Raw genomic sequence first — 54986 nt, forward strand, 5'->3', positions numbered from 1 at the left:
GCCGCCGCCGGCCGGCTGCTGCGGGCCGCCCGCGCCGACGCCGCCGATGCCCAGCGGCGGGCCGCCGCCACCGCCGACCGTCGCGCTCGCGACGCCGAGCGCGGCCGCGAGGCGATCGAGCGCGCCCAGCAGCGCGAGGCGCGCCAGCGGCAGAAGGCGACCACCGAGCAGGGCGAGCGCCAGCGGCTGGCCGGCGAGCTGGAGCGGACGACCGCGCGGCTGGCCCAGGTCGCCGCCGAGCGCGACCGGCTGCGGGCCCCCTCCCCGACCGAGGACGGCGGTGCCGCTCCCGACCGGGCGGCGGCCGCCGCGGCCGGGCTCGAGGCGCGGGTGGCCGACCTGGAGGCCCAGCTCGAGGCTCGCGGCCAGGCGCTGGAGGAGCTGACCGACCGGGTCGAGGCGAGCGAGGCCGAGCGCGCGCGGCTGCTGGCCAGCGCCCGGCGGCTGCGGCGACAGGCGGTCGAGGCCGGCGCGCCCGACGTCGACCTGGTCGATCCCGAGGACGCCGCGCCGCTGCGGATCGACGACCTGCCCGAGGTCCGCAGCGTGCTCGAGGCGGTCGAGCTGGCCGCCGCCCACGCCGAGCACCTGGTCTACAGCGACCGCGCCTTCGAGACCGCTCGCACCGCCCCCTACGACGAGCCGCGCAAGCTGCTGCGCGACCTGGTGGCGCTCGACCGGGTCGCCGCGGCCTGGGACGTCGCCGGCGGGATCGGGCGCCCGATCCGCGACGTCGCCCGCGAGCAGCAGCTGGAGTGGGCCGACGACGTCAGCGTCACCGCCCGCGCCCAGAACGCCCGCGAGTACGCCTTCTCCCACGCCGGGCGGCCGCTCTGGGCCGGGCCGCACGTGCGCGTCGCCACCGGCCGCGGCATGCGTCGCACCTGCCGGATCTACCTGGCGCTGGTCAAGGGCGACGAGCCGGACCTGGCCGGGCTGCCGCGCGGCGTCTACGTCGGGCCGGTCGGCAAGCACCTGAGCGACTCCACCACCGGCTGATCGAGCCGGGCCGGCGCGGCCTGTGGCGTAATTCCGTGACCGCTGACGCGTTGCAGCGGTGACGCAGGTCACGACAGATGCGCGCCGCACAGCTACCATCTCCGCGATGTCCGGGGTCGGCATCATCGGGGTGCCTCCAGCCCGCGAGGCGCGATTGGCACGCGCCGCCGCGGCGGGCGACGGTCACGCGTTCGCGCAGCTCTACGACGCCTACGAGCGCCGGATCTACAACTTCTGCCTGCGGATCGTGGGCCGGCCCGAGGACGCCGCCGACGCCACCCAGGACGCCTTCGTCAAGGTCCTCCAGCGGCTGCCGAAGCTGGAGGATCGCGAGCTGGACTTCGGCGCCTACCTCTACACGTCGGCCCGTCACGCGAGCTACGACGTGATCAGCCGCCGCAAGCGCGCGGACCCGGTCGACGCGGTCCCCGAGCACGGCGCCAAGCCGGTGGTCGGCGACGACGTCGCCCGGCTCGACGAGGACCCGGAGCGGACCGCGCTGCTGGACGCCCAGCGGAGCGCGATCCAGGCCGCCAACGCGCGGCTGCCCGAGCGCCAGCGCGAGGTCCTGGCCCTGCGCGAGCTGGACGAGCTGAGCTACGACGAGATCGCCGAGATCATGGCGATGAACCGCAACTCGGTCGCCCAGCTGATCTCGCGGGCCCGGATCAAGCTGCGGGAGGAGCTGCGCCAGGGGGCCTTGGTCTCGGTCGCCGCCGCCGGGCCGGACTGCGAGCGCGCGCTGCCGCTGATCGCCAGCCGCCAGGATCGCGAGCTGCGCGACCCCGCCGACACGGCCTGGCTCGACCAGCACCTGGCCGGCTGCGGCGGCTGCCGCACGGCTCAGGGCGCGATGGAGGAGGCCGGCGTCTCGTACCGCGCCTGGGCGCCGGTGGTCCCGATGGTCTGGCTCTGGCACGAGACGCGGGCCAAGGCGGCCGCGGCGGTCGGCGCCGACTGGGCCGCGATCGAACGGCCGGTCTCGGGCCTGGGTTCGGGCGCCGCGGGCGGCTCCGGACTGGCCGCGATGGCGGGTAGCGTCGGCGCGCCGAGCACGGCGGCGGCCGGCGGCCTGGCCCACCGCGGGCTGCTGCTGACGGGCAAGACGCTCGTGGCCGGCGCGCTGCTGGCGCTGGCCCTGCCGCTGTCGGTCGGCGACGGCCTCTGGGTGCCCGACCGGGCGCTGACCTTCGCCGACCAGGCGGCCCCGGCCGAGCAGGGACCGCCGGCAGCCGGCGAGCCGGACGCGCCCGGCGACGCACCGCGGCGGACGCGGCACGACCGCCCGAGCGGTGGCGGCCCGCTGGCCTTCGCCGGACCGGTGGGGCGTCCGCCGACGGCGCCCGTGTCGCTGCCGGTCGCCGCAACGCCGAACCGGTCGCTGGGGACGCGCCCGACCGCGTCGACGCCGTCGCGGCGGAGGCCGAGCGCGGGCGGGCTGCACGGCGGATCGTCGGGCGGGCCGACGGTGCGGCCGAAGCCGCCGACGTCGCAGCCGGCGCCCACGCCGACGCCCACCCCCACGCCGACGCCGACCCCGACCCCGGATCCGCCGGTGGTGGTCGAGCAGCCGCCGACGACGCCGACGCCCGATCCGCCGCCGACGACGACCACGACGCCCTCGCGTCCGCAGCCGCCGCGGACCCCGCCGACGACGCCGCCGACGGGCAATCCGTTCCTGCCGCCGCCGCGGGCGGCGCCGGACCTGCCGCCGGCGCCGCGAAACCCGGTGGCCTGAGCCGTCCCCGCCGCCGTCGCGCGGCCGTGGTCAGGCGTGCTCGTCGAGGCGCCCGACGATCACCAGCGCGAGCGCGCTGAGGCCGCCGATCAGGCCGGCGCCGAAGCCGGCGGCGAGGGTCGGCAGGCGCAGGCCCGTGCCGTCGAGCGCGAACGGTCCGCAGGCCAGGGCGACGGCGATCCCGGCCACGGCCAGCCAACCGAGGGTCCACACCATCGGCAGGGCGCAGGCCCCGGCGACCTCGTCGCGGAGGCGGATGCGGGCGATCGCGAGCGTCAACGGCACCACCAGCAGGGCCAGCCCGATCGTCATCACCAGTTCGCGCATCGTCGTCGTCCTCGTCGGTTCGTCCGGGGCGGGGCCGGTGGCCGCACCCGCCGCCGCCCCATCCCGGCGGCGGCGGGTCCGGTCGCGGTGACCCCTCCGCCCTCCTCCAACGGGCGAACGGCGTCCGACTTACGTCGACCTGCGCAAGAACCGCACACGATCCGCACCCGCGCCCGACCGCCGACGGCCCACGATCGGGTCGATGCGTGGACGGGGAACCTGGGCGTTCGGGATCGCGGGCCTGCTGCTCGGCGTGCTCAGCCGGGTCGAGGAGATCGTGCCGGGGTTCACGGCGGGGATCAGCAGCGACGGCGCCTGGATGCTGGCCGCGTTCGTGGCCGGGGCCTGCTCGCCCGTCGCCGGCGGCGTCCGTCCGGCGGCCGCTGGCGCGCTCGTCCTGACCGCGGCCAACGGCGGCTACTACCTGTGGATCGTCGTGCTCCAGCCGCGGCTCGACCCGGCCGCTGTCGCGGGGCCGCCGGGCCGCTGGCTGCTGCTGGGGCTCGTCGGCGGTGCGCTGTTCGGGCTGGCGGGCGGGGTCTGGCACCGGCAGCCGCGTTGGCGCGCCGCCGCCGCGCTGCTTCCCACCGGCGTCCTGATCGCCGACGGTGCGGAGGCCGTGCGGGGAGGGCCGCCGTGGCCGCTGATCGGCCTGGCGGCCGGCGTCGCGCTGGCGCTGGCCAGCGCGCCCAGCGGGCCGCGGCGGTGGCGGCAGGCGGCGGCGTGCGGGGCGCTCGTCGCCGTGGCCTCGACCGGGGTGCTGGAGCCGCTGCTGCCGTGAGGCCCGCCTCAGTCGCCCGAGACGGCGGCGGCGGAGAAGCGGTGCCGCGAGCGCTCGCGGGCCTTCTCCGCCTCGACCTCGCGGTCCTTCGGCGGCGCCGAGGTGACGAGCCCGTCGAGCAGCCGCTGCGAGACCGCGGCCACCTCGTCGATCGCCCGCTCGAAGACCTCGGCGTTCGCCTGCGACGGCTTGGTGAAGCCGCTGATCTTGCGCACGTACTGGATCGCCGCCGCCCGCACCTCGTCCTCGGTCGCCGGCGGCTCGAAGTTGTAGAGCGTCCTGATGTTCCGGCACATGGGTTCGAGGCTAGCGGTGCGTCGGCGTCGGCTCAACGCCGGCCGCGCGCACGACTACCCCACCGCCCCCAGCCGCCGGCGCAGCTCCAGCGCCAGGGCGACGGCCAGGCGGCGTTCGCGCGGCGGGTGGCCGAGCAGCTCGTTGGCGCGCGCCACCCGCTGGAGGATGGTGTTGCGGTGGGTGTGCAGGCGGGCGGCCGTCCGCGGCGCGTTCTCCGCCTCCTCCAGGAAGATCCGCAGCGTCTCGCGCAGGCGGGCGTTCGCCGGGCCGTCGGCGGCCAGCCCGCCGAGGGTGCTCGCGACGAACTCGGCCGCGCGCTGCTCGTCCTGGGCCACGAGCGAGGTGATCTCCAGCTCGGCGTAGGTGGCGATCGGCGGGCCGTCGGGATCGCGGGCGAGCAGCCGCTGGAGGCCGATCGCCGCCTCGTGGCTGCGACGGAAGCCAGCCGGCCCGGCCAGCGTCGGCCCGACCGCGACCCGCACGTGCGGCTCGATCCCCGGCAGCCCGTCGGCGGCGTCGAGGTCGAGCACCGGCCCGTCGCTCGCCAGCCACGCCCAGAGCGCGGTGTGGCTGGCGGCCAGGGTCAGCGGCGCGCGGGTGCCGGCCGCGCGCGAGACGGCCAGCGCGCTGCGCTCGAGCGCCCCGTGGCGGGCCTCGGCGGCGTCGGCCCAGAGCACCAGCGCGGTGTGGTGGCGGCGCAGGTCGTGGTCCAGGTGGCGGCTGGCCGGACCGGGATCGAGCGGGGCGCCGTCCAGCAGCAGCCGGATCGTCTCGGCCCGCCGGCCGAGGGCGCCGCCGCGGACCCGCTCCCGCTCGCGGTCGACCTCGGCGACGACCTGGCCGAGCGCGGCGTCGACGTAGGCGAAGAGCAGGTCGAGCGAGACGTTGAGGACCTCCGCCAGTTCGTCGCCGTTCCGCGACAGGTCCTCCGCCACCCGCATCCAACGGCGCCAGAAGGTCTGCTGGCCCTTGCGGTAGCCGTGGTAGACGACGTCGGTCTCGATCCCGCGGCGGACGACGGTGCGGGCGAAGTCGTAGGCCTCGGGCGGGACGTCGGGCGGCGGCGGGTCGCTGGCGCGGCGGGCGACGGTCAGGTAGCGGCGGATGTTGGCCCGGTTGCTGGCGCTGGCCTCGGCGGCGAAGGCGGCGTCGGCGCCGTAGGCCGCGACGATGTCGCGCATGTCGCGATCCATCTCGCCGATCACGTCGTCGAGGTCGGCCTCGATCCGGTCGGCGATCTCGGCCATCAGGGCGAAAGTCGACACGGATCGCAGTGTGCCCCTGCCTACTGGAGATGCGCAAGTCTGGGCGAGCGTCCATGGCGTCGCGCCGTGGCGTCCGGGTAGCGTCGCCCCATGGTCAACGGGGAGCGGGAGCGGATGAGCAGCGACGTCGACGTCGAGGTGCTGATCGTCGGGGCGGGGATCTCGGGGATCGGCATGGCCTGTCACCTGACGACCCACCTGCCGGGCACCTCGTTCGCGATCCTGGAGGGCCGCGACGCGATCGGCGGCACCTGGGATCTGTTCCGGTACCCGGGGATCCGTTCCGACTCCGATCTCCACACCTTCGGCTACGAGTTCAAGCCGTGGACGAGCCCGAACGCGATCGCCGAGGCCCACGAGATCCTCGACTACCTGCGCGAGGCGACCATCGAGCACGGGATCGAGCGCCGGATCCGCCTGGGCCACCGGGTGCTGCGCGCCGACTGGTCGTCGGCCGAGGCCCGCTGGACGGTGCAGGTGCAGCGCGGCGACGAGCAGCTGGAGCTGACGAGTCGGTTCCTCTTCTCGGCGACCGGCTACTACGACTACGCGGGCGGGTTCCGGCCCCGGTTCGAGGGCGAGGAGCGCTTCGCCGGCCAGATCATCCACCCCCAGCAGTGGCCCGAGGACCTGGACTACCGCGGCAAGCGGGTGGTCGTGATCGGCAGCGGGGCGACGGCGGTGACGCTGGTCCCGGCGATGGCCGACGAGGCGGCGCACGTGACGATGCTCCAGCGGTCGCCGGGCTACGTCGTGAGCGTCCCGCGCCGGAACCCGATCGCCAACGGCCTGCGGCGGGTGCTGCCGGACCGGACGGCGTACCGGCTGACGCGGCGGATGAACATCGCGCTCTGGCAGGGCGTCTACAACGCGTCGCGCCGTTGGCCGCGGGGCGTGCGGCGGCTGATCCGGGCTCAGGCCAAGCGCCAGCTGCCGGATGCGTGCCCAGTCGACGTCCACTTCAAGCCCAAGTACGACCCCTGGGACGAGCGCCTGTGCGCCGTGCCGGACGGCGATCTGTTCCGCGCGATCAAGGCCGGGAAGGCGTCGGTCGCCACCGACCGGATCGCCGAGGTGACCGAGGGCGGGCTCCAGCTGGAGTCGGGACGCGAGCTGCCGGCCGACATCGTGGTCACCGCGACGGGCCTGAACATGCTGCCCTTCGGCGGCATCGACCTGCACGTCGACGGCGAGCCCGTGGCCGTCAGCGACACCGTGGTCTTCAAGAGCATGATGCTCAGCGGCGTGCCGAACTTCGCCTTCGCCCTCGGCTACACGAACATCTCCTGGACGCTCAAGGTCGACCTCGTCTGCGAGCACCTCTGCCGCCTGATCGGCCACATGCGCGCGCAGGGCCACGACGTCGTCACGCCGACCCTCGACGACCCGGCCATCGAGCGCCTGCCGCTGTTCGAGTTCCAGGCCGGCTACATCCAGCGCGGCATCCCCGCCTTCCCCCGCCGCGGCTCGCACGGCCCGTGGACGGTGGAGATGAGCTACGCCGCCGACTACGCGCGGCTGCGCGAGGGCGAGGTCGTGGATGGGGCGCTGCGGTTCGGGGGGAAGGTGCGGGAGGTGGCCGAAGCCGCCGCGTCCGCCTGAGCGGCCAGCGCTCGGGCCCGGCGCGCAGGCACCGGGGAACAGGAACCATCATCGTTTCCGGTGTCGTCCGTGGCACGTCGTACGGTGCCGGGGTGGCGCGCTTCCGGCTCGAGTTCTACGCCGACGCGACCGGAGATCAGCCGGTGCTCCGCTGGCTGCGAGACGAGCTGACACCGACTCAACGCCGAGCGATCGGCGTGGCCCTGCGCGAGATCCTGGAGATCGAAGGCGTGGGCGTGTGCCGCGGCAGCTACGGCAAGCAGCTGGGCGGTGGCCTGTTCGAGTTCCGACTGTGCCACGACGCCGGCGAGATCCTGCGGTCGGTCGGCAAGCCGGCGCGGGCCGAGCCACACGGCGAGCGGGTCCTGCTGCGGGTGTTCTGCCACGCCTACGGTGATCGCCTGATCCTGCTGCTCGGCGGATACGACAAGGGCGCCGACCCGAGCACCCGACGGCAGCAACGGGAGATCGCCGAGGCACGCAGTCGCCTCATCGACTTCCGTCGTCGCCACCCTTGACGGAATATGGGGCAAAAGCCATACTCTCGCCATGGCGACGTTCGACGAGTTCGTGGCGGAGCTGGAGGCCGAGGCCCGCGCCGACGGCCCCGAGGCCGTCGCTGAGCTGGAAGCCTTCCGCCTGCATTTCTCGCTGGCTCGCCAACTCGCCGCACAGCGGCGAGCGCTGCATCTGACGCAGAAGCAGCTCGCTGAGATGACCGGCCTCGACCAGGCCGAGATCAGCCGCATCGAGCGGGGCCAGGCCAACCCGACGACCGCGACGCTCGGAACGCTCACGCGCGCGCTCGGCGTGGACGTGCGCCTCGTCCCCGCCGCTTAGCCCCGCCGAGGCGAGGCCACCCCTGAACGCAGAAAAGGCCTGCGTGAGCAGACCTTTCCTCGATCGGGGAGACAGGATTTGAACCTGCGACCGCCCGGCCCCCAGCCGGGTGCGCTACCAGACTGCGCCACTCCCCGGCGCTGCGCGAAGGGTAGCGGAGCGGGGCCGGCGGCGCGGGGTGCCTGCGGGGCGCTGTGTGACGGGCGCCGCACGGGCTTTAGGTTCAGCGTCCCAACGCTTACGGAAGGCACAGGAAACCTCGGTCTCGCGCTCAGGGAGCGGTGGTTCCATGGATTGCACCGAACCGACGAGTTCGGAGCACCAGATGAACAACCTCCTCCTCTACGCGCTGTTCGCCGTCCCCCCGCTGATCCTGGGCCTCGCCGCTCAGGGCTGGCTGCGCCGGACGGTCGAGCGCTTCTCCCAGCAGCCGCTCTCGACCCACCTGACCGGGGCCGAGGTCGCCGAGCGGATCCTCGCCGCCAACGGCGTGCACGACGTCCAGGTCGTGCCCACCGGCGGCGCCCTGACCGACCACTACGACCCGCGCACGAAGACCGTCGCGCTGTCGGAGCCCGTCTACGGGCAGCGCTCCGTCACGGCCGCCGCGGTCGCCGCCCACGAGGTCGGCCACGCGCTGCAGCACCAGCAGGCCTACGCCCCGCTGGCGTTCCGCACCGCGATGTTCCCCGCCGTCGCCTTCGCCTCCAACTTCTGGATCGTCCTGCTGCTCGCGGGCTTCTTCCTGCAGGCGGTCGGCCTGGTCTGGCTGGCGATCGGCCTCTACGCCATCGCCGTCCTCTTCCACGTCGTCACCCTGCCGGTCGAGTTCGACGCCTCGCGACGGGCCGGCGTCCAGATGCAGCGCCTGGGCCTCACCGCCGGCGGCGAGGCCGTCGGCACCCGCAAGGTCCTGACCGCCGCCGCCTCGACCTACGTGGTCGGCGCCCTGGCCGCGATCAGCCAGCTGCTCTTCCTCGTCCTCTCGACCCAGAACGACTGATCATGGACGACATCGAACCGCCAAGACCGCCGTCCCGCGAGGACCGCGCTCCCGACCGGAGCCGCGGACCGCGCGGGACGGCAAGCCTCCCCTCCCTCCCCAACCGTCGCGCCGCCGCTTGCTGACGGCGGCCGACACCCGGCGCGGGGCACCCATCGCCCCGCGCCACCGGCGACCGGGTTCCTCCACCGCCCGGTCGCCCTCCCAGACGGCGAAGGCCGCGACTTCCGGGTCGCGGCCTTCGTCGTTGGAGAGGAGCGTCAGCAGATGCCCCAGAAGTTGCTGGCCCTGCCGTCGCCGCAGTCGTGCCTGGTGCCCGGCCCCACCCCCGACCGTCCCGTCGGCGCGTCCAGATCATGCGCGACGCCGTCGGTGCCGTAGGCGGTGATCGTGTCGCCCTCCTCGATGCCGACGGCCAGGGCGACGCCGTTCCGCACCGGCAGGATGCGCGTCTCGCCGTCGGCCGAGGTGATCGTCGGCGTGTCCACCTCAGCGTCGGGGACCGCCACCAACGCGTACCCGAGGGGCCCGGTGCCGAGGAGCATCGTGATCCCCTGCACGCTGAACGCGTGGCCGGTCGTGCAGGTGCCGCCGTACTCCTCCTGGGGACGGTCGGTCGCCGGATCCGGGCCGTACAGGCACCACCCCTGGCCCTTCGGCACCAGGTACGCGCGACCGCCGGGAACCTCGACCATCCGCACCAGGTCGTAGCGCCGGACCGACGGGGCGACGTCCGGCAGGTCGCGACGCAGCTGCGCGGCGTCGACCCGCGGACGCTGGAAGATCGGCGCCGCCCGCGCCACGCTCCCGCCCCGATCCGAGGAGGGCAGGACCACGACGGCGGCCGCGCTGGCCGCCACCATTGCCGCGGCGACCGCCGCCAGCAGTCGCCGTCGATCCCCCGGCGCCTGTCCGGAGGCCGGCCGCCGGCGGGCCGCCGCACGCAGCTCGCGCTCCAGCCCCTCCACGAAGTCCGGCATCGGCTGGTCGTTCATCGCGTCCTCTCCAGACGGGCCCGCAAGCGAGCCAGACCGCGGCTGACGTTCTGCCGCACCGCCGCCTCGTCGGAGCCCAGGCGGTCGGCGATCTCGGCGTAGCTCTCGTCGTCGACCACCCGCGCTCGCACCGCCTGGCGCTGGGCGGCGGGCAGCGCGTCGAGCGCCGCCGTCAGGTCGGCGTCCTCCAGATCGACCAGGAGCTCGTAGTCGGCCCGGTCGCGCTCGGTCAACGCGACCTGCTCGATCCCCAACCGTCGTCGCGCGGCGTCGTCGCGGCGCCGCCGACGTGCGTGGTCGGTCAGCTTGTTGGCCGCGATCGTCAGCAGCCACGGACGGGCGTTCTCGTGGCGGGCCTGGTAGCGCCGTCGCGCCAGCAGCGCGGCGGCGAACGTCTCGGCCGTCAGGTCGCCGGCCAACGCTGGTTCGACCCCGCGGCGAGCGTAGAAGGCCAGGACCACCGTGACGTGCCGGCGGTAGAAGACGGCGAACGACTCCTCGGCCTGGGCACGGTCGGCGAGCAGGCGTGCGTCCGACCAGGTGGTGCGCACCGTCACGTCCAGGAAACGCCGGTCGCGCCTGGCCTGTGACATCGGCGGCGCGCCGAGAGGAGCGGGCGACGGGAATCGAACCCGCCCTAAGAGCTTGGAAGGCTCCTGTGCAACCACAACACTTCGCCCGCGCGTGGTGCGGAGAGTGTAGGAGTCCGTCGCCATTTGCGGGGCCCGGCGCCCGGCGGCCGCCTTACGATGCCATCGGCATCGCAACGGATACGCTCGCCCCGTATGCCCGACCTCGCCTTCCTCGGCCCCGAGGGCACCTTCACCCACCGGGCCGCGCTCGACCTGGCCCGCGAGGGCGAGACGCTGCGGCCGCTCGACCACGCGGAGGAGGTCGTCTCCGCCCTCACCGAGGGGCGGGTCGACAGTGCGGTGATCGCGTTCGAGAACAGCCTCGAGGGTCCCGTCTCGGCCAACCTCGACCTGCTGCTGGCCACCAACGGCGAGATCCTGATCACCGGCGAGCGGGTGCTGCCCGTGGTTTTCGGGCTCTGGCGGCGACCCGACGACGAGACGCCGCTGCAGGCCGTCACCGCCCATGCCTTCGGCCTCGCCCAGTGCTCGCGCTTCATCCGCGAGCGCGGCCTCCAGACCAAGGTCGCAAGCTCCAACGGGGTCGCCTGCCGCGAGGTCGCCGCCTCGACCGAGCCCGGCTGGGGCGCCCTCGCCGGACCCGAGGCCGGGGCCCGCCACGGCCTCGTCCTGGTCGAGGAACGGCTGCACGACGCCGAGGCCTCGACCCGCTTCCTGCGCCTGGGCCGCCAGTCCCCCGCCCCCACCGGGCGCGACCTCTCGGCCTTCGTCCTCTACCCCGACCACCTGCGCTCCGGCAGCCTCGTCTCGCTGCTGCAGGAGTTCGCGATCCGCGACATCAACCTGACCTCGATCAAGTCCCGGCCGACCAAGGAACTGCTCGGCGAGTACGTCTTCTTCGTCGAGGCCGAGGGCCACCTGCGCGAGCAGCGTCTGCGCGACGCCACCACCGGCCTGCTCCGCTCGCTCGCCGACGTCCGCTTCCTCGGCTCCTACCCCCAGGACCGCGACCGCCAGTCCTCCGCCCGCCGCCACGACGACGACGCGATCGCCGCCCGCCTGCAGGCGATGGTCGAACGGACCGCCCGGTGAGCAGCCCCGGCTCCGCGCCCGCGCCGGCGCCGACCCCCCGCGTCGGGGTCTGCGGCCTGGGCCTGATCGGCGGCTCGGCCCTGCTCGGCCTGGCCCGCGCCGGCCTCGAGGTCCGCGGCTGCGACGTCTGGCCCGAGCCCCGCCAGTGGTGCGCCGACCAGGGCATCCCCGTCGACGGCTCGCCCGAGGCCACCGCCCGCGCCGTCGACGTGCTGCTGGTCTGCGTCCCCCCGCACGCCACCGCCCCCGTGGTCAGCGCCGCCCTCGCCGCCGCCCCCGACCTGATCGTCCTCGACGCCGCCTCGGTCAAGGGCCCCGTCGTCGACGAGGTCCGCTGGCGCGCCGGCACCGACGCCGAGCGCTTCCTGCCCGCCCACCCGCTCGCCGGTGCCGAGCAGGGCGGCTTCGCCGCCGCCCGCGCCGACCTGCTGCACGGCGCGCCCTGGGCGATCTGCCCGCCCGCCGCCGACCCCGACGGCGACGCCAGCCCGCTCGACGCGCTGCTGACCGCCGCCCCCGTCCTCGACGCCCTCGGCGCCCGCCTTATCGCCTGCACCGCCGAGCAGCACGACCGCGCCGTCGCCGCCACCAGCCACGCCCCGCACCTGGTCGCCGGTGCCGTCGCCGCGGTCGCCGCCGACCTGCCGACCGGCGGCAGCCTGGCCGCCGCGCTCTCGGGCGGCGCCCTGCGCGACATCACCCGCGTCGCCGGCGCCCCCGTCGGCCTCTGGGTCGAGGTCCTGCACGCCAACGCCACCGCCACCGCCGACGCCCTCGAGGCCACCGCCCGCCGCCTCCAGCAGGCCGCCGCCGCCCTGCGCTCCGGCGACCACGACCGGCTGGAGGACGCCTGGATCGCCGGCGGCGCCGCCCGCGACCGGATCGTCCAGGGACGCTGGAGCGGCCCCGACTGGGCCCCGCTCGCCGTCCCCGCCACCTGGGCCGCGCTGCTCGCCCTCGGCGCCCAGGGCGTCGGCCTGCGCGACCTCCGCCCCGGCCCCGACGGCACCGTCGTCGGCGCGCGGACCGTCGGCGCCTGACCGGCGACCCGTCAGTCCGCGGTCGTCACCGGCCCGCCCGGCCGGTCGCCGACCACCGTCAGCCGCCGCGGCATCAGCGTCCACAGCAGCACCAGCGCCGTCGCCGCCGCGACCGCCAGACCGACGTAGACGTGCGAGACGGCCGCGCTCATCGCCCGCCCCAGGTAGGCCGCCGCGTCGGGCACGATCCGGGCCCCGCCCTCCAGCGAGCGGCTGATCCCGTCGAGGTCGTCGGGCAGCTGGCCGCGCAGCTCGGGCGGCGCGTCGACCAGCCGCCGGTGGAGCGTGCCGTTGGCGATCGCGCCGAAGATGCCGGCCCCGATCGTCTGGCCCATGAAGCGCGAGAACATCGCCGTGCTCGTCACCACCCCGCGGCCCTCCCAGCCGACCGTCGACTGGACGCCGACGATCAGCGGCACCGACAGCAGGCCGCAGCCGACCCCCAGCACCAGGCTGACGGCGATCACCGCCGCCGCCGACGGCCGCTCGGGCAGCAGCACGAACGAGACCGTCGCCAGCGTCGCGATCGCCGCGCCGCAGAGGGCGCTGTCGCGGAAGCCGATCCGCAGGTAGGCGCGGTTCGCGTACGACGCCGCCAGCGGCCAGCTGACGATCATCACCGCCAGCAGGAACCCGGCCGCCACCGACCCCAGACCCATCACCGTCTGCCCGAACAGCGGCAGGAAGGTCGTCGGACCGATCACCAGCAGGCCCAGGCAGGCCATTCCCAGGTTCGCCCCGAAGCGCTCGCGCGACCACACCCACGGCGGCATCACCGGAGCCACCGCCCGACGCTCGACCACCACCGTCGCCGCCGCGGCCAGCAGCGCGACCGCGAAGACGCCGATGCTCTGCGGCGAGCTCCAGGCCCACGCCACCCCGCCCTGCAGCAGGCCCAGGATCAGCGCCCCCGACGCCGTCAGCAGCAGCACCGTGCCCGCGACGTCGAGCGGCCGCCGGACCCGCTCGACCCGCTCCCGCAGGTGCCGCCACAGCAGCGCCGCGGCGACCGCGCCGACCGGGAGGTTGAGGAGGAAGATCCAGCGCCACGAGAGGCCGCTGGCGAAGAGCCCGCCGACCAGCGGGCCGATCACTGCCGAGACGCCCCAGACGCTGGCCAGCCGGGCCTGGATCCGGCCCCGTTCGGCCAGCGGATACAGGTCCCCCGCCACCGTCTGGACGGTCGCGTGGATCGCCCCCGCGCCGACGCCCTGGATCGCCCGGAACGCGATCAGCCCGGCCATGCACCAGGCGCTCGCGCAGAGCGCCGAGCCGACCAGGAAGACCGCGATCCCGGCCAGCAGCACCGGCTTGCGGCCGTGGACGTCGGCCAGCTTGCCGTAGATCGGGATCGTGACGGTCTGCGTCAGCAGGTAGGCGGAGAAGACCCAGCCGAAGAGCGAGAAGCCGCCCAGGTCGCCGACGATCTGCGGCACCGCGGTCGCGACGATCGTGCCCTCGAGCGCCGCCAGGGCCAGCGTCATCATCAGCGCCGCGACGACCCAGCCGCGGCGCTCGGGGGCGACCGCGCTCGCGCCGGCGCGGCCGCTTCGGGGTCGGGGTCGGGCTCGGTGTGGACGAGGACGTCGGCCACCCACGGGCAGCGCTCGCGGACCGTCTCCTCGATCCGACCGGCCTCGCGGTGGGCGTCGCCGACCGTGCAGGCGGCCGGCAGCAGGATCGTCACCAGCACCACCCGCCCGCGCTCGGTGTCGCGCATCTCGATCTCGCTGGCGGCGCGGCCGGTGGCGCCGCGGACGGCGGCGTCGACGGCCGAGCGCTCGAACTCGCCGTCCTCGTCGACCACCGCGCGGGCGACGGTCTGCGGTCGCAGCGGCTCGATGTGGGTGGTCACCCGCGCCACCGTCGGCGCGGCGTCGCGGATCTGGCCCTCGACCCGCTCGGCGATGTCGTGGCCCTCGCGCAGCGACAGCTCCGGCGCCACCTTCACGTGCAGGGTCACCTCCTCGCCGCCGCCGGGCAGCGAGAGCACGTCGACGTTGTGGACCTCGTGGACCCGTGGCACCCGCAGCGCGGCGGCGGTGGCCGTCTCGCGCACCCCGCCCTCGCGCGCGACCGGCTCGACGTGGACGACGACGTCGGCGTCGGGCAGCGCTCGCTCGATCGCCGCCTCGACCTCGTCGGCGCGGGCGTGGGCCAGCTCCAGCCCGGCGTCGGCGCGGACGGCGATCACCACGTCGACGAAGTGGCGGCCGGCGGCGTGGCGGGTCCGCAGCCGGCGGACGTCGGTCGGGCGGACCATCGCCCCGACCGCCTCGCGGACGGCCTGGTGGGCCCGCTGGTCGGCGCGGTCCATCAGCACGTCGATCGACCCGCGCAGCAGCCGCAGCGCGGCCGCGATCACCAGCACCGCCACCAGCAGCGCGGCGACCGCGTCGGCCTCGGGCCAGCCGAGGGCGACGCCGACCATCCCCAGCAGGACGGCGATCGAGCCCGAGAGGTCGCCGGCGAAGTGGAGCGCGTTGGCGGCCAGCGCGGGCGAGTTGAACCGCTTCGACGCCCGGTGCGAGGCGACCATCCGGGTGACGTCGATCGCGATCACCAGCAGGATCACCGCGATCGCCCACCAGGTGGCGTCGATCTCGTGGTTGCCGGGATCGGCGAGCCGCCCGATCGCGGTCGTCGCCAGCCAGCCGGAGACGGCGATCAGGAACGCCGACTCGGCCAGCGCGGCCAGGTGCTCGGCCTTGCCGTGACCGAACTGGTGCTGCTCGTCGGCCGGCTTGACCGCGACCGAGACCGCGAACAGCGTCAGCAGCGCGGCGACCAGGTCGGCGCCCGAGTGCGCCGCCTCGGCCAGCAGGCCGAGCGAGCCGGTGATCAGGCCGGTGGTCAGCTTCAGGACGACCAGCACGATCGCCGCGCCGACGCTCAGCAGCGCGGTCCGGCGGCGGGCGCGGACGTCCCCGCGATCGGGACGGTCGGGGGTCGGCGGAGCGCCCGTCACCCGGCGATCGTAGACCGCGGTTCGGGCCGGTGAGCCGTGGGTTCCGGAGCGGGTCGGCGGACGGGCGAGCGCGCCCAGCCGTCGCGCCCGGCGGCCGGACGCGGTAGGACCCAGGGATGCGCACCTCCCCTCCGCTCGCGCTCCTGCTGGTCGTCGCCGGGCTCGCCGCCGGCGGCTGCGGCTCCGACGACGCCGGCGGTGGCGACGCCGGCGGTCGCAGCGCCGCGACGACCTCGGCCTCGACCACCGCCACCACGACGCCGACGGCCACCACCAGCACCCAGCCGCCGACCACCGTCACCGACCCGACCGCGACCGACCCCAGCGGCGGCACGCCCCCGCCGAGCGGGGAGGGCACGACGACCGGCAGCAGGCCCGCCCCGGCCGGCGGCGTCCAGCCGAAGATCACCGTCGACGGCGACACCGCCCGCGCGACCGCCGACGACGGCGCGCTCTCCGAGCTGTGGTGCGACGCCGCGCGCAAGGGCGCCTACGACGACCAGCTGGGTGCGGCGACGAAGCTGGTGATCACCGTCCGCGGCTCGGACGACAGCCAGGTCTGCGAGCTGCCGCGCTGACCCACATGGCGGCGGAGCGGACGGGCCGACGGGAACGCCGGCCGTCGGGCTACAATCCGTCGCCCTCGGGGGATTAGTGTATCGGTAACACGGCGGTCTCCAAAACCGCAACGCGAGGTTCGATTCCTCGATCCCCCGCCTCTCGGATTCCCAGTGTGGGACGGACAATCCCCGTCCCACACTGGCGAATCCCCCCGGCCCCGCCGGCCCCGCAAACTCCGCTGGGGACCGCTCGGAACCGCTGGGGGCGCGACACGACTCGCACCCCCATTCGCACTCCGCGGGTCCTCCGGCGACGCTCGACGAAGCCGTCGATCGCCTCGCACGCTACCTCCTCGGTGGCGACGAGACCTCCCGGCGCGCGCTCCACCCGTACGCTGTCGAGAACGCCCACCGCCTCCTCGCGGTCGTCGGCTGGGCGGAGCTGCGTGACCGCGTCGACGCCCTCGCCCAGCCGCCGCGGACCGTCCAGCTCGAAGACCTCGTCGAGGACGGCGCCCGGGCGCTCTGGGAGCAGAACGACCACACCCGCGATTGGGACGAGCTCGACGACGAGGCCCGCCACGACTGGCGCGTCGACGCCGAGACGATGCTGGCCGGCGCCGGCATCCCCCGCCTGCTCGACCGAGCCGAGCGCGCCGAAGTTGGTGGCGCCGTGAGCCGTCCGGAACGCCGACCAGAGGCAGAGCGGTCGTGGACGTTGGTCGACGGTAACTGCGCCGATCGGCTGCGCGACCGGACGACGCGTCGGTCGACGCCGTGGTGACCGATCCACCGGGCGGGCTGGTGCTGGACGCGTTCACCGGCTCTGGCACTGCTGGGTGTGCCGCGGTGCTGGAGGTCATGCGATTCCTCGGGAACGAGCGCGAGCCCTCGTACGTGGCGATCGCCGACGCACGGATCCGCTGGTGGGCCGCCGAGCCCGACCGCCGAAAGCCCCTCCCCGCTTCCGGGCCAGACGGACCTCGTCGAAATGCTGGAGGACGCCGCGTGAGCCGCCTAGGGATCTGCGCCCTCGACGCGAACGGCCAGCTCACCGAGGCGGCGTGGCAGGCCCAGGTCGAGGGCCTCGCCCGCCGAGAGCGCTCCAGCCAAGTGGACGGGGCGCTCGTCGTACCAGGCGCCCGCCGCTCCTAGCCCGCCCCACCTACCCAAGCGATCCGCCGCTGCTCCGTAGCGACCAGTCCGACATCCGTCCACGGTCGGCTGATCACTCTGGCGCCGCTTAAGTTGGCGCCACTTCGCGGGCGAGCGTGTCCCGGCGGTTGCCGCTGGAGTTCGCGGAGCGTTCCGTACCGGGTAGTTCCAATCCAGGAGTCCCATATGTTCGCTCGTGTCACCGGCGTGGTGGCCGTCGTCGCGGCGCTCGCGACCGCTGCGCCGATCGGTGCCTCTGCCGCGTCGAGCCTGACCGACGCGCAGCTCGACGCGACGGTCAGCACCGCTGTAGCCAAGGGCCGGACGGCCGTCAAGGCACTGGTCCAGCGCTCGCGCAGCGACTACCGGCTCGCCAACGCCGTGCTGCGGCAGGCGACCGTGTCGACGACCACGACCAGCGATCCGGTTGCTCCGTCGACCGCTGCCCGCGCCTTCCTGCGGTCGGGTCCGGTTCGCTGCCACGGGACGGAGTCGGCCAAGACGACGATCGGCATCGCCGGCGTCGACCTGGGGTGGCGCAAGGCCAAGGTCAACGAATGGTGCTGGGACGACACGCGCCTGACGTCCGCGGACGTCGACAGCGACAAGTGGTCCGGATTCGGCTACTGCTGGAAGGACGAGAACAACTTCAAGGAGTGGCTGATCTACCCGACCCGGCAGAAGTACGTCAGCAAGGGCACGCTGGCCGGCATCGCGCCGTGGGGCTGCGCTGGCGCTCAGCAGACGATCTCCCCGAACGTCCACTACGAGATCCACGGTGGCTGGAACACGTACGCTCACGACTGATGCTCGTCATCGCTAGCTCCAACTTCCACATCGGCCCGTCGCTCGGGTTTGCGCTCGGGTCCGTCGCGGGCTTTGCGACCTTCGTCGTGATCTTCGTTGTCGTGATCCGGTGGGCACGGAGGCAGGGCCGCACCGGCCACAAGTCTCGCTAGATCGGCGCCGTAGCCCGCCTCTGCTGAAGGGACCGAGGGGCGCTCGGGTTGGCTGGCTCGGCCTTCGCGCTCGCCGCGAGCCGAATCGGGACTCGGCGATCGACATGGCCCTCGGCGAGTTGACGTTCCGCCGTTCGGGCGAGTAGGGATGGCGGCCGGTCGCGGCAACGGCGCCGACGAGGAGGAGCGCCCGCCCTCGGCAGGCGCGACGGGTCGTTGAGGGCTCGCCTCTCCGGGCCGGCGTGCCCGACCAGGTGCCCCCTCCGGGTGCCGTTTCGTCGTTCCGGGGACCCCGCCGCGCTTCCCCCACCGCCCACCACCCGCGATGATGGCGGGCGTCGTGTCGGTCCGCGACCGCTCTCCCCGCCGCGCCCCTCGGGTTCCGGGCCGGCTGCCGGCCGTGCCGCCGCTGGCGTGCGCGCTCGCGCTGCTGGTCGCCAGCGCACCGACCGGCGCTCCGGCCGCGGTCCCGCCGCTGCGGTTCGGGCTCTATCCCGGCGGATCGGTCGGCGGCACGGTCGAGACCCATCACGCGCCCGCCGTCACCCGTCACCGCGTCCGCAGCGCGATCCGGCGACTGCGGGGGTCGCGGCGCTCGTTCGTCCTCCGGGCCTACGTCTCCTACAGCGGCTCGCCACGGATGCGGGTGGCCACGCGCGACCTGCGCCGGACCCTGGCCGACGCCCGCGCCACCGGCTGCCAGGTCGAGGTGGTCGTCCGCTACCGGCCCTCCGTCCTCGGCGCCGGCCCGGCCGGGTTCGCCGACGCGGTCCGGCGGGTGATCGAGGCCCACGGTCGCGACCGGCGGCTGGTCGGCGTCCAGGTGACCAACGAGCCCGACGTGCTCGGCGCTCCCGGCGCCGCCGACGGCGCCTACCCCGGCGTCCGCGAGGCGCTGGCCAGCGGGCTCGCCGCCGCCCAAGCGGCGCGGGCGGCGATCGGCCGGCCGCGGCTGCGGATCGGATTCAACGTCGCCCACGCCTCGCACGGGACCAACGACCCGAGCTTCTGGCAGGTGGTGGCGGCCCTCCCGCGGCCGATCGACTTCGTCGGGATCGACGTCTACCCCGGCACCTGGCCGCCGCCGGCCCGCCCGCCGAGCCGCGCCGACGCCTACCGCCAGGTCTTCGAGGCCGTCGCCCAGCTGCGCACGATGGCCTCGGCGTCGGGGATCGACCCGCGGACGCCGATCCAGATCAGCGAGAACGGCTATCCGACCGGCCCCGGGCGTCCGCGCAGCGCCCAGGAGCGGGTGCTGCGGGCCTCGGTCGCCGCCGCCCGCGACGCCCGCCGCCGCTACGGGGTCCGCGACTTCCGCTACTTCGACCTCTACGACGCCGGCACCGGCAGCGGGCGGATGGAGGACGGCTACGGCCTGCTCGACAGCCGCCTGCGTCCGAAGCCGGCGTTCGCGACCTTCCGGCGGCTGGTCGCCGCCCGCTGACCGAGCGTCCAGTCGCGAGCGGCGGCCCCGCCGCTCCCCTACCATCGGCTCCATGGCGTCGCGCGACGAGGTGGCCGCGGCCCGGGTCGTCGCACGCAACGCTGCGCTGCGGGAGAGCCGTCGGGCGCTCAGGGAGTGGCTGCGCCACCCCGGCGAGATCGTGCCCTGGATCGGCCTCAGCGCGCTGATCGCGGCCACGCTGCTGGTCTGCACGCTGGTCGTGGCGGCGATCGCCTCGCCCGACCCGTCGCTGGCCGGGCAGCTGATCGCCGCCGACCCGAGCGCGCGGACCGGCGACTTCCTCTTCGTCCTCGGGCGCAACGGGACGGTGCTGGCGCTGCACCTGATGGTCTGCGTCGCCACCTACCTGGTCCGCCGCTCGCTGCCGCTCCAGGCCGGCGAGCTGCGCGGCCTGCAGCGAGCCGTCCACCACCACGCGGCCAAGCCGGCGCTGCTGATCGTCGCCGGGCTGACGGCGTTCTCGCTGCTCCAGCAGGCGGTCACGCTCGGCCACACGCTGGCCGACGTCGCCGCCGACTCGCACACCTCCCCCGCGCTGATCCTGGTCCGGCTGCTGCCCCACGCCGCGCCCGAGCTGACCGCGGTCTTCCTGCCGCTGGCGGCGGTGATGTGGCTGGAGAAGCGCGAGCGCTCGCAGGACCTGCTGGCCGCCACCATCGTCTGCGCGGTGATCGCGATCCCGGTCGTGATCCTCTCCGCGTGGATCGAGGTCGCGGTCGCCAGCCGCTTCTTCTGAGCCGCGCGAACGCCCCGCCGGCGGGGCCGACGGGGCATGCGGGCGGCGGGACTCGAACCCGCACGACTCGAGGTCACCGGCTCCTAAGGCCGGCGCGTCTACCGTTTCCGCCACGCCCGCGCGTGTGTCCGAACGACGGCCGAGCGCCAATGCCCTGCAATCGTTCCTCCCTGGAGTGTAGGCTGCGCCCCGGCATGGCACGGCAGACGATCATCGAGTGGCCCAACCGCGAGAAGGCCTCGAGCAAGCTCACCCGGATCCTGGTGATCGTGGCCCTGCTCGTCTCCTCCGCGCTGATCGCGATCGTCTCGATCCGCGGCTGGGACCTGCTGCAGGAGGCGAAGACGGCCCAGGTCGTCTTCATCGCGATCAACCTGATCTTCGTGATCCAGGTGCTGCGCTGGAGCCGCGGCGTGCTGCCGATGGCGGCCGGCATCGCCACCTTCATCGGGATCTTCGCGATGGTCTCGATCCAGAAGTGGTACGAGCGCGACCAGCCGGGCTACAACGACGCCGACCTCTCGGCCCAGCTCGGCGGCCTGACGATCGGGATCCTGATCGCCCAGGTGATCGTGATCGTGATCGCGATCGTCGCCTTCTCCCAGAACTGGCAGACCGAGGTCGAGCACCACGTCGGCTTCGACGACGACGAGCCGGCCCCCAGCACCGGCGCGCCGGCCACCGCCTGAGCGCGCTCCCGGGTCGCCGCGCGGCCCGTACGATCTGACCGGGGCCACGGCCCCGGCACCTGCCCGGGTGGCGGAACGGTAGACGCGACGGACTCAAAATCCGTTGTCCGCAAGGGCGTGTGGGTTCGATTCCCACCCCGGGTACTGCAGGAGGAGGGCGCGGCCCTTATCGCCGGCGTATCGCCGATCGGATACGGGCTGACAACGCCCCGCCGCCTTGACTGGCCGCATGAGCGACAGCGGACGGAACGCGGCGAGCACGAGCGGCCCGGCGGAGGGACGGTGGGGCCGCCGTGCGGTGCTCCAGGGCGCCGCGGCGATGGCCGGCGCGGCCGCCTTCGCCCGGCTGCCCGAGTCGGCGACGGCGTCGGTCGCGGCGAAGGCCGGCGGCAGCGCGGACGCGCTGTTCGAGGCCGGGAGGTTCGAGCAGGCCGGTCGCGCCTACGAGGCGATCCTCGAGCGCGATCCGCGGAACCTGCACGCGGCCCGCCAGCGCGGCTACGTCGGGCTCCTGGCCAACCGCTTCCCCGAGGCCGAGAAGTACCTGACGATCGCCCACCGCCTGCGGCCCGAGGACCAGCAGACCAACCAGCTGCTGGGCGACTGCTACCTCCGGCAGGACGAGCTCGCCCGCGCCGCGCCGCACTGGAAGGCCGCCGGCGAGGACGGTTACGCCGCCTGGTTCGCCGCGGTCCGCGGCCAGCCGTACCGGATCCACGGCGACGTCGCCCGGCTCCCGATCGAGCAGATGGACCCGATGCCGCTGGTCCAGGCGTCGGTCAACGGCGGACCGCCGAAGCGCTTCACCTTCTACACCGGCGCGCCGAACCTGTCGCTGACCGCCTCGACGGCGAGGGAGGCCGGGGTCCGCGCAGTGGCCAGTCAGAAGATCGAGGGCGAGGGCGGCGCGATGTGGGCGCACTACGGGATCCTCGACGCCTTCACGCTGGGCGGCCTCGAGCTGCGCAACGTCCCGGTCGGCTGGTCGTCGACGGAGTCCGGCGACGACCTCGGCGCGGACGGCAGCGACGGCATGATCGGGACCTGGGTCTTCTACCACCTGCTGACCACCTTCGACTACGTCGGCCGGTCGCTGATCCTGCGGCGTCGGACCCCCGAGTCGGCGCGGAAGGCCCGCGTCGCGGCCACGCGGGCCGGGGCCGAGCCGCAGCCGCTGTGGCTGGCCCTCGACCACTACCTGCACAGCACGGGCAGCGTCGCGGGCGCGGTCGGCTCCGGCCCGCGGGTGGTGGGCGTCAACTTCGGGGGCAGCGGCGGCGAGAGCGCCGCGGTCGTGCTCGGGAAGACGGCCGAACGGCTGCGGATCCGCAGCGACCACGACCGCCCGATCGGGACCTTCGCCCACAGCCATCCGGCCGTCACCTACCCCTGTTACCCGACGGAGATCCGCGTCGGCGCCGCGGCCGCCCGGCACGTCTACTGCGAGACCCACCCGAACCAGCCGGTCAACGTGCCGTGGCCCTACGGCACCGGGTTCGACGCGCCGGCCGCCTTCTTCCACTGCTTCTGGAAGCCCTTCACCGTCACGCTCGACTTCACCGACATGAAGCTCTACGTTGCGCGCGGCAAGCGCTCGCGCCAGACGACCCGCGACCGATGAGTCCCGGCCCGCGTCGCCGTCTGCACCAGCAGACCCGTGGCGCCCCGCCGCGGGCGACGACCCCGGAGGAACACCACGATGGCCACCTACGCACTGATCCACGGCGGCGGCGGAAGCACCTGGGACTGGCACCTGGTGGCGCCCGAGCTGCGGGCGCAGGGCCACCACGTGGTCGCCGTCGACCTGCCGAGCGACCGGCCCGACGCCGACCTCTGGGACCTGGCCGACGCGGTCGTCGCGGCGCTCGGCGAGGCCGAGGACGTGATCGTCGTCGGCCACTCGCTGGGCGGCTTCACCGCGCCGCTGGTCGCCGAGCGGCGGCCGGTCCGCGCGCTGGTGCTGCTGGCCGCGATGATCCCCGCCCCCGGTGAGTCGGTCGGGGACTGGTGGGCCGCCACCGGCCACGCCGAGGCCGCCCCGGAGAGCGGCGGCGACGAGGCGTTCTTCCACGACGTCCCGCCGGCGCTCGCGGCCGAGGCCGGCGCCCACGAGCGCCAGGTCGCCGCCCGCGCGATGGAGCAGCCGTGGCCGCTGACCGCCTGGCCCGCCGTCCCGACCCACGTGCTGCTGGCCGCCGACGACCGCTTCTTCCCGCTCGCCTTCCAGCGGCGGATCGTGGCCGAGCGGCTGGGGATCGAGCCGACCGTGGTGCCCGGCGGCCACTACGCCCCGATCAGCCGCCCGCGCGAGTTCGCCTCGGCGCTGCTGCGGCTGGCCGGCGACGAGGCCCCCGCGGGCTGACCGTGACCCGCCCTCAGGCGGCGCCGCCGGTCAGCTGGACCGTCATCCAGACCGGGCGGTGGTCGGAGGTGTGCGCGGCCAGGCAGCCCTGCTGGAGCAGCGTCACCGGCCCCGTCCGCAGGCCGAAGCCGTCGAACCGGCCGCCGCTGGCGATCGTCGACGGGCACGGCCGGCCCAGCTCCCAGTTGGTCCGCAGGCCCGCCCGGTGGTTGCCGGTGATCGCGCCCCACGCGACCGGGTTGCGGTCGCTCAGGTCCTGGTTCCAGTCGCCACCCGCGATCACCGGGATCCGGCGGCCGTTGCGGAAGCCCGTGACCAGCTGCTGGTAGTGGCCGATCATCGCCTTGTAGGCGTCGCGGTGGAAGGCGTTGGAGAGCGACGCCTTCGGCATGTGGACGCTGATCACGGCCAGCCGGCGACCGGTCCGCCGCTCCTCCAGCACCGCCCACGGCAGGTAGCGCGCCGGCGGGTCGACGCGGCCGCGGCCCTCGTAGCCGACCGCCAGGCCCTTGTCGACCAGCCGGAAGCGCGGCTTCTTGAAGAGGATCGCCGAGGCGCGCTTGAACGGGCCGGCCCGCCAGAACTGGACGATCCCGTACTTGTCGAGCCGCGGGACGGGACCGCCGGGCGCCGCCAGCCGCAGCTCGCGGACCTCCTGCAGCAGGACGATCCCGGGCCGGGTCGCCAGCACGTGCGCGACCTGCGACCGCTCGCCCGCCGGCGAGCTGGTGAAGTCGACGTTGGCGGTCACGATCCGCTGGACCGGCGGGGCGGCCGGCGCGGCGGCCGCGGCCGATCCGGCCGTGGCGGCCAGCGCGACGGTCGCGGCGCCGATCGTCCGGGCGATCGTCCACCTGCGCGAACGACGGTGCATGCTTCCTCCTGGGGACGGGGGGGGTGCGGGAGGACGAGCGGCACACGCGCCGCCCGCCGCTCCCACGGTCTACCGCGGCAACCTAGCGGCGGCGCCCAAGGCCGGCGCCGATCCGCCCGTTTCGCCCCTCCGGGCCTGCGTACAGCGGCTCGGGCATCGGCGATTCGCCTAGTTCGCGTCCGCTAGCTCATGGACACGATGTTCGTCGCCGTACGATCGTTCAGTGCCTACCTCCCGGACCCACGGGACCCGCGTTCGTACGGGTCGCCGAACGCCCGCCGTCGCCGCCGCCGCGGTGATCGGGATGCTCCTCCTCACCGCGTCATCCGCACCGGCCGCCACGGTCTTCGGAACGCCCGCCAGCGACCGCTGGCGGACCACGTCGCCCGGCGGCGACACGATCTACACCGACGGCGGCCACGACGTCGTCCAGGGCGGCCCCGGACCGGACGTGGTCTACGGCGAGGGCGGCCACGACGAGCTGGCCGGCGGCGGCGGCAACGACCGCCTCGACGGCGGCAGCGGCAAGGACCTGCTGGCCGGCCAGGACGGCGACGACACGCTGCTCGGCGACGTCGGGGCCGACCGCCTCGACGGCGGCGCCGGCAACGACGTGCTCCAGGGCGGGCCCGACATGGACCGGCTCGTCGGCGGCGACGGCGACGACCAGCTCGACGGCGGCAGCGGCAGCGACCAGCTGATCGGCGGCGACGGCAACGACACGATCGACGCCACCCGCGGCCAGGACTTCGTCGACGCCGGCCCCGGCGACGACGTGATCTACGCCAACGGCCCGAACATGGCCAAGGCGCTCGACTGCGGCCCCGGCCAGGACACCCTCTACGTCGCCCCCGCGACCCTCCAGGGCCTGCGCGACCGCGGCCGGATCGTCGACTGCGAGCAGATCGTCGTCCAGCCGCTGGCCGCCGACCCGCTGCGCGGCGTCCACATCAGCGCCACCGACTGGGGCAGCGGCACGATCACCGGCTCCGAGGGCAACGACGAACTCTACGGCGGCCACGGCAGCAACACCGTCCTCGGCCGCGGCGGCGACGACATCATCTTCGGCGACAACCGGCCCGACAACGGCGGCCCGCGCGCCCGCCGCCAGCGCGACGTGCTCCGCGGCGACGCCGGCAACGACACGATCTACGGCGGCCGCAACGGCACCAAGACGATCTACGGCGGGCCCGGCGACGACTACCTGCAGGGCGGCTTCGACGACAACGTCGTCCGTGGCGAGGCCGGCAACGACACGATCCGGCTGGTCGGCAACGGCCGCAACCGCGCCTACGGCGGCGAGGGCGACGACACGATCCAGACCGCGACCAAGATCCGCGCGATCGTCGACTGCGGACCGGGTCGCGACACCGTCCGCTACGGCTCGGTCAAGCCGCTGATGCGCAACTGCGAGCGCAAGATCGACGCCTGGGCCGCCCACAAGCGCAAGGTGCGCGCGGCGAACGCGGCCAAGAACGCCGCCAAGCGCAAGGCCCGGCGCCGCTAGCGGCCGCTCAGCGCGGGCCCGCGACCAGGGCCCGCAGCTCGTCGACCAGGGCGGGCGGGGCGACGAGGATCCCCGGCGGCAGCGCGCCGTGGGCATCCAGCCGCTCGACCCGCAGGCCGACCGCGCGGGCGATCACCTCGCCCGCAGCGGTGTCCCACGCCTTCACGCCGTACTCGTAGAAGGCGTCGCCGCGGCCGGCCGCGACCCAGGCCAGGTCGAGCGCGGCGCTGCCGGCCCGGCGGACGTCGCGGATCCGGGGCAGCAGCCCGGCGACGATCGCCGCCTGCTCGCGGCGGACCTCGCTGGCGTAGCCGAAGCCGGTGTAGACGAGCGCGTGGCCGAGCCCGCCCTCCGGCCCCGGGCGCGGGTCGAGCGGCTCGCCGTCGAGCGTCGCTGGCCCGTCGGCGGTGGCGGCGAAGAGCTCGCCGCGGAGCGGGTCGAGGACCACGCCGACCAGGCCCTCGCAGGCGACGCTGACGCACCACTGCGGGATCCCGTAGAGGAAGTTGACCGTCCCGTCGAGCGGGTCGACCACCCACCGACGGCCGGTCGTCCCGGGCACGTCGTCGCCCTCCTCGCCGACGATCCCGTCGTCGGGCACGCGGGCGGCGAGGACGGCGCGGATCGCCCGCTCGGCGGCGACGTCGGCCTCGCTGACCGGGTCGGTGGCGGTGCTCTTGGCGTCGACCCGCAGCGCCGCCAGGTCGCCGGCCCGGGCCAGCAGCTCGGCGGCGCCGGCCCGCGCCGCCTCCTCGGCCACGCGCAGCAGCTCGTCCAGGTCGGCGCTCATCGCTCCATCCTGGCACCCACCCGGCTCGCGTGGCGGGCCGGCCCCGCACGCCGGGGGTCAACCGCCACGCGAGGCGGGGAGGGCGGCTAGTCCAGCGGCGGGCGGTCGCCGACCCAGGGACGCTCGCGCTCCAGCTGGCCGGCCAGGGACAGCAACCGCCGCTCGCTGCCGGCGGCGCCGGCCAGCTGGACCGCCATCGGCAGCCCGGCCCGGTCGCGGCCGACCGGCAGCGAGACGACCGGGTACCCGACCAGGTTCCACAGCGGCAGCGTCGGGATCCGCAGCGCGACGCCGAGGATCGTCGCCAGCGCCCCGCGCCCGTGGAAGGCCCCGATCCGCCACGGCGGGCCGATCAGCGACGGCTGGAGGACGACGTCGAACTCGCGCAGGAACGGGTCGAGGGCGGCGTGCACGTCCGCCTCCCCCGCGCGCGCCCAGCGCAGCGCGCGGTCGGGCACCAGCCGCCCGTGCCGCCGCATCGCGCGGCCGCGCCGCTCCAGCCACTCGGGGTGCGGCAGGCCGGCCACGTCGTCGCCGGCGCCGCGCAGGTAGCGGACGAGGAACTGGGCGAAGGCGCGGACGCCGACCGGCAGCTCGCGCTCGACGACCTCGTGGCCGAGCGCCCGCAGCCGCTCGGCCGTCTCGCGCACCGCCGCCCGCCGCTGGCGCTCGATCGGCGACGGTCCGAGCGGCCCGTTCCAGGCCAGCGCGATCCGCAGCCGGCCGGGGTCGGCGTCGGCCGCCGCCCGGTACGAGCCGCCGTCGGCCTCGCCCGTGGCCGCGCCGTCGGCGGCGATCACGTCGAGCATCGCCGCCGCGTCGGCCACGGTCCGGCCGAGCGGACCGAACACCGACAGGCCGTGCCAGATCTCGCCGCTCGGGGCGGTCGCGACCAGGTCGCGGGTGGTCTTGATCCCGACCAGGCCGCAGAGCGCCGCCGGGATCCGGATCGAGCCGCCGCCGTCGGAGCCGGTGGCGACCCCGACCAGGCCGGCCGCGACCGCCGCGCCGGTGCCGCCCGACGAGCCGCCCGGCGTGTGGTCGAGGCTCCAGGGGTTGCGGGTGGCGCCGCGCGCGAGCGTCTCGGTGAAGGGCCACATGCAGCGCTCGGGCACGTTGGTGCGGCCGACGATCACCGCCCCCGCCGCCCGCAGCCGGGCGACCATCTCGCTGTCGCGCTCGGCCGGCGGGTACTGCGGCCGGCCGCCGAAGCCGGTCGCGTCGCCGGCCACGTCGACGTCGTCCTTGACCGCGATCGGCACCCCCAGCAGCGGCGTCCGCTCGCCGGCGTCGAGCCGCTCCTGGGCGGCGCGGGCGGCGGCCCGAGCCTCGTCGGCGAAGACCGCGCGGAAGGCGTTCAGCTGCGGGTCGACGCGGGCGATCCGGGCCAGCACCGCCTCCAGCAGCTCGGGGGCGGTCGTGCGCCCCTCGCGGAGGGCGGCGGCCTGCGCGTCGCCGCCGGCCCAGAGCAGGTCGTCCATGGGCGGGACGCTACCGCCCCGCCGGCCGCGCCCGCCCGACCGCGGCCGGCTGCTAGAACCAGCCGATGCCCGCCCCCGCCGCCGCCCGCCCCGTCGCCGTCGTCACCGGAGCGAGCAGCGGGATCGGCGCCGCTGTCGCGCGGCGGCTGGCCCGCGAGGGCTTCGACCTGGTGCTCGGCGCCCGCCGCGCCGAGCGGCTGGCCGCGGTCGCGGAGGAGACCGGCGGCCGGGCGGTGGCGCTCGACGTCACCGACCCCGACTCGGTCGCGGCCTTCTGCGCGACGGTCGAGCGCTGCGACGTGCTGGTCAACAACGCCGGCGGCGCGCTCGGCCTGGAGCCGGTCGCCGAGGCCGACCTCGAGCGGTGGCGGTGGATGTTCGAGGCCAACGTGCTCGGGGTCGCGCGGATGACGAAGGCGCTGCTCGACCGGCTGGTGGCCTCGGGCGACGGCCGGGTGGTCGTGGTCGGGTCGATCGCCGCCTTCGAGGTCTACCCCGGCGGCGCCGGCTACACCGCGGCCAAGCACGCCGTCGGCGCGCTCACCCGGACCTTGCGGCTGGAGCTGCTGGGCCAGCCGGTGCGGGTGGTCGAGGTCGATCCGGGGATGGTCGAGACCGAGTTCTCGACCGTCCGCTTCGACGGCGACCAGGCGCGGGCCGACGCGGTCTACGCGGGGATGACGCCGCTGAGCGCCGACGACGTCGCCGACGTGATCGCCTTCGCCGTCACCCGCCCCGCCCACGTCGTCCTCGACCAGGTGGTGCTGCGGCCGCGCGACCAGGCCAGCGCCCGCGACGTCCACCGCACGACGGGCGCCTAGCGCTCGTCGTCCTCGGGCGGCAGCACCACCGGCCGCACCGGCAGCACGACCGCCGGCGCCCGTTCCAGGCCGGCCGCCTCCTCGGGGTCGGCCGGGACCTCGCGCTCGACCGGCCGCAGCGCGATCGCGACCAGCGCCGCGCCGACCACCAGCAGCACCAGCGGCCAGCCGACCAGGCCACCCCCGCCGCGCGCCACCACCAGCAGCGCGGCCACCAGCCCGATCGCCCCCAGCCAGCCCGGTCCCTGCTCGCGGGCGGCCGAGCCGAGCCCGACCAGGCCGAAGCCGCAGGCCAGCAGCAGCAGCTCCCAGCCGCCGCCGGCCCCGCCGCTGCCGGGCGCGACGCCGAGCAGGTCGGCCAGACGATGGTCGGCGCGGACCAGGAAGGTCGCCGAGAGCAGCACCACCGCCACCCCGAGCACGTCGGCCAGCACCACCGCGTGGCGGTAGCGGCGGTCGAAGCGGACCAGGATCGCCCCGACCAGCAGCACCAGCACCGCCACCAGCATCCAGCGGACGCCGGCCAGCGGGTCGTCGCCCGGCCACAGCGCCGCGGCCGCGGCCAGCAACGCGACGATCGCCAGCACGGTGCCGAGCAGCAGCGCCAGCGTCGCGTCGCGGGCCCGCGCCTGGGCCAAACCGCAGAGCGCGCCGACCGCCGCCACCCAGGCGACGGTGCCGGCCGCCGGCCCGTCGCCGAGCGAGGCCCCGAGGACCGCCGCCAGGTGGACCGCGGCGGCGGTCGCGGCGAGGGTGGTGATCGCGTGCAGCAGCTCCTGGTAGGTGCGCGGCCGCCCGCCCTGGACCGGCGAGGCCAGGCCGAGCACGCCCGCCAGCAGCGCCAGTCCGGCGGTCAGGGCCAGCCGCGGGCCGTCGTCCAGGTCCAGCCGCAGCTCGGCCTCGACGACGAACGCCGTAAGCACGACCACCCCGGCGGCGAGCGTGTTCCCGCGGTGCGCACGGACGAGCATCGGACGCGCACGGTCGCACGCCGTGGCCGCCGTTGTCGAGCGGCCGGCCCCCGACACCCGTCCGGCCGTCCGTCCGCGCGTGACGGCGCGCACCGATCGCACACCTATACTCCCCCGTCGTGTTCGGCCCCGTTGCGATCCTCGGTGGAACTGGTCAGCTCGGCTTCGGGCTGGCCCTGCGACTGGCGCGCGCCGGCGTCCCGGTGGTGATCGGCTCCCGCGACGGTGGCCGTGCCCAGGAGGCGGCCGAGCGGGCGAAGGCGCTCGTGCCGTCCGGCGACCTGCGCGGGCTGGAGAACGCCGAGGCGACCGCCGCGGCCGAGAAGGTCGTGGTCGTGGCCGTGCCGTTCGCCAGCCAGGCCGCGACCCTCAAGGGGCTCGCCGAGGTGCTGCGCGAGGACCAGATCGTGCTCGACGCGACGGTCCCGCTCGGCCCCGCGATCGGCGGCAAGCCGACGACCCTGATCGGCGTCTGGCAGGGGTCGGCCGCGCAGCAGGCGCAGTCGCTCGTGCCCAAGGGCGTGCGCGTCGTCTCCGGGCTCCACACGCTCGCCGCCGACCTGCTGGCCGACCTCGACCACGAGCTCGCCCAGGACACCCTGATCTGCGGCGACCGCAAGGCCGACAAGCAGGTCGTGATCGACCTCCTGTCCGTGATCGACGGCCTCCGCTGCGTCGACGCCGGCCGGCTCGAGCAGTCGCGGATCGTCGAGGGCCTGACGCCGCTGCTGATCGGCATCAACATCCGCAACAAGGCCCACGCCGGCATCCACATCACGGGGCTCGCGTGACGCCGGCTCCGCCGGTCGTCGTCCTCGCCGGCGGAACCGGGGGCGCGAAGCTCGCCCGCGGGCTCGCCGACCACCTGGGCGAGCGCCTGGTGGTGCTCGCCAACACCGGCGACGACGTCGAGATCCACGGCGGCCACGTCTCCCCCGATCCCGACCTGGTCACCTTCTGGCTGGCCGACCGGATCGACGAGCGCGGCTGGGGCCTGGAGGGCGACACCTTCACCGTCATGGACGGCCTCCGCGAGCTGGGCGACGACGTCTGGTTCAACCTCGGCGACCGCGACCTGGCGCTCTGCCTGCGGCGCGCGCGGCGGCTGGCCGAGGGCGCCCGCCTGACCGAGACCCTGGCCGAGGCGGCGACCGCGCTCGGCGTCACGGCGCGGGTGCTGCCGCCGAGCGACGACCCGATCCGGACCCGGGTGCGGACCGCCGAGGGCTGGTGGCCGTTCCAGGAGTTCATGATCCGGCGCCTGCGCCAGGAGCCGCCGCCGGTGGTCGAGGACGTCGCCTTCGACGGCGCCGACCGGGCGGTCGCGACCGACGAGGCGCTGGAGGCGCTGCGGACCGCCAGCGCGATCGTGATCGGACCCTCGAACCCGGTGATCTCGATCGGCCCGATCCTGGCCGTGCCGGCGATCCGCCAGGCGATCCGCGACGCCCGCGCGAACGGCGTGCCGGTGGTCGCCGTCGCGCCGTTCGTCGCCGGCGAGGTGATCAAGGGCCCGACCCGGGCGTTCCTCGACTGGGCCGGCGTCGAAGCCGACGCGCGCGGCGTCGCGCGGCTCTACGAGGACCTGCTCGACGGCCTGGTGACCGACGAGGCCGGTCCCGCGATCGACGGCCTCGAGCTGCTGCGGACCGACACGCTGCTGGCCGATCCCGCGGCCCGGCGGCAGGTCGCCGGCGAGGTGCTCGACTTCTGCGAGCGGCTGGCCGCCCGTCGGGGGAGCGCGGCATGAGGACGATCGCGATCGTGCCCGTCAAGCGGTTCAGCAACGCCAAGCAGCGGCTGGCCGACGTGCTGCCCGCCCGCTCGCGGGTGGCGCTGATGCAGGCGATGGTGACCGACGTCCTGATCGCGCTGCGTCGCTCGCAGCTGGTCGAGGGCGTGATCGTCGTGACCGGCGAGCCGGTCGCCGAGCAGATCGCCGTCAACTACAACGCCGAGGTCCTGCCCGACGCGCACGACCTCGGCCACAGCGAGGCGGTCGCCGCCGGCATCCAGTGGGCGCTCGGGCGCGGCGCCGAGCGGGTCCTGCTGGTCCCCGGCGACTGCCCGACCCTCGACCCGTCCGAGGTCGACGGGCTGCTGGCCGCCGACCCGCACGACGGGCCCGAGGTGACGATCGTCCCCGACCGCCACGGCAGCGGCACCAACGCGCTGGTGCTGACCCCGCCCGACGTGATGCCGGCCGCCTTCGGCGAGGGCAGCCGCGCCCGCCACGCCGAGGCGGCCAAGGCCGCCGGCGCCGCGGTCTTCGAGGCCCGGCCGGAGACGCTGCTGCTCGACGTCGACACCCGCGAGGACCTCGAGGCGCTGCAGGCGCGGCTGGACGAGGTCCGCGGCGGCGCGTCGCACACCCGCGGGCTGCTGCCCCGGATCCTCTGAGCCGTGGCCGAGCTGCGCGTCCGCGCCCTGCCGCCGCTGCCCGAGGTCGTCCCCGGCGACGACCTGGCGGCGCTGGTGCGGGCGGTCCACCCCGAGCCGTTCGCGGCCGGTGCGGCGCTGGTCGTCTCGCACAAGGTGGTCTCGAAGGCCGAGGGCGCGATCGTGCGGCTGGCCGAGGTCGAGCCCGGCCCGCGCGCCCTCGAGCTGGCCGCCGTGCTCGACAAGGACCCGGTCGTCGTCCAGGTGGTCCTCGACCAGAGCCGCGAGCTGATCCGGGCCGAGCGCGGGGTGCTGATCTGCCGCACCCACCACGGGCTGGTGGCCGCCCACGCCGGGGTCGACTCGTCGAACGTCGCCGACGGGCTCTGCGTGACGCTGCCGGTCGATCCCGACCGCTCGGCCCGCGAGCTGCGCGACGCGCTGCCCGGCCGCCCGGCGGTGGTGATCGCCGACAGCTTCGGCCGGCCCTGGCGCCACGGCCAGGCGGAGGTGGCGATCGGCTGCGCGGGACTGGTCGCGCTCGACGACCAGCGCGGCGAGCACGACCGCCACGGACGCGAGCTGCGGGCGACCCAGATCGCGATCGCCGACCAGCTGGCGGGCGCGGCCGACCTGGCCCGCGGCAAGGCCAGCGGCCAGCCGGCGGTGCGGGTCGACGGCCTCGACCGCTGGACGACCGACGAGCACGGGCCTGGCGCCGCCCTCCTCCGGCGGGCGGCCGACGAGGACCTGTTCGGCGCCTGATCCGGCGCCGTTCACCGGCCGCTCACCAGCGGTTCACGCGCTGGTGACGCCGACCCGCCGGGGCTGACCTAGGTTCGCGCCAGCAGCCGGCCGCCCCCGCGGCGGCTGCGCCCGTCTCCGTCCGTCGAGAGGTTCCGATGCCCCGTCCCCCGCGCGCCCGCACCGGCGCGCTCCTCACCGTGGCCGGCCTGCTGGCCGCCGCGGCCGTCGCCGCCCCGGTGGCCTCCGCGTCACCGTCCGGCGTCGTCGTCGACGAGTTCCGCTTCCGCGGGCCGGCCGGCGGCAACGACGAGTTCGTCGAGCTGCGCAACAGCGGCACCGCCCCGGTCGCGATCGGCGGCTGGAAGCTCCAGGCCTCCAACAGCGCCGGCACCAACAGCGTCCGCGCGACCGTCCCCGCCGGCGTCACGCTGCCGGCCGGCGGCCGCTACCTGATCGCCAACAACGCGACCAGCGGCTACTCGGGCAGCGCGGTCCCCGACCTGACCTACAACACCGGGGTCACCGACACCGGCGGGATCCAGCTGCGGACCGCCGCCGACGCGATCGAGGACGCCGTCGGCAGCAGCGCCGCCCCGGCCGCCTACCGCGAGGGCGCCGGCCTGACGCTGCCGACCAGCGGCACCGCCGACCAGGCCTTCGCCCGCAACGCGGCCGGCGCCGACACGAACGACAACGGCGCCGACTTCAGCGTCGCCTCGCCGTCGACGCCGACCGCCTGCGGCGACGCCTGCAGCGGGCCCAGCGGGCCGGCCGTGACCCCGATCCACGACGTCCAGGGCAGCGGCGCGACCAGCCCCAAGAGCGGCCAGACGGTCACGATCGAGGGCGTCGTGACCGGTATCGACGACGAGATCGGCGCCAACTACAGCCAGACCTTCCCGGAGGACGCCGGGGTCTACGTGCAGGCCGAGACGGCCGACGCCGACGGCGACCCGCAGACGTCCGAGGGGATCTTCGTCGGCTACGTCCGCGGGCCCGGCAACGACCGCGCGGCGCTGCTCGGCAAGAAGGTCCGGATCACCGGCCAGGTGAAGGAGAAGTTCGGCCTGACGATGATCGCCGAGGCCAACGGCCAGGAGCCGACCGTCCTCGGCGAGGGCCAGGTTCCGCCGGCGGTCGCGATCGACCAGGCGAAGGCCGAGGCCCAGACGGTCGCCGCCGACGGCACCCGCTCCTACTACGAGACGCTCGAGGGGATGCGGGTCTCGCTGCCGGTCGGCGTGGCCAACAGCGGCGGCACGTCGAAGTTCGGCGAGCTGTTCGTGACCCCCGGAACGGCCAAGCAGCGGGTCTTCCGCCAGAACCCGGCCCCGAGCCTGCTGGCGCTGATCGACGACGCCGGCTCCGGCGACCCCGACAACCCCTACGTCCGCGAGCATCCCTCGACGACGCTGGTCCGCGGCAACCTCTTCGCCAAGGTCGAGAACGCCAGCGGACCGCTCGGCTTCGGCTTCTCCAACTACGACCTGGTGGTCCAGGCCGACGGCAAGCCGACCGTGACCGAGGATCCGTCGGTGCCCGCCGTCTACACGGTGCCGGAGAAGGCCGCCGACGAGGTCCGCGTCTCGGGCTTCAACGTCGAGAACCTGTTCCCGCCCGGGGCCGACCTCGACCTGCACACGGTGACCCAGGCCGAGTACGACGAGAAGCTGACCGGGCTGGCGACCGCGATCCGCGAGCGGCTGCGGGCGCCCGAGGTGGTCGCGATCCAGGAGATCGGCGACAGCCAGGGCGCCGCGGGTGGGAAGACCAGCCTCCAGGTGCTGCAGGACCTGGCGACGAAGGTCGGCGGCTACACGGCCTACGCCGAGGAGGGCTTCGACGCCCGCGGGATCGACGTCGGCTTCCTGGTCAAGGACGGCGTCACCGTCCACGGCGGCGCCCGCCAGGTCGGCCGCGACGTGACGCCGACCGGCGGTCTCCGCTGCGGCGACACGAGCCACCTCTTCGACCGTCCGCCACTGGCGCTCGACGTCGAGCCGCGCGCCGGGCTGCGGCTGACGGTGATCAGCAACCACTTCGCCTCGAAGTCGTCGGTCGACGGCTGCCGCGACCAGCAGGCCGCGGTCGTCCGCCAGGAGGCCGAGCGGCTGCAGGCCGCGGGCACCGAGGTGCTGGCGATCGGCGACCTCAACGCCTTCGAGGACGAGACGCCGCTGACCGTCGCCCAGCAGGGCGGGACGCTGACCAACCTCTGGAGCCGGGCGCCCGAGCAGGAGCGCTACAGCTTCATGTACCAGGGCCGGTTGCAGACGCTCGACCACGCGCTGGCCACCCCCGGCCTGTTGCCGAAGGTCCGCGACCTGCGCTACGCCCACCTCGACAACGACTACGCCGAGCGGGCCGACCTGGGCCTGCACGTCTCCGACCACGACCCGCCGCTGGTGACGCTGGCCGCCCCGGCCGCGCCGGTCGGGCCGAAGCTGGAGGCGACCACGCCGACCTTCCCCGACCAGGCCGCGGGCACCGTCGGCCCGGCCCAGACGGTGACGGTGACCAACTCCGGCGACCAGCCGCTGCACGTGTCGAAGGTCCGGATCGCCGACGAGGACGGCGCCTCGGCCGACGACTTCCTGCTGACGGCCGACGGCTGCGGCGACGGCCACGCGATCGAGCCCGCGGGCCGCTGCACCGTCCGGGTCCGGTTCGCGCCCGCCCGTGAGCGGACCGTCTCGCACGCCAAGCTGGTCCTGACCGCCGACGCGCCCGGCACGCACGAGGTCGCGCTGACCGCCACCAGCACCGCGCTGCCGAGCGGACCGGAGGGGCCGACCGGGCCGGGCGGTCCGCAGGGTCCCGCCGGGCCGGAGGGGCCGACCGGACCGACCGGACCGCAGGGTCCCGCCGGTCCGCAGGGCCCCGGCGGCCCTCAGGGTCCGGGTGGCGCGACCGGACCGCAGGGCCCCGCCGGGCCTAAGGGCGACCGCGGCGCCGGCGGCCCGCAGGGACCGGCCGGTCCCCAGGGCCCCGCCGGGCCGAAGGGCGACCGCGGGCCGGCCGGCAGCGGGCTGACGATCAACGTCAGCATCGTGGTCGGCCGCGTGGCGCGGGCGACCGGCCGCGCGACGGTCCGCCGCGGCGGCACGGCGACGGTCCGGATCGGCCTCCGCAACCAGCGCAGCTCGGCGGTCCGCCGGACGAGCCTGCGGCTGCGGCTGCCGGCGACCCTGACCGGTGGCCGCGCCCGCACCGTCCGCACGACGGTCGGCCGGATCGCCGGTCGCGGCTCGCGCACGGTCCGGCTGCCGCTGCGGGTGGCGCCGACCGCGCGCCGCGGCGTCCACCGGATCCCGCTGCGGGTGACGGTCGGCGGCCACAGCGTCAGCCGCATGCTCCGCGTCAGCGTCCGCTGACGGCCGCCGCACGCACGCCCGGGCGGTCCCGCGACCGCCCGGGCGACCGGCGCTAGGCGCCGATCGCGTCGATCCGCAGGTTGCGCGACCCGCGCGGCGTCTGGACCTCGGCGACCTCGCCGACGGCCCGGCCCATGACCGCCTCGGCCACCGGCGACTCGATCGAGAGCTTGCCCTGCGAGACGTCCGCCTCGGCGGCGCCGACCAGGGTCCAGGTCTGGGTCTTGCCGTTGTCGGCGTCGACCAGCGTCACCGTCGAGCCGAAGCCGACCACGTGGTCGTCGGTCGAGACCTCGGTCACGACCGCGTTGCGGCGACGCTCGGCGAGGATCGCGATCCGGGTCTCCAGGTGCGCCTGGTCGTCCTTCGCCTGGTGGTACTCGGCGTTCTCCTTCAGATCGCCCAGCTCGCGCGCCCGCTGGATCCGGGCGGCGATCTCCCGCCGGGCCGGGCCCTCCAGCTCGGCCAGCTCGGCCTTCAGGGCCTCGAGTCCCTCAGGGGTGATCGACTCGCCGGGGGTGCTCATCACACCACGGTAACGCGGACGCGCCAGTCAGGCCGCGTCGCGCAGCGGCAGCGGGTGCTCGCGGCGGATCCCGTAGAGCGTCGTCCGCTCGGCGGCGGGACGGCCGGCGGCGTGGGCCGCGGCGATCAGCTCCGGGGGATCCAGGCGGACGCCGTAGTGCGAGCCGGCCAGCCGCGAGATGTTCTCCTCCATCAGCGTCCCGCCGAGGTCGTTGACCCCCCAGCGCAGGGCCTCGGTCGCCGCCTCCAGCCCCATCTTCACCCACGAGGCCTGGAGGTTGGGGATCGTCCGGCCGAGCGCCAGCCGGAAGACCGCGGTGTGGCGGAGGTTGTCCTCGGCCGAGATCTCCTGGACGCCGTGGGTGCGGCCGAGCCGGGTCTGGAAGGGGATGAACGAGAGCGGCACGAACTCGGTGATCCCGCCGGTCCGCTCCTGGACGCCGCGGACGACGGCCATGTGGCGGGCCAGCTCCCACGGCTCCTCGATGTGGCCGAACATCACCGTCGAGGTCGAGCGGACGCCGGCTCGGTGGGCGGCCTCGATCACCTCGACCCAGCGCGACGCCGGCAGCTTGTTGGGCGAGATCCGCTGCCGCACGCCGTCGTCGAGGACCTCGGCCGCGGTCCCCGGGGTCGAGCCGAGCCCGGCCTCGCGCAGGCGCCCGAAGAGCTCGTCCAGCGGCAGCCCGGAGAGGACCGCCATGTGGTCGATCTCCATCGGGCTGTAGGCGTGCAGGTGCAGGTCGCGGCCGTGGCGGCGGCCCGCTTCCTTCGCGAACCGCAGCCAGCCGAGGTAGTCCTCCAGCTGCCAGTCGGGGTGGATCCCGGACTGGATGCAGAGCTCGGTGGCGCCGTACTCGACCGCCTGCCGGACCCGCTCGTCGAACTCCTGCTCGCCGATCGTGTAGGCGTCGGGCGAGCGCTTCGACTGGCCGAAGCCGCAGAACGCGCAGCCGACGGTGCAGACGTTCGAGATGTTGATGTTGCGGTTGACCACGAAGGTCACCGTGTCGCCGGCCAGCTCGCTCCGCAGCTCGTCGGCGGCGGCGCGGATCTCCTCGACCGCGACCGGATCGCGCTCGACGAAGAGCGCCGTCAGCTCCTGCTCCGAGAGGGCGGCGCCGTCGCGGGCCTTCGCGACCGCCGGGGCGACCAGGTCGCGGTCGACGACGAACGGCGCCTCGCCGCGGCCGGAGGTCCCGCGCGGGATGAAGGTCCAGTACTTGACGGTGATCGTGTCGAGCACCGCCTGATCGACCCACTGCTGGTCGATGTACTTGCCGTAGACGCAGAGCCGCTCGCTGAGGGCGATCCCCTGCGGCTTCAGCAGGTCGCGGACCTGGTTCGGCGACGGGAACGGGTGCTCGGGCGAGATGTGGTCGCCGTTCGACGAGAGCCCGCCGAGGTCGGTCGCGCCGGCCGCCACCAGCCGCGGCCACCAGTCGGCCAGGTTCGGCGGGATCTGGATCCCGACGTCGGGCATCAGCCGCCGGGTCTCGGCGACCAGCTCCTCCATCTCCTCGACGCTGACCGGGTTCGCCCACTCGGGCAGGTCCAGGTGCGGCGCGTCCTTCCAGCCCAGGCCGCCGCCCTCGGCGATCCCGGTCCGCCAGTAGTCGCGCGCCGCCTGGTCGGCGATCCGGCCGACGTCGCGGCCGTAGTAGCGCTCGTGCGGGACGAAGTTCTGGAGGATGATCTCCTGCAGGTGGCCGTGGCGGCCGTGGACCTCGGCCAGCGCGGCGAGGCTGTCGAACCGCTCCTGGCGCGTCTCGCCGATCCCGACCAGGATCCCCGAGGTGAAGGGGATCTTCAGCTCCCCGGCCGCCTCGATCGTGGCCAGCCGCCGGGCCGGGTGCTTCGACGGCGATCCGGCGTGGACGGTCTCCATCAGCCGCTCGCTGATCGACTCCAGCATCACGCCCTGCGAGGCGGTCACCTTGCGCAGCCGCGCCAGGTCCTCGCGCGAGACGGCGCCGAGGTTCGTGTGCGGCAGCAGGCCCCGCTCGAGCGCCCGCTCGCCGGCCCAGACGACGTAGGCGACGAAGTCCTCGTGGCCCCAGGCGTTCAGCTGCGCCAGCACCTCGGGGTGGCTGTCGGGCTGCTCCCCGGTCAGGATCAGCAGCTCCTTGGTGCGCCGCTTGACGGCCTCGTCGAGGATCTGCTCCACCTGCTCGGGCGTGTGGAGATGGAACTTCCGCGTCGCGAACGCGCAGTACTTGCAGACCGAGCTGCAGGTGCGCGACAGCGACAGGGTGTGGTTCCGCGAGAACGTGACGCGCCGGCTCATCCCGCCGCTGAGTCTACGAACCGGCGCAGCGTTCCCCTTCGCGACGGGCCGCAGCCCCTCCGAAGCGCGGGCGCGCGACCATTCGGGGCATGTCTGGATCGCAGGACCCTCGCTGCCCGGCCACCCGCGACGCGCGCCCGCTCCGCCGGCGACGTTCGAGGTTGGTGATCCGGCCGTTGGCGCTCCTGGCGAGCGCGGCGCTGCTGGCGGGCTGCGGGGGATCGGGCGGAGACGACGGATCGACGACCACCGCGCCGGCGCCGAAGCGGACCGCCCTGGCCCTGACCCTCGACTTCGCGCCGAACGCCGTCCACGCCGGCCTCTACCTGGCCCAGCAGCGCGGGCTCTACCGCGACCGCGGGCTCGACGTGAAGATCAACGTGCCGGGCTCGGGCGCCGACGGCACCAAGCTGCTGGCCGCCGGCCGCAGCGACCTGGCCGTGCTCGACATCCACGACCTGGCGATCGCCCGCGAGAAGGGCGCCGACCTGGTCGCCGTCGGGGCGCTCGTCCAGCGGCCGCTCTCGTCGCTGGTGGCCGCCCCCGGCGTCCGCCGCCCGCGGGCGCTGGAGGGCCGCAAGGTCGGGGTCACCGGGCTGCCGAGCGACGACGCCGCCGTCGACCAGATCGTCCGCGGCGACGGTGGCGACCCGCGGCGGGTGCGGCGGGTGACGATCGGCTTCGAGGCCGTCGCCGCGGTCCTCGGCGGCCGGGTCGCCGCCGCGACCGCGTTCTGGAACGCCGAGGGCGTGGCGGTCCGCGCCCGGCGGCCGAAGGCGCGGATCTTCCGCCTCGACGAGTACGGCGCGCCCCGCTACCCGGAGCTGCTGCTGGTCTCGACGCCGAAGCTGCTGGCCCGCGAGGGCGACGCGATCGAGCGCTTCCTGGCCGCCACCGCCGAGGGCTACCAGGCGGCCGGCACGACCCCGACCGGCCAGAGTCAGATCGTGATCGACGCGCTCCAGAAGGGCTCGGGCGACAAGACGATCGACCCCTCGACGACCGCCGAGCAGCTGCGCGCGGTGACGCCGGCCTTCCTCGACGGCCAGGGTCGGGCGCTGACGATCGACCGCGCCGCGATGACCCGCTGGGCGCGCTGGGAGGCGAAGGTCGGGATCGTCGAGCGGGCGCCCGACGTGGCGCGGCTGGTCTGGGAGCGGGCGCCAGGCGGCTGAGCGCCGCCGGATGTGACGTTCCGGACGCGGGGCGACCGGAACGTCGCGGACGGCCGCGGTCAGTGGGCCCGGAGGCGGCGGAACTCGGCCCGGGCCGTCTCGCCGCGGCCCCACATCGGCTCGACCTCGGCCCGGCCGACCCGCACGTCGCGGACCACCAGCTCGCCGTCGAGCCCGGCCTGATCGAGCAGCGAGAGCGCGCTCTCGACCGCGGTCGGGGCGGCGGCGTGGCCGAAGCGGTGGGCGACGAGGATCCGCCAGTGCCACTCGCTGCGCGAGTAGGGCTGGGCGTTGCAGGTCGTGGTCACGTAGGTCGCCGCCTCGACGTAGCGATCCTCGTCCGCGATCCGCAGATCGAGGGTCAGGTCGGTCCAGTCGTCGGGCAGCGAGTCCAGGACCCGCTTGAACGTCTCCACGAGCGCCATTGCCGGGGACGATAGCGCCCGCACCGCCCCTGCCGGCGGGGCGCCGATCGGCGCGCGCTACATTCGGGCGGCATGAGCGATCAGCCCCAGCGACCGGTCGTCGCCGCCGTCCCCCCCGCGCCCGTCGACGAGGTCGACGACGCCGAGGTCGAGCGCGGCCACCGGGTCCTGACCGAGGGCGTCGGCGTGCTCGACCGTTCGGCCGCCGGCAAGCTCTCGCTGACCGGCACCGAGGCCGCCGGCTTCCTGACCGGCCAGGTGACGGCCGACATCGAGGCGATCGCGCCCGGCCACGGCAGCTACGCCGCGCTGCTGACGCCGAAGGGCAAGATCGTCTGCGACCTGCGGGTCCTCAACCTCGACGGCGAGCTGTTCCTGCTCTGCGAGCGGGTCGGCCTGCAGTCGCTCTTCGACCAGCTGCGCCGGCACCTGATCGGCTTCGACGCCGAGCTGCACAAGCAGACCCTCCAGCGGTCGCTGCTGTCGCTGATCGGCCCCGGCGCCGGCGCGCTGCTCGGCGACGCCGCCGCGGGCCTCGGCCCGGCCGAGCACGACCACGTCGCGGCCGAGATCGGCGGCCGGCCGGTGCGGCTGGTGCGGACCGCCGAGGGCGTCGACCTGCTGGCCGCGGCCGAGGACGGCGCCGCCGTGCTGAGCGCGCTGCGCGAGGCCGGCGCGGTCCCGGTGCCGGAGGCCGCCGCCGAGATCGTCCGCGTCCGCGCCGGCCGTCCGCGGCTCGGGCAGGAGATGGACGACGGGGTGATGCCGGCCGAGGTCGGGATCGTCGACCGCGCCGTCAGCTTCACCAAGGGCTGCTACGTCGGCCAGGAGACGGTCGCGCGGCTGCACTGGCGCGGGCGTCCGAACCGCCACCTGCGCGGCCTGCGGCTGGAGCGCAGCGTCCCGCCCGGCACCGTGCTGGTCGCCGACGGGCGCGAGATCGGCCGCGTCACCACCAGCGTCCGCTCGCCGGTCGACGGCCCGATCGCGCTGGCCCTCGTGCGGCGCGAGATCGAGCCCGGCGACCGGGTCACGCTGCGGCCGGCCGACGGCTCGCCCACCAGCGCCCGGGTCGTGGCGCTGCCGTTCGACGCGCCGCGCGCGGCTCCCTCCCACCCCGTCCCGCCCGTCGGGTAGGGTCGCGCCATCGGACCTCGGGTAGGGTTGCGAGCGAAGTCGCTCGCGCACCCGCCCGAGCGATGTCGTTGGAGAGCCTGGGAATCGATGCACGTGGCGCGCAGATCAATCGTGGTGCTGTCGGCGGGACTGGCCGTCGCCGGCCTGTCGGCCTGCGGCCGGATCGACCCCAAGGACAAGCCGAGCGGCTCGCGGCCACCGGCCCAGATCCTGCTGACCGCCGCGATCACCGACCGCGGCGTCGACCTCTCGCGCGGGAAGGTCGGCGGCGGGCCGGTGCGGATCGTCATCAGCAACCAGACGAAGCGCAACCTGCGGACGACGCTGGTCGGCCGCGACGGCGACCGGCGCGGCACCAACGCGATCGCGCCCGGGCAGGTGGCGGCGATCCAGGCCACGCTGCAGCCCGACTCGACCTACCGCCTGCGGACGGCCGGCAGCGATCCGGTTCGCCCCGCGGTGCTGCGGGTCGGCGGCCAGCGCAAGAGCTCCGACGACGAGCTGCTGCTGCCCTAGATCGGGTCCTGGAAGCGCCCCACGCCGTTCGGGCGCTACGCCGGGTAGGCTTCCCGGCCGCACCGAACGACCGAACGGACGAGGCGCTTTCAGATGGCAGTCGACCTGACCCAGATTCACGCCGTGGACACCGCCCCCGGCGAGCTCCCCGCGAAGATGGCCGCGTGGGTGATCCGCGAGGATCGCCTCGGTGAGCCGAAGGACGCGATCCAGCTCGAGGAGGTCGACGTCCCCGAGCCCGGTCCCTTCGAGGTGATCGTCCGCGTGATGGCCGCGGGCGTCAACTTCAACAACGTCTGGGCGGCGCTCGGCAAGCCGGTCTCGGTCTTCAAGTACGGCGACCACCCGGAGTTCGGCCACCACATCGGGGGCTCGGACGCGTCCGGCGTCGTCTGGAAGGTCGGCGAGGGCGTCACCCGCTGGAAGGCCGGCGACGAGGTCGTCGTCCACTGCAACCAGGCCTCGTACGAGGACGTCGAGGTCCACGGCCTCGACCCGCTGGCGGCCCCGTCGCAGCGGATCTGGGCCTACGAGACGACCTGGGGCAGCTTCGCCCAGTTCTGCAAGGTCCAGGCCCAGCAGCTGCTGCCGAAGCCGAAGCACCTGAGCTGGGCCGAGGCGGCCTCCTACGGGCTGACCTACTTCACGGCCTACCGGATGCTGATGGACCAGGCCAAGATCCAGGCCGGCGACAAGGTCCTGATCTGGGGCGCCGCGGGCGGCCTCGGCGTCTTCGCGCTGCAGCTGGCCAAGGCGGCCGGCGCCGAGTCGGTCGGCGTCGTCTCGTCGGACGAGAAGGGCGAGCTGGTCAAGCAGCTCGGTGCCCGCGACTACATCAACCGCGCCGACTTCGCCGGGATGATGCGCAAGGGCGGCGAGTCGCCGGAGGAGGAGAAGGAGCGCTTCCTCGTCTCGCGCGCGTTCTCGAAGCGGGTGGCCGAGATCCTCGGCGGCGCGCCCGACATCGTCTTCGAGCACGTCGGTCAGGCCACGTTCCCGACCTCGGTGCTGGCGGTCAAGCCGTTCGGCAAGGTCGTCATCTGCGGCGCCACCTCGGGCTACAACCTCGACTTCGACGTCCGCTACCTGTGGATGAAGCAGAAGGAGATCATCGGCTCGCACTTCGCGAACGCCTGGGAGGCGACGCGCGCGAACGCCCTGATCGACGAGGGCAAGGTCAAGCCGGTCCTCTGGCGGACGCTCGCCTTCGACCAGGTCGCCGAGGCCCACCAGCTGCTGCGCGACAACAAGCACCTGGGCAAGATCGCGATCCTGGTCGGCGCGACCGACGAGGATCAGGGCCGCGACGCCGAGGGTCCTGGCGCGATTCGCGCGGAAGTGGGAGCCTGAGGGCATGGCGCTTGCTGTCCACCTCCCCTACTACGCGACCGGCCTCCGGCACGACCAGCTGGCCGAGGCGCTTGAGGCCCTGACGCCCGAGCTGCTGCGGGTCGGCGCGCTCGAGGTCCGCGTCGACCGGTCGAAGGAGGACGCCTACCGCTTCCGCCAGGTGATCCACGTCGCGGACAAGGCGACGTGGGCGAAGGTCTGGAACAGCGAGCCCTTCGTCGCCTTCCGGACGACCAAGATCGCCTGGTACCAGAAGCCGCTGGCCTACGAGCTCTACGAGCCGCTGACGACCGGCACCGCGGCGGGCGTCAGCGACGTCCGCGGCGAGGCCCCGGCCGACGCGCCGGTGGCGGGCGAGGCGAGCGCCTCGCCCCCGCTGGTCGGCAGCTCCGCCGGCCAGTCCGCCTGAGCCAGGCCCCTCCGGGGCCCTTCCGTGCCGCACGACGGCCCGCCGATCCGGCGGGCCGTCGTCGTTTCGGGCCCGGGGTGGGCCGTGGGGTCGGTGACGAAGCGGTGAAGGCCGTTGACGAACGTCCGACCGGCCTGCTGGGGTTGCGGTGTACGCCCGGCTCCTCGCGGGCGCCCCGACCGCATGACCCCGATCCGCTCACGTTCCCTGCTCGCCCTCGTCGTCGGCCTGGCGCTGGCGCTGCCGCTCGCCGCCTGCGGGAGCGACGACGGCGGCGACGGCACGACCGACGGGGCGACCCGCAGCGGCCTGGTCGGCGGCAGCGGGACGTCGTCGACCCGCGGCGGGTCCACGACGCGGATCCGGGTGCCGTCCGGGGCCGAGGGCCTGGGACGGGTCACGGTCGCCCAGCTGCCGCCCGAGGGGCGCGCGACGCTGCGGCTGATCGCGGTCGGCGGGCCGTTCCCCCACCGCCAGGACGGGGTCACGTTCCAGAACCGCGAGCGGATCCTGCCCGACCGGCCGCGCGGCTACTACCGCGAGTACACGGTCCGGACGCCCGGCAGCCCGACCCGCGGCGCCCGCCGGATCGTCACCGGCCGCCAGCCGGCCGAGCGGTACTACACCGCCGACCACTACGACAGCTTCCGCCTGATCGTCGGGACCGACCGTCCCTGAGAGGAGCACGATGGAGACCCTCGTCATCGACCTCGACGGCGTCCTCGACCGCGGAGCCCTGATGCGGGCGTTCGCGCGCGACCTGCCGACCCCCGCCGGCTTCGGCGCCAACTGGGACGCGCTCGCCGACGTCCTCCGCGACCTCTCGTGGCGACCGGCGGACGGCTACCGGCTGGAGCTGCGCGGCGCCGGCCCGCTGACCGTCGCCGACCCCCGCAGCTGGCAGATCCTGCGCGAGATCCTGGACGAGGCCCGGGCCTTCTGGTCGGCCCAGGACGTCCCGTTCGACGTGGCGATCGGGTAGCTACGCCTGCTCGAGCGGCGCCATCGTCAGGCCCGCGTCGCGCAGCTGCTCCCAGTAGTGCTCGGCCAGCTCCTTGTGGCCGGTCCAGACGACGGCCAGGCCGGCGTGGTGGATCCGGTCGGCCAGGCGGAAGCCCGCATCGACGTTGACCCCGGGGATCACCCGCGCGAGCGTGGTGGCGACGTGGTCGAACGTGTTGTGGTCGTCGTTGCGGACGATCACGTTCCACGCCCCGCCGAGGCCGGTGCCCGGATCGGCGGCGCGCGTCTGCTCGATGGTCTGACTCACGGCGGTGCAGGGTAGTCGGTGGGCCGCGCCTCACGCGGACAGGTCCCCGAGCGTAGCCGCTGGAGGGGCGCGCGTGAGCACGGATCGTCCCGACGGTCTATCGCCATCTCGCCGGCGTCGCGGGCGCGAGGTGGCGCTTCGGTGTCCTGGCGACGTCGGATCGCGGTCTCGCGCCCGGCGCGGCTCGCGAGAACGCGCGTCGCCCGGCCAACCTCCGGCGGATCTCCGCCGACCGGCTTGACGGACCTCGGCCCGCGGCCGAAGCTGGACGGCCGATGAGCGAGACCGACGCCGCCGTCCACCGCTACCCCGCCGTCACCCGCTGGCACGGCTCGACCGGCGTCGGCTACGACCACTACGACCGCAGCCACGAGACCAGCTGCGCGCCGATCGCCGCGCCGCTGGTCCTGAGCAGCGATCCGGCCTTCGGCGGCGACCCGGCCGAGCTCGACCCCGAGCGTTTGCTGGTCGCCGCGGCCAGCTCCTGCCAGCTGCTGAGCTTCCTGGCCGTCGCCGCTCGCGCCCGGATCGACGTGATCGACTACGTCGACGAGGCGTTCGGCGAGATGCCCGAGGGCGGACGGCCGATGTCGATCGAGCGGATCACGCTGCGCCCGACGGTCACCGTCCGCAACCGGGTCGGCGAGCAGCGGCTGCGCAAGCTGACCGACCTGGCCCACCGCGAGTGCTTCATCGCCAACAGCCTCCGCAGCGCGATGACGATCGAGCCGACCTTCCGGTTCGTCGACGGCGACTAGCGCTCGACCGGCGCGATCGCCCCGGAGCGCTCGCCGACCTGCTTCCAGTAGCGGGCCAGGCCGGCCCACAGGCCCTCGAACGGCCCCGCCGCGTAGTACGTCGGCAGGCCCTCCTCCCCCGCCCGCGTCAGCACCCAGTCGCGGATCCAGTCGGCCATCCCCTGGGCGTCGGTGGTACGAGCCGCGCGGGCGAAGACGTCGAGCGCCTCGTGCATCCCGGCGATCTGCTCGTCGACGTCGCCGACGGTGACCCCGAAGTGCATGTAGGCCAGCGCCCGCGGGTTCCACGACGCGACCGTGTCGAGCGACGCGTGCCAGAGCGGCGGGTCGATGTCCGGCGGCGGGGTCGGCGGCAGCGCCGGGCCGCCGTCGATCCGGATCCCGGTCACGTCGCCGGTGTAGGCGACGCCGCTGTCCTCGTGGAAGTAGCAGACGTGGTGCTGGGCGTGGCCGGGCGTGTAGGCCACCCGCCAGGGCCCGATCTTCTCGCCGCCGGTCAGCACCCGCAGGTTCTTCTCCGGCACCGGCACGACCCGGCCCCAGAGCAGGTCGAAGGCCTCGCCGAAGACCTTGCGGGCGCTGGCCACCAGCCGCGTCGGGTCGACCAGGTGCTTCGCGCCGCGCTCGTGGACCCAGACCTCGACGTCCGGGAACCGCTCGACCAGCGCGCCGGCGGCACCGGCGTGGTCGAAGTGGATGTGGGTCAGCAGCACCCGCTCCGGCTCGGCCCCGTCGAGCCCGGCCAGCAGCTGCTCGATCCCGCTCTCCGCCCCCGGGTCGACGATGTGGCCGTCGAACCAGTGGGCGCCCATCGCCTTGGGCTTGCCCAGGTGCATCAGGTCGATCGTGCGGGGCAGGTCGGAGCTCACCGAGCGGACCCTAGCGATCCGGCGTCGCCGATCCGGCGGCGAGCGGGCCACCCGATCGGAGGGGCCACCGTAGAATCAGGCCGATGAGCAGCCCACGCCTGCCGCAGCCCGATCGTCCCTGGCTGATGCGGACCTACGCCGGCCACTCGACGGCGAAGGCGTCGAACGAGCTGTACCGGTCGAACCTGGCCAAGGGCCAGACCGGCCTCTCGGTCGCCTTCGACCTGCCGACGCAGACCGGCTACGACCCCGACGACGAGCTCGCCCGCGGCGAGGTCGGCAAGGTCGGCGTGCCGGTCAGCCACATCGGCGACATGCGGACCCTGATGGACGGGATCCCGCTGAAGACGATGAACACCTCGATGACGATCAACGCGGTCGCCTCGTGGATGCTCTCGATGTACATCGTCGCGGCCGAGGAGCAGAACCCCGACGACGATCCGGCCGCGATCCAGCGGGCGCTCCAGGGCACCACCCAGAACGACATCATCAAGGAGTTCCTGGCGCGCGGGACCTACGCGTTCCCGCCCGGGCCCTCGATGCGGCTGATCGCGGACATGATCGCCTACACGGTCGAGCACGTCCCGAAGTGGAACCCGATCAACATCTGCAGCTACCACCTGCAGGAGGCGGGCGCGACGCCGGTCCAGGAGATCGCCTACGCGATGTCGAACGCGATCGCCGTGCTCGACGCCGCCAAGGAGAAGGTCGACCCGTCGGTGATGCCGAAGGTCTTCCAGCGGATCAGCTTCTTCGTCAACGCCGGCGTCCGCTTCATCGAGGAACACGCGAAGCTGCGCGCGATGGGCGTCCTCTGGGAGGAGATCGGCCGCGAGCGCTACGGCGTCACCGACGAGAAGGCGCTGCGGTTCCGCTACGGCGTCCAGGTCAACTCGCTCGGCCTGACCGAGGCCCAGCCGGAGAACAACGTCCAGCGGATCGTGCTCGAGGCGCTGGCCGTGACCCTCGGCCGCAACGCCCGCGCCCGCGCGCTGCAGCTGCCGGCCTGGAACGAGGCGCTCGGCCTGCCCCGTGCCTGGGACCAGCAGTGGGCGCTGCGGATCCAGCAGATCCTGGCCTTCGAGACCGACATGCTCGAGTACCCCGACATCTTCGAGGGCTCGGTCGTGATGGACGGCCTGGTCGCCGAGCTGCTCGACGGCGCCCGCAAGGAGATGGCCGTCGTCGCCGAGCACGGCGGGGCGGTCCAGGCGGTCGACTACATGAAGTCGTCGCTGGTCGAGAGCCACCGCGAGCGGATCGCCCGGATCGAGGCCGGCGAGCAGGTCGTGGTCGGGATCAACAAGTACACCGAGACCGAGCCCTCGCCGCTGACCGCGGCCGGCGACGGCGGGATCATGACCGTCGACCACGCCGTCGAGCAGCAGGCGATCGACGCGATCCGCCAGTGGCGCTCGGAGCGCGACCAGGCCCAGGTCGACGCGGCCCTGGCCGAGGTCGCCCGGGTCGCCGCCAGCGACAGCGAGAACATCATGCCGGCCTCGATCGAGGCCGCCCGTGCCGGCGTCACCACCGGCGAGTGGGCCCGAACCCTGCGCGAGGTCTTCGGCGAGTTCCGCGCCCCGACCGGCGTCGGCGAGGCGGCGGCCAGCGGCGACACGTCGGAGGCGATCGCCGAAGTCCGCGACGAGGTCGAGCGGGTCAGCGAGGCGCTCGGCCGCCGGATCAAGATCCTGGTCGGCAAGCCGGGCCTCGACGGCCACTCCAATGGCGCCGAGCAGATCGCCGTCCGCGCCCGCGACGTCGGCATGGACGTGGTCTACGAGGGCATCCGCCTGACCCCGTCGCAGATCGCCCAGAGCGCGCTCCAGGAGGGCGTCCACGTGATCGGCCTCTCGATCCTCTCGGGCAGCCACCGCGAGCTGATCCCGGCCGTGATCGAGACCCTCCGCGAGCGCGGCGTCGAGGTCCCGGTCGTGGTCGGCGGGATCATCCCCGAGGCCGACGTGCGGCCGCTGGAGGAGGCGGGCGTGGCCGGCGTCTACACCCCGAAGGACTTCGACATCTCGGTGATCATGCGCGACATCGTGCGGCTGGTGGCCGAGGCGAACGGCGTCTCCGAGGCCGCCGGCCTGCCGCCCCACACCGGCGGCGCGGTCGAGGCCGGGCAGCACGCCTGAGTCCCGCCCCGCGCGTGACGTTCCGGTCGCTGGGCGTCCGGAACGTCACCGGGGGCGGGAGGTCGGCCGGCTCAGTCCAGCCGCTGGACGACCAGGCGGGTCCCGAAGCTGCGCAGGGTGGCGGTGCCGAGCAGGCCGTAGAGGTCGAGACGGAGGACGCTGTTGGCGGACAGCGAGACGATCGCATCGCCGTCGAAGACGTCGGTCGCCGCCGTCGGGCTGGAGACCAGCGGGGCGAGCGGGGAGCCGTTGGCCGTGACCCGCGTCGACAGCAGCAGCGGGACGGTGGTGCGGACCACGTAGGTGATCCGGTACGTGCCCGCCTCGGCGACGGTGAACGCGGTGTCGGCCTGGTCGGCGACGACCCCCTCCAGGCGCTGGTGGTTGGGCAGCGGCACCGGCGTCCCGCCGAGGACGACGGCGATCACCGTGGCCATCGTGTTCGAGGCCGAGAGCCAGCCGCGCGGCGCCACGCCGGCGGGGCCCTGCGGACCGGCCGGACCCTGCGGACCGGCGTCGCCGGCGTCGCCCTGCGGCCCCGCCGGACCGACGGGGCCGGCGGGGCCGGCGGGCCCGGCCGGCCCGTCGCCGCCGCGCGGACCGGCCGGCCCGGTCGCGCCCTTCGCGCCGTCGGCACCCTTCGGGCCGTCGGCGCCGGCGGGACCACGCTCGCCGGCAGGCAGCTCGCCGGGCGCGAAGTCGACCGCCTTCAGCGAGCGGTCGGCGACCTTGCTCGAGGTCACCGCACCGGCCTTGATCTTGTTGCCGGTCACCGACCGGCTCTTCAGCTGGGCGTTGCCGACGCTGTCGCGGGGCAGCGAGATCGCCGCGTAGCTGGTTCCGCCGAGGGCGACGAAGAGCGCCAGGCCGGACATCACGTTGGCCGGCGTCAGGGCACGGGCGAGCCGCGATCGACGATCGGGTCGGGGGGAAGGACTCTCAGGGGTAGGCACCCGGCGATCCTGTCGGCGCGCGTCGTGCGTAGCGCGCACACAGGACGAACGTCCGGGCCGGTCTCAGATCTCCTGCCCGCTGGGCCGGATCAGGACCTCGCTGATCGCCACCCGCGGCGGCCGCGAGACGACGTAGACGATTGCGTCGGCGACGTCGGCCGACTCCAGCGCGCCGACCTCCTGGTACCAGGCCGCCATCCCCTCGCGGGCGCGGTCGTCGCCGATCCGGTCGACCAGCTCGGTGTCGACGGCGCCGGGCTCGATCGCCGTCACCCGCACCCGCGACCGCAGCAGCTCCTTGCGCAGCGCGTCGGAGAAGCCGGTCAGGCCCCACTTGGTGGCGTTGTAGACCGCCGAGCCGCGGGCGGTCGTCCGGCCCGCCACCGAGGAGACGTTGACGACGTCGCCCCCGCCGTCGGTCAGCTGGCCGAGGAACGCGTCGGTGACCTCGAAGACCGCCTGCAGGTTGAGGTCGACCATCCGCCGCCACTCGTCGCTGCGGCCGCGCTTGAAGGGTGCCGTCAGCATCACCCCGGCGTTGTTGACCAGCAGGTCGACCCGCCCGAGCGGGGCCACCGCCGTCACCGCCGCGTCGATCGCCGCCCGCTCGGTGACGTCGCAGGGCACGGCCAGCGCCCGCCCGCCCGCGGCCTCGATCTCGCCCGCGATCGCGGCGATCCGCTCCGCGCGGCGGGCCAGCAGCGCGACCGCCGCCCCCGCCGCCGCCAGCTGGCGGGCGGTGTGCTCGCCGATCCCGCTCGACGCCCCGGTCACCACGGCCACCCGGCCGCGCAGCGCGCCGCTCATGCCGCCCGCTCCTCGTCGGCCCGCTCCTGCGCCAGCGTCGGGTAGTCGACGTAGCCCTCCGGTCCGTCGCTGTAGAAGAGCTTCGAATCGGCGCGGGTGATCGGCGCGTCGGCCGCCCAGCGGTCGAGCAGGTCGGGGTTGCCGATCCAGGCCCGGCCGACCGCGACCGCGTCGGCCCGCCCGTCGGCCACGATCGCGATCGCCTCGTCGCGCTCGGTCCGGACCGCGAAGCCGCTGTTGAGGACGAACGGCGCCCCGTAGCGCTCGCGCAGGTCGCGCAGCAGCTCGTCCTGGTCGAGCGCGCTCAGCACGTGGACGTAGGCCAGCCCGAGCGGCGCCAGCGCGTCGGCCAGCGCCCGGTGCGCGTCGCCGCCGTCGCGCTCGACCGTCTCGTGGGCGCCGTGGAGGGGCGAGATCCGCAGCGCGGTCCGCTCGGCACCGATCGCCGCCGCGACCGCGCTCACCACCTCGACCGTCAGCCGCGCGCGGTTCTGCGGGCTGCCGCCGTACTCGTCGTCGCGGTGGTTGATGCCGTCGGCCAGGAACTGCTCCAGCAGGTAGCCGTTGGCGCCGTGGACCTCGACCCCGTCGAAGCCGGCCTCGATCGCCCGCCGGGCCGCGTCGACGTAGCCGGCGACGATCCCCGGCAGCTCCTCCCGCGCCAGCGCCCGCGGGGTCGGGATCTCCGCCTTCGCCTGGCTGTCGGTGAAGATCGTCAGCCGCTCGAAGGGCGTCGCCGAGGCGCTGACCGGCTGCTCGCCCGCCGTCTCCGGGTGCGAGACGCGGCCGCCGTGCCAGAGCTGGGCGACGATCCGGCCGCCGGCCGCGTGGACCGCGTCGGTCACCGCCCGCCAGCCGTCGCGGTGGGCGTCGCTGGCCAGGCCCGGCGTCCGCGGATAGGGCTTGCCCTGCTGGACGACCCAGGTCGCCTCCGAGACGATCAGCCCGGCCGAGGCGCGCTGGGCGTAGTAGCGCACCATCAGCGCGTTCGGGGTCCCATCGGCGTCGGCGCGGTTGCGCGTCAGCGGGGCCATGAAGAGCCGGTTGGGGGCCTCGATCGCCCCCACGGTCAGCGGTTGCAGCAGGGCGGCGAAACGATCGTCGGTCACCGGCGCACGATCGCACACCGCCGTCGCCGTCCCGCTGCCCGGCGCCGATCAGCCCGGGCCGGCGGCGGCGAAGCGGACGACCCGCCGCTCGGGGTCGGCCTCGGCCACCGTCACCCGCAGCTCGCGGCCCAGCTCGAGCCCGTCGCCGGTCGCGCGGCCCTGGACGGCCGGGTCGCGCAGCTGGACGAGGGCGCCGCGGTCGTCGACGTCGACCACGACCCCCGTGAACGCCTCGCCGACCCGGTCGGCCAGCAGCAGCGCCTCGACCAGGTCGATCGCCCCCCGCTCCAGCGCCCCGGCCCGGCGGCCGCTGGCGGCCATCGCCTCGGCCGCCGGCGTCAGCCCCGCGCGGACCCACGGCGGCACCGGCCGGCCCGCCGCCTGGGCCAGCAGCGCCTCGTTGGCGACCCGGTCGGCCAGCCGCCGGATCGGCGCCGTCACGTGCGCGTAGGGGGCCGCGATCGCCGCGTGGCCGGGAACCGCCGGCGGGCTGCCGTCGAAGGCGGTGTAGCCGGCGCCGCGCAGCGTCCGCGCGCACTGGGTCAGCAGCGCCCCGCCGACCGCCGTCGCGGGGTCGAGCCCGCGCACGAACTCGGGGTAGGAGCGGCCGGCCGGCCAGTCGACGCCGAGCGCCGCCGCGCTCCGCCGCAGCCGCTCCAGCGCCCGCGGCTCGGGGTCGGGCAGCGTCCGCAGCAGGCCGACGCCGCCGTCGAGCATGATCCGCGCCGCCTCGATCCCGCACAGCAGCGAGATCTGCGCGTTCCAGTCCTCGACCGCCAGCGGCGCCGCGTAGCGCAGCGCGTAGCCGCCGTCGCGCGGCACGACCTCCTGCTGCGGGTGGGTCAGGCTGATCCCGCCGCGGGCCCGCTCCTGCGCCAGCCGCAGCTCGCCGACCTGGCGCAGCGCCGAGAGCGCCAGCGGCGGATCGCCGCCGTCGATCAGCGCCTGCGCCTGCTCGTAGGAGAGCTGCCGGCGCGAGCGGACGACCGCCCGCTCGACGGTGGTCGCGACCGCCGCGCCCTCGGGATCGAGGTCGACCGTCCAGAGCACGGCCGGGCGGACGCCGTCGGGCAGCAGGCTGGCCGCGCCGGTCCCGATCGGGTCGGGGTGCAGCGGCGAGCGGCCGTCGGGCGCGTAGTGGGTGACGCCGCGGCGGTGGACCTCGGCGTCGAGCGGCCCGGCCGGCGGGACGAACAGCGCCAGGTCGGCGATCGCGTAGGCGACGCGGAAGCCGCCGCCCTCGCGCGCGGTCACGGCCAGCGCCTGGTCGAGGTCGGTCGAGCCCTCGGGGTCGACGGTCACCAGCTCGACGTCGGTGCGATCGACGCGCGGGCCGGGGACGCCCTCCGGCAGCGCCTCGGGCGGGGTCGCGGCGGCCCGCTCGGCGGTGGCCAGCGCGTCGGCCGGGAACCCGTCGGGCACCTCCAGCTCGGCGCGCAGGCGGTCGAGGCCCGCCCGCACGCGCGCGTCGTCGGCGGTCAGGAGCGGCGGTCGCAGGCGCACCCCGCGGACGCTACCGCGGGCACCCATCGCGTGCGGACGGCGTCCGCGCCCGGTCGGCGAAAGATCCCCGGCATGGCCTCCAACGTGCGGCTAGGAATCCGCTCGCCGATCGGCTCCGATGAACGTCCAGGAAGGCCCTGTTCGACCCTGGACGATCCCTAGTGTTCCGCCCGACCCCATCGCCGCCCCGCGCCCCCGCGGCGGCCGGCCGGAACGAAGGATCGCCGATGCGAGGACCAACGCCCCACAGCACGCCCCGGGCCACCCGCCGCGCCAGCTCCGCCGACCTGCTGACCCAGTGGCGCGCCTACCGCACCACCGGCGACCGCCGGATCCGCGATCGGTTGGTGACGAGGCTGACGCCGCTGGTCCGCCACATCGTCAACCGCAAGGTCCGCCAACTTCCCGCCTACTGCGAGATCGACGACCTGGCCGCCGCCGGGCTCGAGGCGCTGGTCGTCTCGATCGAGCGCTTCGATCCAGACCGCGGCGCGACCCTCGAGCAGTACGTCTGGACCCGGATCCACGGCGCGGTGCTCGACGAGCTGCGACGTCGCGACTGGGCCCCGCGCTCGCTGCGGCGCTGGGAGCGCTCCTACGAGCAGGCCGCGCGCGAGCTGCGCGGGTCGCTGGAGCGCGAGCCGACCGACCACGAGCTGGCCGGCCACCTGGGCGCCCCGGTGGCCGAGGTCCGCGAGCGCCGCGCGCAGCTGGCGATCGCCGAGGTCGAGTCGCTGTCGGCGACGGTGGTCGCCGCCGACGACCGCCCGATCGCCCGGATCGACACGGTCCGCTCGGAGGATCGGACCGCCGATCCCGACGCGGTCGCCTCCCGCAACGAGGCCCGCGAGCTGCTGCTGGACGCGGTCGGGACGCTGCCCGAGCGCGAGCGCCACGTGGCGATGCTGCTCTACGTCGAGGGGCTGCGGCTGCGCGAGATCGGCGAGCTGATCGGCGTCTCCGAGTCGCGGGTCTGCCAGATCGCCTCGACGATGCGCAAGCGGCTGCGGACCGCCCTCGGCGAGCACGCCGAGCTGCTGGTCGCGGCCACCGAGTAGCGCCCGCTCCCCCGCGCCGCCCGCGCCGCCGGGCCGGCGGCGCGGCGCCCTCAGCCGAGCCGGACGTAGCCGATCGCCGCCCCCGGCGGGTGGACGCGGGTGGCGACGCGGTCGCTGCTGTTGCCCTCGACGGTCGCGATCGAGCCGTCGGGCTGGACGCCGGTGACGATCCCGGTGTGCTGGTTCAGGATCACGACGTCGCCGGGCCGCGGCACGACGCCGGGACCGTTGGCGATCGCCCGCCCGCTGCGCTGGGCCCAGCCCCACAGCTGGTCGACCGAGCC

The 54986-nt window shown here is 75.1% G+C and carries 55 protein-coding genes, 5 tRNA genes and 1 pseudogene (1 of these 61 running past the window's edge); 37 read left to right on the forward strand and 24 right to left on the reverse strand.

Annotated elements, in window-relative coordinates:
- Positions 1-999, forward strand: a pseudogene (locus SH587_RS05440) (hypothetical protein); the annotation flags it as partial.
- 106 nt (positions 1000-1105) lie between these two features.
- Positions 1106-2737 carry a sigma-70 family RNA polymerase sigma factor gene (locus SH587_RS05445; protein ID WP_320669566.1) on the forward strand — a complete coding sequence of 544 codons (1632 nt, stop codon included), beginning with the start codon at positions 1106-1108 and terminating at the stop codon, positions 2735-2737.
- Between the two features lie 30 nt (positions 2738-2767).
- On the opposite strand, the gene SH587_RS05450 is transcribed toward SH587_RS05445, so the two are convergent.
- Entirely contained in the window at positions 2768-3064 is a 297-nt protein-coding gene (locus SH587_RS05450; protein WP_320669567.1) for a hypothetical protein, read from the reverse strand.
- 202 nt (positions 3065-3266) lie between these two features.
- Here SH587_RS05450 and SH587_RS05455 point away from each other — a divergent pair, with 202 nt between their 5' ends.
- Positions 3267-3845 carry a DUF6518 family protein gene (locus tag SH587_RS05455; protein WP_320669568.1) on the forward strand — a complete coding sequence of 193 codons (579 nt, stop codon included), beginning with the start codon at positions 3267-3269 and terminating at the stop codon, positions 3843-3845.
- An 8-nt stretch (positions 3846-3853) separates the two neighbouring features.
- Here the strand turns inward: SH587_RS05455 and SH587_RS05460 are convergent, their stop codons facing one another.
- Both SH587_RS05460 and SH587_RS05465 read right to left on the reverse strand, forming a co-directional pair.
- Positions 3854-4141 (reverse strand): DUF2277 domain-containing protein, encoded by a 288-nt coding sequence (locus SH587_RS05460; protein WP_320669569.1) that lies wholly within the window; start codon positions 4139-4141, stop codon positions 3854-3856.
- Positions 4142-4195: 54 nt separating this feature from the next.
- Entirely contained in the window at positions 4196-5407 is a 1212-nt protein-coding gene (locus SH587_RS05465) for a PucR family transcriptional regulator (protein ID WP_320669570.1), read from the reverse strand.
- 114 nt (positions 5408-5521) lie between these two features.
- Here SH587_RS05465 and SH587_RS05470 point away from each other — a divergent pair, with 114 nt between their 5' ends.
- The 3 genes from SH587_RS05470 (at position 5522) to SH587_RS05480 (ending at position 7849) form a co-directional block, all read left to right on the forward strand.
- A complete protein-coding gene (locus SH587_RS05470; RefSeq protein WP_320669571.1) occupies positions 5522-7009 on the forward strand; it encodes a flavin-containing monooxygenase in 1488 nt (495 codons plus the stop codon).
- 92 nt (positions 7010-7101) lie between these two features.
- Positions 7102-7527 carry a hypothetical protein gene (locus tag SH587_RS05475; RefSeq protein WP_320669572.1) on the forward strand — a complete coding sequence of 142 codons (426 nt, stop codon included), beginning with the start codon at positions 7102-7104 and terminating at the stop codon, positions 7525-7527.
- Positions 7528-7558: 31 nt separating this feature from the next.
- Positions 7559-7849, forward strand: a complete 291-nt coding sequence (locus tag SH587_RS05480) for a helix-turn-helix domain-containing protein (RefSeq protein WP_320669573.1) — start codon at positions 7559-7561, stop codon at positions 7847-7849.
- 63 nt (positions 7850-7912) lie between these two features.
- Here the strand turns inward: SH587_RS05480 and SH587_RS05485 are convergent.
- Positions 7913-7986 (reverse strand) — tRNA-Pro (locus SH587_RS05485).
- Between the two features lie 188 nt (positions 7987-8174).
- Between SH587_RS05485 and SH587_RS05490 the strand changes: the two genes are divergently transcribed.
- Positions 8175-8852 carry a zinc metallopeptidase gene (locus SH587_RS05490; RefSeq protein ID WP_320669574.1) on the forward strand — a complete coding sequence of 226 codons (678 nt, stop codon included), beginning with the start codon at positions 8175-8177 and terminating at the stop codon, positions 8850-8852.
- Positions 8853-9112: 260 nt separating this feature from the next.
- On the opposite strand, the gene SH587_RS05495 is transcribed toward SH587_RS05490, so the two are convergent.
- The 3 genes from SH587_RS05495 to SH587_RS05505 all read right to left on the reverse strand — a co-directional run bounded on the left by SH587_RS05495 (position 9113) and on the right by SH587_RS05505 (position 10529).
- The gene (locus SH587_RS05495; protein WP_320669575.1) at positions 9113-9847 is read right to left on the reverse strand and encodes a hypothetical protein; all 735 of its coding nucleotides are present in this window, start codon (positions 9845-9847) and stop codon (positions 9113-9115) included.
- Entirely contained in the window at positions 9844-10404 is a 561-nt protein-coding gene (locus SH587_RS05500; RefSeq protein WP_320669576.1) for an RNA polymerase sigma factor, read from the reverse strand. Before SH587_RS05500 ends, SH587_RS05495 begins: the two co-directional genes overlap by 4 nt.
- 54 nt (positions 10405-10458) lie before the next feature.
- A tRNA-Gly gene (locus tag SH587_RS05505) sits at positions 10459-10529 on the reverse strand.
- Between the two features lie 103 nt (positions 10530-10632).
- Between SH587_RS05505 and SH587_RS05510 the strand changes: the two genes are divergently transcribed.
- Positions 10633-11532, forward strand: a complete 900-nt coding sequence (locus tag SH587_RS05510; protein WP_320669577.1) for a prephenate dehydratase — start codon at positions 10633-10635, stop codon at positions 11530-11532.
- Positions 11529-12572, forward strand: coding sequence for a prephenate dehydrogenase (locus SH587_RS05515; RefSeq protein WP_320669578.1), 1044 nt, complete (start codon positions 11529-11531; stop codon positions 12570-12572). Before SH587_RS05510 ends, SH587_RS05515 begins: the two co-directional genes overlap by 4 nt.
- Positions 12573-12583: 11 nt before the next feature.
- On the opposite strand, the gene SH587_RS05520 is transcribed toward SH587_RS05515, so the two are convergent.
- Positions 12584-14056 carry an MFS transporter gene (locus tag SH587_RS05520; protein ID WP_320669579.1) on the reverse strand — a complete coding sequence of 491 codons (1473 nt, stop codon included), beginning with the start codon at positions 14054-14056 and terminating at the stop codon, positions 12584-12586.
- 2 nt (positions 14057-14058) lie between these two features.
- Positions 14059-15540: a cation-efflux pump gene (locus SH587_RS05525; RefSeq protein WP_320669580.1), complete on the reverse strand. Its 1482-nt coding sequence runs from the start codon at positions 15538-15540 to the stop codon at positions 14059-14061.
- A gap of 116 nt (positions 15541-15656) precedes the next feature.
- Between SH587_RS05525 and SH587_RS05530 the strand changes: the two genes are divergently transcribed.
- The 7 genes from SH587_RS05530 to SH587_RS05560 all read left to right on the forward strand — a co-directional run bounded on the left by SH587_RS05530 (position 15657) and on the right by SH587_RS05560 (position 20415).
- Positions 15657-16118 (forward strand): hypothetical protein, encoded by a 462-nt coding sequence (locus tag SH587_RS05530; RefSeq protein WP_320669581.1) that lies wholly within the window; start codon positions 15657-15659, stop codon positions 16116-16118.
- Between the two features lie 67 nt (positions 16119-16185).
- Positions 16186-16256, forward strand: a tRNA-Trp gene (locus SH587_RS05535).
- 852 nt (positions 16257-17108) lie between these two features.
- The gene (locus SH587_RS05540; RefSeq protein ID WP_320669582.1) at positions 17109-17255 is read left to right on the forward strand and encodes a hypothetical protein; all 147 of its coding nucleotides are present in this window, start codon (positions 17109-17111) and stop codon (positions 17253-17255) included.
- A 186-nt stretch (positions 17256-17441) separates the two neighbouring features.
- Positions 17442-18062: a hypothetical protein gene (locus tag SH587_RS05545; protein ID WP_320669583.1), complete on the forward strand. Its 621-nt coding sequence runs from the start codon at positions 17442-17444 to the stop codon at positions 18060-18062.
- Positions 18062-18214, forward strand: a complete 153-nt coding sequence (locus tag SH587_RS05550; RefSeq protein WP_320669584.1) for a hypothetical protein — start codon at positions 18062-18064, stop codon at positions 18212-18214. Before SH587_RS05545 ends, SH587_RS05550 begins: the two co-directional genes overlap by 1 nt.
- 400 nt (positions 18215-18614) lie before the next feature.
- Complete coding sequence (locus SH587_RS05555; RefSeq protein WP_320669585.1) at positions 18615-19658, forward strand: hypothetical protein; 1044 nt, start codon at positions 18615-18617, stop codon at positions 19656-19658.
- A gap of 52 nt (positions 19659-19710) precedes the next feature.
- On the forward strand, positions 19711-20415 hold the full coding sequence (locus tag SH587_RS05560; protein WP_320669586.1) for a stage II sporulation protein M: 705 nt from the start codon (positions 19711-19713) through the stop codon (positions 20413-20415).
- A 37-nt stretch (positions 20416-20452) separates the two neighbouring features.
- On the opposite strand, the gene SH587_RS05565 is transcribed toward SH587_RS05560, so the two are convergent.
- Positions 20453-20535, reverse strand: a tRNA-Leu gene (locus SH587_RS05565).
- Between the two features lie 74 nt (positions 20536-20609).
- Here SH587_RS05565 and SH587_RS05570 point away from each other — a divergent pair.
- The 4 genes from SH587_RS05570 to SH587_RS05585 all read left to right on the forward strand — a co-directional run bounded on the left by SH587_RS05570 (position 20610) and on the right by SH587_RS05585 (position 23466).
- Positions 20610-21104: a hypothetical protein gene (locus SH587_RS05570; protein ID WP_320669587.1), complete on the forward strand. Its 495-nt coding sequence runs from the start codon at positions 20610-20612 to the stop codon at positions 21102-21104.
- Between the two features lie 61 nt (positions 21105-21165).
- Positions 21166-21248, forward strand: a tRNA-Leu gene (locus SH587_RS05575).
- Positions 21249-21333: 85 nt separating this feature from the next.
- Positions 21334-22725 carry an aspartyl protease family protein gene (locus SH587_RS05580; RefSeq protein ID WP_320669588.1) on the forward strand — a complete coding sequence of 464 codons (1392 nt, stop codon included), beginning with the start codon at positions 21334-21336 and terminating at the stop codon, positions 22723-22725.
- Between the two features lie 78 nt (positions 22726-22803).
- A complete protein-coding gene (locus tag SH587_RS05585; RefSeq protein WP_320669589.1) occupies positions 22804-23466 on the forward strand; it encodes an alpha/beta fold hydrolase in 663 nt (220 codons plus the stop codon).
- A 13-nt stretch (positions 23467-23479) separates the two neighbouring features.
- On the opposite strand, the gene SH587_RS05590 is transcribed toward SH587_RS05585, so the two are convergent.
- Positions 23480-24340, reverse strand: coding sequence for an endonuclease/exonuclease/phosphatase family protein (locus SH587_RS05590; protein WP_320669590.1), 861 nt, complete (start codon positions 24338-24340; stop codon positions 23480-23482).
- A gap of 304 nt (positions 24341-24644) precedes the next feature.
- On the opposite strand from SH587_RS05590, the gene SH587_RS05595 reads away from it, so the two are divergent.
- Positions 24645-25847 carry a calcium-binding protein gene (locus tag SH587_RS05595; RefSeq protein WP_320669591.1) on the forward strand — a complete coding sequence of 401 codons (1203 nt, stop codon included), beginning with the start codon at positions 24645-24647 and terminating at the stop codon, positions 25845-25847.
- A 7-nt stretch (positions 25848-25854) separates the two neighbouring features.
- Here the strand turns inward: SH587_RS05595 and SH587_RS05600 are convergent, their stop codons facing one another.
- Both SH587_RS05600 and SH587_RS05605 read right to left on the reverse strand, forming a co-directional pair.
- The gene (locus SH587_RS05600; protein ID WP_320669592.1) at positions 25855-26637 is read right to left on the reverse strand and encodes an inositol monophosphatase family protein; all 783 of its coding nucleotides are present in this window, start codon (positions 26635-26637) and stop codon (positions 25855-25857) included.
- Between the two features lie 86 nt (positions 26638-26723).
- The gene (locus tag SH587_RS05605; protein ID WP_320669593.1) at positions 26724-28118 is read right to left on the reverse strand and encodes an amidase; all 1395 of its coding nucleotides are present in this window, start codon (positions 28116-28118) and stop codon (positions 26724-26726) included.
- A 65-nt stretch (positions 28119-28183) separates the two neighbouring features.
- On the opposite strand from SH587_RS05605, the gene SH587_RS05610 reads away from it, so the two are divergent.
- The gene (locus SH587_RS05610) at positions 28184-28939 is read left to right on the forward strand and encodes an SDR family NAD(P)-dependent oxidoreductase (protein ID WP_320669594.1); all 756 of its coding nucleotides are present in this window, start codon (positions 28184-28186) and stop codon (positions 28937-28939) included.
- Here the strand turns inward: SH587_RS05610 and SH587_RS05615 are convergent.
- Positions 28936-29910, reverse strand: a complete 975-nt coding sequence (locus tag SH587_RS05615) for a hypothetical protein (protein ID WP_320669595.1) — start codon at positions 29908-29910, stop codon at positions 28936-28938. The two genes, SH587_RS05610 and SH587_RS05615, sit on opposite strands and share 4 nt — an antisense overlap.
- Before the next feature lie 119 nt (positions 29911-30029).
- On the opposite strand from SH587_RS05615, the gene npdG reads away from it, so the two are divergent.
- The 5 genes from npdG to SH587_RS05640 all read left to right on the forward strand — a co-directional run bounded on the left by npdG (position 30030) and on the right by SH587_RS05640 (position 36410).
- Positions 30030-30701, forward strand: coding sequence for an NADPH-dependent F420 reductase (gene npdG, locus SH587_RS05620; protein WP_320669596.1), 672 nt, complete (start codon positions 30030-30032; stop codon positions 30699-30701).
- Positions 30698-31660: a 2-phospho-L-lactate transferase gene (cofD, locus tag SH587_RS05625; RefSeq protein ID WP_320669597.1), complete on the forward strand. Its 963-nt coding sequence runs from the start codon at positions 30698-30700 to the stop codon at positions 31658-31660. Before npdG ends, cofD begins: the two co-directional genes overlap by 4 nt.
- Complete coding sequence (gene cofC, locus SH587_RS05630; RefSeq protein WP_320669598.1) at positions 31657-32310, forward strand: 2-phospho-L-lactate guanylyltransferase; 654 nt, start codon at positions 31657-31659, stop codon at positions 32308-32310. Before cofD ends, cofC begins: the two co-directional genes overlap by 4 nt.
- Before the next feature lie 3 nt (positions 32311-32313).
- Positions 32314-33054 carry a coenzyme F420-0:L-glutamate ligase gene (gene cofE, locus SH587_RS05635; protein WP_320669599.1) on the forward strand — a complete coding sequence of 247 codons (741 nt, stop codon included), beginning with the start codon at positions 32314-32316 and terminating at the stop codon, positions 33052-33054.
- A 137-nt stretch (positions 33055-33191) separates the two neighbouring features.
- A complete protein-coding gene (locus tag SH587_RS05640; protein ID WP_320669600.1) occupies positions 33192-36410 on the forward strand; it encodes a lamin tail domain-containing protein in 3219 nt (1072 codons plus the stop codon).
- A 52-nt stretch (positions 36411-36462) separates the two neighbouring features.
- Here SH587_RS05640 and greA read toward each other — a convergent pair whose 3' ends face one another.
- Complete coding sequence (gene greA / locus SH587_RS05645) at positions 36463-36936, reverse strand: transcription elongation factor GreA (protein WP_320669601.1); 474 nt, start codon at positions 36934-36936, stop codon at positions 36463-36465.
- A 27-nt stretch (positions 36937-36963) separates the two neighbouring features.
- Positions 36964-39222, reverse strand: coding sequence for a 5-amino-6-(D-ribitylamino)uracil--L-tyrosine 4-hydroxyphenyl transferase CofH (gene cofH / locus SH587_RS05650; protein WP_320669602.1), 2259 nt, complete (start codon positions 39220-39222; stop codon positions 36964-36966).
- A 176-nt stretch (positions 39223-39398) separates the two neighbouring features.
- On the opposite strand from cofH, the gene SH587_RS05655 reads away from it, so the two are divergent.
- The gene (locus tag SH587_RS05655) at positions 39399-40397 is read left to right on the forward strand and encodes an ABC transporter substrate-binding protein (RefSeq protein WP_320669603.1); all 999 of its coding nucleotides are present in this window, start codon (positions 39399-39401) and stop codon (positions 40395-40397) included.
- A gap of 59 nt (positions 40398-40456) precedes the next feature.
- Here SH587_RS05655 and SH587_RS05660 read toward each other — a convergent pair whose 3' ends face one another.
- Complete coding sequence (locus SH587_RS05660) at positions 40457-40822, reverse strand: hypothetical protein (protein ID WP_320669604.1); 366 nt, start codon at positions 40820-40822, stop codon at positions 40457-40459.
- A gap of 72 nt (positions 40823-40894) precedes the next feature.
- On the opposite strand from SH587_RS05660, the gene ygfZ reads away from it, so the two are divergent.
- The 6 genes from ygfZ (at position 40895) to SH587_RS05690 (ending at position 45216) form a co-directional block, all read left to right on the forward strand.
- Positions 40895-41959, forward strand: a complete 1065-nt coding sequence (ygfZ, locus tag SH587_RS05665; protein ID WP_320669605.1) for a CAF17-like 4Fe-4S cluster assembly/insertion protein YgfZ — start codon at positions 40895-40897, stop codon at positions 41957-41959.
- Positions 41960-42052: 93 nt separating this feature from the next.
- Positions 42053-42475 carry a hypothetical protein gene (locus SH587_RS05670; protein WP_320669606.1) on the forward strand — a complete coding sequence of 141 codons (423 nt, stop codon included), beginning with the start codon at positions 42053-42055 and terminating at the stop codon, positions 42473-42475.
- A 123-nt stretch (positions 42476-42598) separates the two neighbouring features.
- Entirely contained in the window at positions 42599-43825 is a 1227-nt protein-coding gene (gene ccrA / locus SH587_RS05675; protein WP_320669607.1) for a crotonyl-CoA carboxylase/reductase, read from the forward strand.
- 4 nt (positions 43826-43829) lie between these two features.
- Positions 43830-44234 carry a hypothetical protein gene (locus tag SH587_RS05680; RefSeq protein ID WP_320669608.1) on the forward strand — a complete coding sequence of 135 codons (405 nt, stop codon included), beginning with the start codon at positions 43830-43832 and terminating at the stop codon, positions 44232-44234.
- A gap of 183 nt (positions 44235-44417) precedes the next feature.
- Complete coding sequence (locus tag SH587_RS05685; protein ID WP_320669609.1) at positions 44418-44912, forward strand: guanyl-specific ribonuclease; 495 nt, start codon at positions 44418-44420, stop codon at positions 44910-44912.
- Positions 44913-44922: 10 nt separating this feature from the next.
- Positions 44923-45216 (forward strand): barstar family protein, encoded by a 294-nt coding sequence (locus SH587_RS05690; RefSeq protein WP_320669610.1) that lies wholly within the window; start codon positions 44923-44925, stop codon positions 45214-45216.
- Here the strand turns inward: SH587_RS05690 and SH587_RS05695 are convergent, their stop codons facing one another.
- Positions 45217-45504: an ATP-dependent Clp protease adaptor ClpS gene (locus SH587_RS05695; protein WP_320669611.1), complete on the reverse strand. Its 288-nt coding sequence runs from the start codon at positions 45502-45504 to the stop codon at positions 45217-45219.
- Positions 45505-45779: 275 nt separating this feature from the next.
- Between SH587_RS05695 and SH587_RS05700 the strand changes: the two genes are divergently transcribed.
- Positions 45780-46262: an OsmC family protein gene (locus SH587_RS05700; RefSeq protein WP_320669612.1), complete on the forward strand. Its 483-nt coding sequence runs from the start codon at positions 45780-45782 to the stop codon at positions 46260-46262.
- On the opposite strand, the gene SH587_RS05705 is transcribed toward SH587_RS05700, so the two are convergent.
- Positions 46259-47131 carry an MBL fold metallo-hydrolase gene (locus tag SH587_RS05705; protein WP_320669613.1) on the reverse strand — a complete coding sequence of 291 codons (873 nt, stop codon included), beginning with the start codon at positions 47129-47131 and terminating at the stop codon, positions 46259-46261. The genes SH587_RS05700 and SH587_RS05705 overlap by 4 nt on opposite strands.
- A gap of 83 nt (positions 47132-47214) precedes the next feature.
- Between SH587_RS05705 and SH587_RS05710 the strand changes: the two genes are divergently transcribed.
- Positions 47215-49272 carry a methylmalonyl-CoA mutase family protein gene (locus SH587_RS05710; protein ID WP_320669614.1) on the forward strand — a complete coding sequence of 686 codons (2058 nt, stop codon included), beginning with the start codon at positions 47215-47217 and terminating at the stop codon, positions 49270-49272.
- A 71-nt stretch (positions 49273-49343) separates the two neighbouring features.
- Here SH587_RS05710 and SH587_RS05715 read toward each other — a convergent pair whose 3' ends face one another.
- From SH587_RS05715 to SH587_RS05730, 4 genes are all read right to left on the reverse strand, one after another.
- The gene (locus SH587_RS05715; protein WP_320669615.1) at positions 49344-50147 is read right to left on the reverse strand and encodes a BclA C-terminal domain-containing protein; all 804 of its coding nucleotides are present in this window, start codon (positions 50145-50147) and stop codon (positions 49344-49346) included.
- A gap of 141 nt (positions 50148-50288) precedes the next feature.
- Positions 50289-51032, reverse strand: coding sequence for an SDR family oxidoreductase (locus SH587_RS05720; protein WP_320669616.1), 744 nt, complete (start codon positions 51030-51032; stop codon positions 50289-50291).
- On the reverse strand, positions 51029-52141 hold the full coding sequence (locus tag SH587_RS05725) for an alkene reductase (protein ID WP_320669617.1): 1113 nt from the start codon (positions 52139-52141) through the stop codon (positions 51029-51031). The genes SH587_RS05720 and SH587_RS05725 overlap by 4 nt, the downstream gene beginning before the upstream one ends.
- Positions 52142-52189: 48 nt before the next feature.
- Positions 52190-53644, reverse strand: a complete 1455-nt coding sequence (locus SH587_RS05730; protein ID WP_320669618.1) for an RNB domain-containing ribonuclease — start codon at positions 53642-53644, stop codon at positions 52190-52192.
- 227 nt (positions 53645-53871) lie between these two features.
- On the opposite strand from SH587_RS05730, the gene SH587_RS05735 reads away from it, so the two are divergent.
- Complete coding sequence (locus tag SH587_RS05735) at positions 53872-54702, forward strand: sigma-70 family RNA polymerase sigma factor (protein ID WP_320669619.1); 831 nt, start codon at positions 53872-53874, stop codon at positions 54700-54702.
- Between the two features lie 50 nt (positions 54703-54752).
- On the opposite strand, the gene SH587_RS05740 is transcribed toward SH587_RS05735, so the two are convergent.
- Positions 54753-54986 carry the end of a CHAP domain-containing protein gene (locus SH587_RS05740; RefSeq protein WP_320669620.1) on the reverse strand. The gene runs 384 nt beyond the window's last position, so 234 of the gene's 618 nt are visible here — the last part of the coding sequence; its start codon lies off the right edge, out of view; it ends in the stop codon at positions 54753-54755.

Origin of the sequence: Patulibacter defluvii, assembly GCF_034096925.1 — a bacterium.
Lineage (GTDB): Bacteria > Actinomycetota > Thermoleophilia > Solirubrobacterales > Solirubrobacteraceae > Patulibacter > Patulibacter defluvii.

Coding starts and splice junctions, on each gene's coding strand:
- SH587_RS05445 (WP_320669566.1), top strand. CDS start 1,106: ATGTCCGGGGTCGGCATCATCGGGGTGCCTCCAGCCCGCGAGGCGCGA.
- SH587_RS05450 (WP_320669567.1), bottom strand. CDS start 3,064: ATGCGCGAACTGGTGATGACGATCGGGCTGGCCCTGCTGGTGGTGCCG.
- SH587_RS05455 (WP_320669568.1), top strand. CDS start 3,267: ATGCGTGGACGGGGAACCTGGGCGTTCGGGATCGCGGGCCTGCTGCTC.
- SH587_RS05460 (WP_320669569.1), bottom strand. CDS start 4,141: ATGTGCCGGAACATCAGGACGCTCTACAACTTCGAGCCGCCGGCGACC.
- SH587_RS05470 (WP_320669571.1), top strand. CDS start 5,522: ATGAGCAGCGACGTCGACGTCGAGGTGCTGATCGTCGGGGCGGGGATC.
- SH587_RS05480 (WP_320669573.1), top strand. CDS start 7,559: ATGGCGACGTTCGACGAGTTCGTGGCGGAGCTGGAGGCCGAGGCCCGC.
- SH587_RS05490 (WP_320669574.1), top strand. CDS start 8,175: ATGAACAACCTCCTCCTCTACGCGCTGTTCGCCGTCCCCCCGCTGATC.
- SH587_RS05495 (WP_320669575.1), bottom strand. CDS start 9,847: ATGAACGACCAGCCGATGCCGGACTTCGTGGAGGGGCTGGAGCGCGAG.
- SH587_RS05510 (WP_320669577.1), top strand. CDS start 10,633: ATGCCCGACCTCGCCTTCCTCGGCCCCGAGGGCACCTTCACCCACCGG.
- SH587_RS05520 (WP_320669579.1), bottom strand. CDS start 14,056: ATGACGCTGGCCCTGGCGGCGCTCGAGGGCACGATCGTCGCGACCGCG.
- SH587_RS05530 (WP_320669581.1), top strand. CDS start 15,657: ATGCGCACCTCCCCTCCGCTCGCGCTCCTGCTGGTCGTCGCCGGGCTC.
- SH587_RS05545 (WP_320669583.1), top strand. CDS start 17,442: ATGTTCGCTCGTGTCACCGGCGTGGTGGCCGTCGTCGCGGCGCTCGCG.
- SH587_RS05550 (WP_320669584.1), top strand. CDS start 18,062: ATGCTCGTCATCGCTAGCTCCAACTTCCACATCGGCCCGTCGCTCGGG.
- SH587_RS05560 (WP_320669586.1), top strand. CDS start 19,711: ATGGCGTCGCGCGACGAGGTGGCCGCGGCCCGGGTCGTCGCACGCAAC.
- SH587_RS05570 (WP_320669587.1), top strand. CDS start 20,610: ATGGCACGGCAGACGATCATCGAGTGGCCCAACCGCGAGAAGGCCTCG.
- SH587_RS05580 (WP_320669588.1), top strand. CDS start 21,334: ATGAGCGACAGCGGACGGAACGCGGCGAGCACGAGCGGCCCGGCGGAG.
- SH587_RS05585 (WP_320669589.1), top strand. CDS start 22,804: ATGGCCACCTACGCACTGATCCACGGCGGCGGCGGAAGCACCTGGGAC.
- SH587_RS05590 (WP_320669590.1), bottom strand. CDS start 24,340: ATGCACCGTCGTTCGCGCAGGTGGACGATCGCCCGGACGATCGGCGCC.
- SH587_RS05595 (WP_320669591.1), top strand. CDS start 24,645: ATGCTCCTCCTCACCGCGTCATCCGCACCGGCCGCCACGGTCTTCGGA.
- SH587_RS05600 (WP_320669592.1), bottom strand. CDS start 26,637: ATGAGCGCCGACCTGGACGAGCTGCTGCGCGTGGCCGAGGAGGCGGCG.
- SH587_RS05605 (WP_320669593.1), bottom strand. CDS start 28,118: ATGGACGACCTGCTCTGGGCCGGCGGCGACGCGCAGGCCGCCGCCCTC.
- SH587_RS05610 (WP_320669594.1), top strand. CDS start 28,184: ATGCCCGCCCCCGCCGCCGCCCGCCCCGTCGCCGTCGTCACCGGAGCG.
- SH587_RS05615 (WP_320669595.1), bottom strand. CDS start 29,910: ATGCTCGTCCGTGCGCACCGCGGGAACACGCTCGCCGCCGGGGTGGTC.
- cofC (WP_320669598.1), top strand. CDS start 31,657: ATGAGGACGATCGCGATCGTGCCCGTCAAGCGGTTCAGCAACGCCAAG.
- SH587_RS05640 (WP_320669600.1), top strand. CDS start 33,192: ATGCCCCGTCCCCCGCGCGCCCGCACCGGCGCGCTCCTCACCGTGGCC.
- greA (WP_320669601.1), bottom strand. CDS start 36,936: ATGAGCACCCCCGGCGAGTCGATCACCCCTGAGGGACTCGAGGCCCTG.
- cofH (WP_320669602.1), bottom strand. CDS start 39,222: ATGAGCCGGCGCGTCACGTTCTCGCGGAACCACACCCTGTCGCTGTCG.
- SH587_RS05660 (WP_320669604.1), bottom strand. CDS start 40,822: ATGGCGCTCGTGGAGACGTTCAAGCGGGTCCTGGACTCGCTGCCCGAC.
- ygfZ (WP_320669605.1), top strand. CDS start 40,895: ATGAGCGATCAGCCCCAGCGACCGGTCGTCGCCGCCGTCCCCCCCGCG.
- SH587_RS05680 (WP_320669608.1), top strand. CDS start 43,830: ATGGCGCTTGCTGTCCACCTCCCCTACTACGCGACCGGCCTCCGGCAC.
- SH587_RS05685 (WP_320669609.1), top strand. CDS start 44,418: ATGACCCCGATCCGCTCACGTTCCCTGCTCGCCCTCGTCGTCGGCCTG.
- SH587_RS05690 (WP_320669610.1), top strand. CDS start 44,923: ATGGAGACCCTCGTCATCGACCTCGACGGCGTCCTCGACCGCGGAGCC.
- SH587_RS05700 (WP_320669612.1), top strand. CDS start 45,780: ATGAGCGAGACCGACGCCGCCGTCCACCGCTACCCCGCCGTCACCCGC.
- SH587_RS05710 (WP_320669614.1), top strand. CDS start 47,215: ATGAGCAGCCCACGCCTGCCGCAGCCCGATCGTCCCTGGCTGATGCGG.
- SH587_RS05715 (WP_320669615.1), bottom strand. CDS start 50,147: ATGTCCGGCCTGGCGCTCTTCGTCGCCCTCGGCGGAACCAGCTACGCG.
- SH587_RS05720 (WP_320669616.1), bottom strand. CDS start 51,032: ATGAGCGGCGCGCTGCGCGGCCGGGTGGCCGTGGTGACCGGGGCGTCG.
- SH587_RS05735 (WP_320669619.1), top strand. CDS start 53,872: ATGCGAGGACCAACGCCCCACAGCACGCCCCGGGCCACCCGCCGCGCC.